Source organism: Floridaenema flaviceps BLCC-F50 (assembly GCF_041929275.2).
GTDB classification, from domain to species: domain Bacteria; phylum Cyanobacteriota; class Cyanobacteriia; order Cyanobacteriales; family Aerosakkonemataceae; genus Floridanema; species Floridanema flaviceps.
Window position 1 is genome coordinate 402624 of record NZ_JBHFNR020000003.1, and the last position, 56270, is coordinate 458893.

At 39.0% G+C, this 56270-nt stretch carries 62 protein-coding genes (2 of these 62 cut by a window edge); 19 read left to right on the plus strand and 43 right to left on the minus strand.

Features of this window, described 5'->3' with window-relative positions; translation table 11 throughout:
- Window positions 1–60: the beginning of a hypothetical protein gene (locus ACE1CI_RS30930; protein ID WP_413267582.1), read on the minus strand. The gene continues 117 nt to the left of window position 1, outside the view; the window shows 60 of its 177 coding nt (coding positions 1–60); its start codon is at window positions 58–60; its stop codon lies off the left edge, out of view.
- Window positions 61–113: 53 nt separating this feature from the next.
- Here ACE1CI_RS30930 and ACE1CI_RS30935 point away from each other — a divergent pair, with 53 nt between their 5' ends.
- Genes ACE1CI_RS30935 through ACE1CI_RS30945 form a run of 3 tightly spaced genes read left to right on the plus strand, consistent with a single transcriptional unit; the run spans window position 114 to window position 784 of the window.
- Window positions 114–323, plus strand: coding sequence for a hypothetical protein (locus tag ACE1CI_RS30935; RefSeq protein ID WP_413267583.1), 210 nt, complete (start codon window positions 114–116; stop codon window positions 321–323).
- A gap of 51 nt (window positions 324–374) precedes the next feature.
- On the plus strand, window positions 375–578 hold the full coding sequence (locus ACE1CI_RS30940; RefSeq protein ID WP_413267584.1) for a type II toxin-antitoxin system HicB family antitoxin: 204 nt from the start codon (window positions 375–377) through the stop codon (window positions 576–578).
- Window positions 575–784 (plus strand): type II toxin-antitoxin system HicA family toxin, encoded by a 210-nt coding sequence (locus ACE1CI_RS30945; protein ID WP_027249129.1) that lies wholly within the window; start codon window positions 575–577, stop codon window positions 782–784. Before ACE1CI_RS30940 ends, ACE1CI_RS30945 begins: the two co-directional genes overlap by 4 nt.
- A 113-nt stretch (window positions 785–897) precedes the next feature.
- On the opposite strand, the gene ACE1CI_RS30950 is transcribed toward ACE1CI_RS30945, so the two are convergent.
- From ACE1CI_RS30950 to ACE1CI_RS30960, 3 genes are all read right to left on the minus strand, one after another.
- Window positions 898–1272, minus strand: coding sequence for a hypothetical protein (locus ACE1CI_RS30950; RefSeq protein WP_413267585.1), 375 nt, complete (start codon window positions 1270–1272; stop codon window positions 898–900).
- Between the two features lie 165 nt (window positions 1273–1437).
- Window positions 1438–2085: a Uma2 family endonuclease gene (locus ACE1CI_RS30955; protein ID WP_413267586.1), complete on the minus strand. Its 648-nt coding sequence runs from the start codon at window positions 2083–2085 to the stop codon at window positions 1438–1440.
- Window positions 2086–2139: 54 nt separating this feature from the next.
- On the minus strand, window positions 2140–2799 hold the full coding sequence (locus ACE1CI_RS30960) for a Uma2 family endonuclease (protein ID WP_413267587.1): 660 nt from the start codon (window positions 2797–2799) through the stop codon (window positions 2140–2142).
- An 87-nt stretch (window positions 2800–2886) separates the two neighbouring features.
- Between ACE1CI_RS30960 and ACE1CI_RS30965 the strand changes: the two genes are divergently transcribed.
- Both ACE1CI_RS30965 and recJ read left to right on the plus strand, forming a co-directional pair.
- A complete protein-coding gene (locus ACE1CI_RS30965) occupies window positions 2887–3540 on the plus strand; it encodes a GNAT family N-acetyltransferase (protein WP_413267588.1) in 654 nt (217 codons plus the stop codon).
- Between the two features lie 30 nt (window positions 3541–3570).
- The gene (gene recJ, locus ACE1CI_RS30970; protein WP_413267589.1) at window positions 3571–5931 is read left to right on the plus strand and encodes a single-stranded-DNA-specific exonuclease RecJ; all 2361 of its coding nucleotides are present in this window, start codon (window positions 3571–3573) and stop codon (window positions 5929–5931) included.
- A 58-nt stretch (window positions 5932–5989) separates the two neighbouring features.
- Here recJ and ACE1CI_RS30975 read toward each other — a convergent pair whose 3' ends face one another.
- The 18 genes from ACE1CI_RS30975 to ACE1CI_RS31060 form a co-directional block, all read right to left on the minus strand.
- Window positions 5990–6934, minus strand: a complete 945-nt coding sequence (locus ACE1CI_RS30975; RefSeq protein ID WP_413267590.1) for a glycosyltransferase family A protein — start codon at window positions 6932–6934, stop codon at window positions 5990–5992.
- Window positions 6935–6948: 14 nt separating this feature from the next.
- A complete protein-coding gene (locus ACE1CI_RS30980) occupies window positions 6949–7647 on the minus strand; it encodes a YdcF family protein (RefSeq protein ID WP_413267591.1) in 699 nt (232 codons plus the stop codon).
- 24 nt (window positions 7648–7671) lie between these two features.
- A complete protein-coding gene (locus ACE1CI_RS30985; protein WP_413267592.1) occupies window positions 7672–8190 on the minus strand; it encodes a MogA/MoaB family molybdenum cofactor biosynthesis protein in 519 nt (172 codons plus the stop codon).
- A gap of 64 nt (window positions 8191–8254) precedes the next feature.
- The gene (gene psb28 / locus ACE1CI_RS30990; protein WP_413267593.1) at window positions 8255–8596 is read right to left on the minus strand and encodes a photosystem II reaction center protein Psb28; all 342 of its coding nucleotides are present in this window, start codon (window positions 8594–8596) and stop codon (window positions 8255–8257) included.
- 409 nt (window positions 8597–9005) lie between these two features.
- Window positions 9006–9950 carry a glycosyltransferase family 2 protein gene (locus tag ACE1CI_RS30995; protein ID WP_413267594.1) on the minus strand — a complete coding sequence of 315 codons (945 nt, stop codon included), beginning with the start codon at window positions 9948–9950 and terminating at the stop codon, window positions 9006–9008.
- Between the two features lie 79 nt (window positions 9951–10029).
- On the minus strand, window positions 10030–11205 hold the full coding sequence (locus ACE1CI_RS31000) for a glycosyltransferase family 4 protein (RefSeq protein ID WP_413267595.1): 1176 nt from the start codon (window positions 11203–11205) through the stop codon (window positions 10030–10032).
- A gap of 115 nt (window positions 11206–11320) precedes the next feature.
- Complete coding sequence (locus ACE1CI_RS31005; protein WP_413267596.1) at window positions 11321–11980, minus strand: PIG-L deacetylase family protein; 660 nt, start codon at window positions 11978–11980, stop codon at window positions 11321–11323.
- Between the two features lie 91 nt (window positions 11981–12071).
- Entirely contained in the window at window positions 12072–12941 is an 870-nt protein-coding gene (locus tag ACE1CI_RS31010; protein WP_413267597.1) for a glucose-1-phosphate cytidylyltransferase, read from the minus strand.
- A gap of 52 nt (window positions 12942–12993) precedes the next feature.
- Window positions 12994–14304 (minus strand): DUF4910 domain-containing protein, encoded by a 1311-nt coding sequence (locus ACE1CI_RS31015; RefSeq protein WP_496615939.1) that lies wholly within the window; start codon window positions 14302–14304, stop codon window positions 12994–12996.
- 106 nt (window positions 14305–14410) lie between these two features.
- The gene (gene rfbC, locus ACE1CI_RS31020; protein ID WP_413267599.1) at window positions 14411–14974 is read right to left on the minus strand and encodes a dTDP-4-dehydrorhamnose 3,5-epimerase; all 564 of its coding nucleotides are present in this window, start codon (window positions 14972–14974) and stop codon (window positions 14411–14413) included.
- A 1-nt stretch (window position 14975) separates the two neighbouring features.
- Window positions 14976–16256, minus strand: coding sequence for a methyltransferase domain-containing protein (locus ACE1CI_RS31025; RefSeq protein WP_413267600.1), 1281 nt, complete (start codon window positions 16254–16256; stop codon window positions 14976–14978).
- Between the two features lie 46 nt (window positions 16257–16302).
- Entirely contained in the window at window positions 16303–17373 is a 1071-nt protein-coding gene (gene rfbG, locus ACE1CI_RS31030) for a CDP-glucose 4,6-dehydratase (protein WP_413267601.1), read from the minus strand.
- Between the two features lie 693 nt (window positions 17374–18066).
- On the minus strand, window positions 18067–19578 hold the full coding sequence (gene ilvA / locus ACE1CI_RS31035) for a threonine ammonia-lyase, biosynthetic (RefSeq protein ID WP_413267602.1): 1512 nt from the start codon (window positions 19576–19578) through the stop codon (window positions 18067–18069).
- Window positions 19579–19983: 405 nt separating this feature from the next.
- Window positions 19984–20481, minus strand: a complete 498-nt coding sequence (locus ACE1CI_RS31040; protein WP_459564151.1) for a DUF29 domain-containing protein — start codon at window positions 20479–20481, stop codon at window positions 19984–19986.
- A 216-nt stretch (window positions 20482–20697) separates the two neighbouring features.
- Window positions 20698–20859, minus strand: coding sequence for a hypothetical protein (locus ACE1CI_RS31045; RefSeq protein ID WP_413267604.1), 162 nt, complete (start codon window positions 20857–20859; stop codon window positions 20698–20700).
- Window positions 20860–21178: 319 nt separating this feature from the next.
- On the minus strand, window positions 21179–21757 hold the full coding sequence (locus ACE1CI_RS31050) for an Alr1449 family protein (RefSeq protein WP_413267605.1): 579 nt from the start codon (window positions 21755–21757) through the stop codon (window positions 21179–21181).
- Between the two features lie 327 nt (window positions 21758–22084).
- The gene (locus ACE1CI_RS31055) at window positions 22085–22342 is read right to left on the minus strand and encodes a pentapeptide repeat-containing protein (RefSeq protein ID WP_413267606.1); all 258 of its coding nucleotides are present in this window, start codon (window positions 22340–22342) and stop codon (window positions 22085–22087) included.
- 18 nt (window positions 22343–22360) lie between these two features.
- The gene (locus tag ACE1CI_RS31060; RefSeq protein WP_496615940.1) at window positions 22361–23074 is read right to left on the minus strand and encodes an alpha/beta hydrolase; all 714 of its coding nucleotides are present in this window, start codon (window positions 23072–23074) and stop codon (window positions 22361–22363) included.
- Between the two features lie 261 nt (window positions 23075–23335).
- Between ACE1CI_RS31060 and ACE1CI_RS31065 the strand changes: the two genes are divergently transcribed.
- Window positions 23336–24004, plus strand: a complete 669-nt coding sequence (locus ACE1CI_RS31065) for an HAD family hydrolase (protein ID WP_413267608.1) — start codon at window positions 23336–23338, stop codon at window positions 24002–24004.
- 236 nt (window positions 24005–24240) lie between these two features.
- On the opposite strand, the gene ACE1CI_RS31070 is transcribed toward ACE1CI_RS31065, so the two are convergent.
- From ACE1CI_RS31070 to ACE1CI_RS31080, 3 genes are all read right to left on the minus strand, one after another.
- Window positions 24241–25296 carry an MAE_28990/MAE_18760 family HEPN-like nuclease gene (locus ACE1CI_RS31070; protein ID WP_413267609.1) on the minus strand — a complete coding sequence of 352 codons (1056 nt, stop codon included), beginning with the start codon at window positions 25294–25296 and terminating at the stop codon, window positions 24241–24243.
- A gap of 6 nt (window positions 25297–25302) precedes the next feature.
- Window positions 25303–26478 (minus strand): GmrSD restriction endonuclease domain-containing protein, encoded by a 1176-nt coding sequence (locus ACE1CI_RS31075; protein WP_496615941.1) that lies wholly within the window; start codon window positions 26476–26478, stop codon window positions 25303–25305.
- Between the two features lie 123 nt (window positions 26479–26601).
- The gene (locus ACE1CI_RS31080; RefSeq protein WP_413267611.1) at window positions 26602–26925 is read right to left on the minus strand and encodes a helix-turn-helix domain-containing transcriptional regulator; all 324 of its coding nucleotides are present in this window, start codon (window positions 26923–26925) and stop codon (window positions 26602–26604) included.
- Window positions 26926–27073: 148 nt separating this feature from the next.
- Between ACE1CI_RS31080 and ACE1CI_RS31085 the strand changes: the two genes are divergently transcribed.
- The 3 genes from ACE1CI_RS31085 (at window position 27074) to ACE1CI_RS31095 (ending at window position 28382) form a co-directional block, all read left to right on the plus strand.
- On the plus strand, window positions 27074–27457 hold the full coding sequence (locus tag ACE1CI_RS31085; RefSeq protein ID WP_496615942.1) for a hypothetical protein: 384 nt from the start codon (window positions 27074–27076) through the stop codon (window positions 27455–27457).
- A 123-nt stretch (window positions 27458–27580) separates the two neighbouring features.
- Window positions 27581–27889 (plus strand): type II toxin-antitoxin system TacA family antitoxin, encoded by a 309-nt coding sequence (locus ACE1CI_RS31090; protein ID WP_413267613.1) that lies wholly within the window; start codon window positions 27581–27583, stop codon window positions 27887–27889.
- Window positions 27864–28382: a GNAT family N-acetyltransferase gene (locus tag ACE1CI_RS31095; protein ID WP_413267614.1), complete on the plus strand. Its 519-nt coding sequence runs from the start codon at window positions 27864–27866 to the stop codon at window positions 28380–28382. The genes ACE1CI_RS31090 and ACE1CI_RS31095 overlap by 26 nt, the downstream gene beginning before the upstream one ends.
- A gap of 114 nt (window positions 28383–28496) precedes the next feature.
- On the opposite strand, the gene ACE1CI_RS31100 is transcribed toward ACE1CI_RS31095, so the two are convergent.
- The 4 genes from ACE1CI_RS31100 to ACE1CI_RS31115 form a co-directional block, all read right to left on the minus strand.
- Window positions 28497–29057, minus strand: a complete 561-nt coding sequence (locus ACE1CI_RS31100; RefSeq protein ID WP_413267615.1) for a hypothetical protein — start codon at window positions 29055–29057, stop codon at window positions 28497–28499.
- A gap of 87 nt (window positions 29058–29144) precedes the next feature.
- A complete protein-coding gene (locus ACE1CI_RS31105) occupies window positions 29145–29609 on the minus strand; it encodes a hypothetical protein (protein WP_496615943.1) in 465 nt (154 codons plus the stop codon).
- A gap of 157 nt (window positions 29610–29766) precedes the next feature.
- Entirely contained in the window at window positions 29767–30369 is a 603-nt protein-coding gene (locus ACE1CI_RS31110) for a 2OG-Fe(II) oxygenase (RefSeq protein ID WP_413267617.1), read from the minus strand.
- A gap of 33 nt (window positions 30370–30402) precedes the next feature.
- On the minus strand, window positions 30403–31857 hold the full coding sequence (locus tag ACE1CI_RS31115; protein ID WP_413267618.1) for an aromatic ring-hydroxylating dioxygenase subunit alpha: 1455 nt from the start codon (window positions 31855–31857) through the stop codon (window positions 30403–30405).
- A gap of 101 nt (window positions 31858–31958) precedes the next feature.
- Between ACE1CI_RS31115 and ACE1CI_RS31120 the strand changes: the two genes are divergently transcribed.
- From ACE1CI_RS31120 to ACE1CI_RS31140, 5 genes are all read left to right on the plus strand, one after another.
- Entirely contained in the window at window positions 31959–32936 is a 978-nt protein-coding gene (locus ACE1CI_RS31120; RefSeq protein ID WP_413267619.1) for an aldo/keto reductase, read from the plus strand.
- A gap of 312 nt (window positions 32937–33248) precedes the next feature.
- Complete coding sequence (locus tag ACE1CI_RS31125; protein ID WP_413267620.1) at window positions 33249–33773, plus strand: hypothetical protein; 525 nt, start codon at window positions 33249–33251, stop codon at window positions 33771–33773.
- A 69-nt stretch (window positions 33774–33842) separates the two neighbouring features.
- Window positions 33843–34199, plus strand: a complete 357-nt coding sequence (locus tag ACE1CI_RS31130; protein ID WP_413267621.1) for a phage holin family protein — start codon at window positions 33843–33845, stop codon at window positions 34197–34199.
- A 283-nt stretch (window positions 34200–34482) separates the two neighbouring features.
- Window positions 34483–35520, plus strand: coding sequence for an AI-2E family transporter (locus tag ACE1CI_RS31135; RefSeq protein ID WP_413267622.1), 1038 nt, complete (start codon window positions 34483–34485; stop codon window positions 35518–35520).
- Window positions 35521–35685: 165 nt separating this feature from the next.
- On the plus strand, window positions 35686–36030 hold the full coding sequence (locus tag ACE1CI_RS31140; protein WP_413267623.1) for a BON domain-containing protein: 345 nt from the start codon (window positions 35686–35688) through the stop codon (window positions 36028–36030).
- A 52-nt stretch (window positions 36031–36082) separates the two neighbouring features.
- On the opposite strand, the gene ACE1CI_RS31145 is transcribed toward ACE1CI_RS31140, so the two are convergent.
- The 6 genes from ACE1CI_RS31145 to ACE1CI_RS31170 all read right to left on the minus strand — a co-directional run bounded on the left by ACE1CI_RS31145 (window position 36083) and on the right by ACE1CI_RS31170 (window position 42292).
- Window positions 36083–36322 carry an HNH endonuclease gene (locus ACE1CI_RS31145; protein WP_413267624.1) on the minus strand — a complete coding sequence of 80 codons (240 nt, stop codon included), beginning with the start codon at window positions 36320–36322 and terminating at the stop codon, window positions 36083–36085.
- Window positions 36323–36403: 81 nt separating this feature from the next.
- A complete protein-coding gene (locus ACE1CI_RS31150; RefSeq protein ID WP_413267625.1) occupies window positions 36404–36769 on the minus strand; it encodes a KGK domain-containing protein in 366 nt (121 codons plus the stop codon).
- Window positions 36770–36795: 26 nt separating this feature from the next.
- Window positions 36796–37308 carry a KGK domain-containing protein gene (locus ACE1CI_RS31155; protein ID WP_413267626.1) on the minus strand — a complete coding sequence of 171 codons (513 nt, stop codon included), beginning with the start codon at window positions 37306–37308 and terminating at the stop codon, window positions 36796–36798.
- 93 nt (window positions 37309–37401) lie between these two features.
- Window positions 37402–39828: a dynamin family protein gene (locus tag ACE1CI_RS31160; RefSeq protein WP_496615944.1), complete on the minus strand. Its 2427-nt coding sequence runs from the start codon at window positions 39826–39828 to the stop codon at window positions 37402–37404.
- A 183-nt stretch (window positions 39829–40011) separates the two neighbouring features.
- A complete protein-coding gene (locus tag ACE1CI_RS31165; RefSeq protein ID WP_413267628.1) occupies window positions 40012–41091 on the minus strand; it encodes a zinc metalloprotease in 1080 nt (359 codons plus the stop codon).
- 223 nt (window positions 41092–41314) lie between these two features.
- Window positions 41315–42292, minus strand: coding sequence for an RsmB/NOP family class I SAM-dependent RNA methyltransferase (locus ACE1CI_RS31170; RefSeq protein WP_413267629.1), 978 nt, complete (start codon window positions 42290–42292; stop codon window positions 41315–41317).
- Between the two features lie 215 nt (window positions 42293–42507).
- Here ACE1CI_RS31170 and ACE1CI_RS31175 point away from each other — a divergent pair, with 215 nt between their 5' ends.
- Both ACE1CI_RS31175 and ACE1CI_RS31180 read left to right on the plus strand, forming a co-directional pair.
- Window positions 42508–43881, plus strand: a complete 1374-nt coding sequence (locus tag ACE1CI_RS31175; RefSeq protein ID WP_413262101.1) for a DUF2157 domain-containing protein — start codon at window positions 42508–42510, stop codon at window positions 43879–43881.
- A 179-nt stretch (window positions 43882–44060) separates the two neighbouring features.
- Complete coding sequence (locus tag ACE1CI_RS31180) at window positions 44061–44681, plus strand: GDYXXLXY domain-containing protein (RefSeq protein WP_413262100.1); 621 nt, start codon at window positions 44061–44063, stop codon at window positions 44679–44681.
- Between the two features lie 2 nt (window positions 44682–44683).
- On the opposite strand, the gene ACE1CI_RS31185 is transcribed toward ACE1CI_RS31180, so the two are convergent.
- Window positions 44684–44947 carry a hypothetical protein gene (locus ACE1CI_RS31185; RefSeq protein ID WP_413262099.1) on the minus strand — a complete coding sequence of 88 codons (264 nt, stop codon included), beginning with the start codon at window positions 44945–44947 and terminating at the stop codon, window positions 44684–44686.
- 108 nt (window positions 44948–45055) lie between these two features.
- Between ACE1CI_RS31185 and ACE1CI_RS31190 the strand changes: the two genes are divergently transcribed.
- A complete protein-coding gene (locus ACE1CI_RS31190; RefSeq protein ID WP_496615945.1) occupies window positions 45056–45748 on the plus strand; it encodes an HTH domain-containing protein in 693 nt (230 codons plus the stop codon).
- A gap of 50 nt (window positions 45749–45798) precedes the next feature.
- On the opposite strand, the gene sppA is transcribed toward ACE1CI_RS31190, so the two are convergent.
- From sppA to dnaA, 6 genes are all read right to left on the minus strand, one after another.
- On the minus strand, window positions 45799–47637 hold the full coding sequence (gene sppA, locus ACE1CI_RS31195) for a signal peptide peptidase SppA (protein WP_413262097.1): 1839 nt from the start codon (window positions 47635–47637) through the stop codon (window positions 45799–45801).
- A gap of 86 nt (window positions 47638–47723) precedes the next feature.
- Window positions 47724–48752, minus strand: coding sequence for a type 2 isopentenyl-diphosphate Delta-isomerase (fni, locus tag ACE1CI_RS31200; RefSeq protein WP_496615946.1), 1029 nt, complete (start codon window positions 48750–48752; stop codon window positions 47724–47726).
- An 80-nt stretch (window positions 48753–48832) separates the two neighbouring features.
- Entirely contained in the window at window positions 48833–49369 is a 537-nt protein-coding gene (gene pyrR, locus ACE1CI_RS31205) for a bifunctional pyr operon transcriptional regulator/uracil phosphoribosyltransferase PyrR (RefSeq protein ID WP_413262095.1), read from the minus strand.
- A 211-nt stretch (window positions 49370–49580) separates the two neighbouring features.
- Window positions 49581–50747 (minus strand): DNA polymerase III subunit beta, encoded by a 1167-nt coding sequence (dnaN, locus tag ACE1CI_RS31210; RefSeq protein ID WP_413262094.1) that lies wholly within the window; start codon window positions 50745–50747, stop codon window positions 49581–49583.
- Between the two features lie 815 nt (window positions 50748–51562).
- Complete coding sequence (locus ACE1CI_RS31215; protein WP_413262093.1) at window positions 51563–52300, minus strand: Uma2 family endonuclease; 738 nt, start codon at window positions 52298–52300, stop codon at window positions 51563–51565.
- A 63-nt stretch (window positions 52301–52363) separates the two neighbouring features.
- Entirely contained in the window at window positions 52364–53734 is a 1371-nt protein-coding gene (gene dnaA, locus ACE1CI_RS31220; protein WP_413262092.1) for a chromosomal replication initiator protein DnaA, read from the minus strand.
- 136 nt (window positions 53735–53870) lie between these two features.
- On the opposite strand from dnaA, the gene ACE1CI_RS31225 reads away from it, so the two are divergent.
- Complete coding sequence (locus tag ACE1CI_RS31225) at window positions 53871–55076, plus strand: HhoA/HhoB/HtrA family serine endopeptidase (RefSeq protein ID WP_496615947.1); 1206 nt, start codon at window positions 53871–53873, stop codon at window positions 55074–55076.
- A 44-nt stretch (window positions 55077–55120) separates the two neighbouring features.
- A complete protein-coding gene (gene def, locus ACE1CI_RS31230) occupies window positions 55121–55645 on the plus strand; it encodes a peptide deformylase (RefSeq protein WP_413262090.1) in 525 nt (174 codons plus the stop codon).
- Between the two features lie 231 nt (window positions 55646–55876).
- Here def and argS read toward each other — a convergent pair whose 3' ends face one another.
- Window positions 55877–56270 carry the end of an arginine--tRNA ligase gene (gene argS / locus ACE1CI_RS31235; RefSeq protein ID WP_413262089.1) on the minus strand. The gene runs 1364 nt beyond the window's last position, so the window shows 394 of its 1758 coding nt (coding positions 1365–1758); the start codon falls outside the window, past its right edge — the gene reads right to left on this strand; its stop codon occupies window positions 55877–55879.

Genomic DNA, 56270 nt, shown 5'->3' on the forward strand with positions numbered 1-56270 from the left:
GCGATCGCCTAGTTGTATTGTTGGGTATGCTAATGCTGTGCCAGCAAGAGGACTTTTCATTTAAAATATAGAATTAGTTTGATTAAGTTTCAACACCAATTGAGCAATTAACCATGAAATTAACAGCAACCGAACAAGGCTTATTTATCCCTAAAGAACTATTAGGAGAGAACCAAGAATTTGAAATTATTCAAGAACAAGGTAAAATTATTATCACCAGCATCGAAAAAACATCTTCTAGTTGGGATTTAGGTACAAATTCTGTGGAATGTGATGTAAAAGATGGCGCAATTAACCACGATCGTTATCTTTATAATTCATGAGATCAGATCGATAGTTGCTACAATATGCTTAACAAATTAGTCAATAAGCAGATGAAAATTAGAGCAATCATTCATCCAGCAGAAGAAGGTGGCTATTGGGCAGAAGTTCCGGCGCTTCCTGGGTGCATTACTGAAGGAGAGACGATCGAAGAAGTAATGGCTAATTTAAAAGATGCTATTGAAGGTTGGCTGGAAGTTGCTAATAGTCGTGAAGATATTGCTTCTACAGATCAAGTTGTGGAAATTGCTGTATGAAATCTATTTCTGGCAAGCAACTGTGCAAAATTGTAGAGCAGAAAGGCTGGGTTTTAAAAAGAATTACTGGCAGTCATCATATCTATGAAAACCCAGAATTAGAACAAATTCTGTCAATTCCTGTTCACCGCAATCAAGATTTGAAAGTAGGAACATTGAGAGCTTTAATGAAAATAGCACAGTTATCTGAAGAAGATTTACTCTGAGTGTGATTCTTTTAAGGATTGGATGCGATCGCTCTCTCGTCCACTTATTCCAAAAGAGATCGCACTCACTCTCTTCAAATGGTGCGATCGCTCTTTCACTATCAACATAGTCCTCAACTATTCCCCGCTACAATCCTAACTTCATCTGGCATTTCCAAATTAGTTATTTCTTCACCTTTTGGCAACTTTTTCCGTTGCAAAAAATCTTCAAATAACTCAAAAAAGCGATTCAGTGCATCTGCTTCATCTTCTGCATAAAAAAGAATAATCCGACTCCAAGATTGAGTATTTGCTTGGTTAAATCGATGTTCTATCCATTCTTGAAATTCCTCAAAATCTTTTTCTTGTTCGGTTACTGGGATGCCAATCTGACGGCAGGCAAAGCTATAACCATCTAGGAAAACATGGAGGTGACTGAGCGATCGCTTTCCCAAATATAAAGATGGTCTTTGCTTAATTTTTCCTAGCAAATCGTACAACTCTAACATCTAGCTCTCTCCTGACAGATGAAAGCCAATAGCTATTTGTGAAATTTGTTGTCGTAAATTGCTCTCAACCATTTCTATTTATTTGACGATAGCGTAATTTGCATATCAGTACTTTGGTGTAACGGTAATTTACCTAGCATTATAAACTTGCATCTTCAAATCTATTCACAGCGATCGCAACGCATCTTCAAACTCTCGCAGCGCCACGCTAGAACCAATTTGCCAACCTCGATCGATGTATTGTGGTATTAAAGTTTTCAGATCGTAATTAGGAAACCATCGGCTAATTTGAGATTCTTGATATTGTTGGGAATCGAAATGATAAATTAATAATTGATTTTGACGGTAAACCCAAAGTTCTACAGGTGAAATTGCTTGATAATCTTCCGGTTTAGTGGTGCAAGTTAAGTCAATTTCAATTGCTAAATCTGGAGGCGGATCTGTTTCTAAATCAATGCGTTCTTTGCCTAAAATGCGATCGCGGTTATCTATATAAAAACAGTAATCTGGTTCGATTCCCTGGCGGTTAATTCTCTTCAACGTTACTGGTGTAAATGCGTCCCAATCTTTCCCCGCTTGTCGCAATAAAGCTTTGACCAAATCTGCAAGTAAATCTGCATTCTTAGCGTGTCTTGGCAATGGTGACATAATTCTAATTTCTTGGGTTTTACTGTTGTAGCGAATCCTCAATCCAGCTTTATCTTCTCGAAGCTTTAACAATGTCTCATAATCTTCCCAAGTTCTAAATCTCAGAATTAGTTCGTCCCCTGGATCGAGAGAAATGATATTTTCAGTAATTGTCGGTAAAACCATATTTTGATTACCTGCAAAGCTGACATTTTTCTAATTATAGCAAGGCTAGATGCACTACAAAGCAGCAATTTGTTGAGCGAACCACATCGCCGCCATTCCATTTCCTTGCACTAACATTTTCAAAGTATCCGACAATAAAGAAATTGGTAATCCTTCCAAAACATTAGAAAATTCACATTCTTGATATCTACCATTATCTTGTAACCGAAATGCCAATACTCTTTCACCTTTAATATCTATCACCCAATATTCAGGGATTTTTAAAGCTGCATATAACCGTTTTTTCTCGTCTAAATCATTGGCTAAAGTTGTATCCGCAATTTCACAAACTAAATCGGGTGTTCGCCATTTATCTAGGTTAATTTTTCGCGGTTCTCCTGCTTGCCATTGGGGGAAATCTTTACCGATGTATAAAACGCGATCGGGCGCACCTCCACCTACATTTGGTTTTTCAATTACGCACCCTCCTAGATCATCAAAAGCTTGTCCTCCTTTGCTACTAAACCAAAAGCCAAACACCAGTGTTAAGAGATTATTAAATCTAGCGTGGTTAATTCCTTCGTTACCCATTTCAATTAAAAGATAGCCTTCATAAAAAAATATTCTAGCTGATTCCAAATTTGGATCTTCGCAAGCAGCTAGATAATCTTCCCATGTAGCGGGTTGCCATTGGTAAATTACGGGTTTATCTAATAATGAAGTTAGGCTATTCATAATTCAACAGCAGACTATGATAGTAAAGTAGGCAATTAAATCTATTATAGATTTAGGCTAAGTAATAGAAAAGATAATCATTGATTTATGAGTCAAGCGGAAAACTATAACTCGATCTATATCCGCAATATGGAAATAGATGACATCGCTCCAGTGTATCATTTGGGGGAAGATATTTTTACCAGCGATTTGTACCCGTATTTGTATCGCACTTGGGATGAATGGGAGGTTATCGGACTATACAATACCGATCCAGAATATTGTTTAGTTGCGGAAATAGATGAACAATTAGCAGGCTTTGTTTTAGGTACAATTATTAATAAAGCAACCTGGACTTATGGTTACATTATCTGGCTGGGAGTTAATCCTAATTTTCAACGTCGCGGAGTGGGTGACAAATTAGTTGATAAACTGGTGGAAAGAATGATTGAAGATGGGGTGCGTTTTATGTTGGTGGATACCGATCCAGCTAATACGCCAGCAGTGAAATTTTTTACTCGCAAAGGTTTCGGTAATACCCGTCAGCACGTTTTCTTATCGATGAATTTGAGTAAACATGAATATTATGGCAGACTAATTGCTTATGAACGGGAAAAAGCAGAGAGGGCTGCATATAAGCGATCGCGCCGTCGCCCATCTACCAAAACCTCAGAAGCCGTGAGTGAAGCTGCTACTAAAATAATGGTAACAGACTCAGAATTACCCGATAACAATAATCCTGATATTTCTCCTATTTCTTAACAGTTACAAGCCTAATTTAAGGAAATAAAGATGCCTCATCAGCAACCTCAATGGCAAATTCAGCCAACAGTTCAACCGCCAGAATGGTTGATTAACGCAATTAAACAACAAGCGCCAGAATTGTCTGGTAATTACGCTGCTCAATTGTTATGGCAAAGGGGAATTAATGATCCTGAAAAATTAGCAGAGTATTTAAATACTGACCTTTATAAACCTGCTAGTCCCTTTGCTTTTGGTGAGGAAATGTCTTGGGCAATGGAAAGATTGCTTAAAGCAAGAGATAACCAAGAAATTGTTGCCATTTGGGGAGATTTCGATGCTGATGGCATCACTTCTACTACTGTTTTATGGGAAGGTTTAGGGCAGTTTTTTTTGCAAAATACGCAATTATTTTATTACGTTCCGAATCGGTTTACTGAATCTCACGGTTTGAACTGTCAAGGAATTGAAAACCTGGCTAAACAGGGAGTTAAATTAATAGTTACTTGTGATACTGGTAGCACTAATTTAGCTGAAATTGAATTAGCAGCAAAATTAGGAATTGATGTAATTATTACCGATCATCATACTCTACTGCCAGAAAGACCTCCAGTAGTGGCAATTATTAATCCCCGCAATTTACCAACCGATCATCAATTATTTAATCTTTCGGGTGTTGCTGTTGCTTACAAAGTAGTAGAAGCGCTTTATCAAACTCTGCCAAATGTGCCTCAAGATCCATTAGAAGATTTGTTAGACTTAGTGGCGATCGGGTTAATTGCTGATTTAGTTCAATTAACTGGTGATTGTCGATATTTAGCAAAATTAGGCATTGAAAAACTACAAACAGATTTACAAAAACCACCGAAATTAAGGCGACATCCGGGGATAAGTAGGTTGCTAGAACTTTGCAAGAAAAGTGGCGATCGACCAACGGATATTTCCTTTGGGATTGGCCCAAGAATTAACGCGGTTAGTCGCATTCAAGGAGATGCTACTTTTTGTGTAGAATTGCTCACTAGTCGCGACTTAAAACTGGTAGAAAAATTAGCGTCCGAAACCGAATTAGCTAACTCTCGCCGCAAAGCGTTACAACGAGATGTAGAAAAACAAGTCTGGCAAAAATTAGCCCAATTAGACTTATCAACTACTAGTATAATTGTCTTAACTGAAGTTGGTTGGCCTGTGGGAGTTTTAGGTTTAGTTGCAGGACAAGTTGCCCAAGAAACAGGTCGCCCAACTATTTTATTAAGCGTAGAAACACCAGAAGAAACTGCCGAAAATATTACTTTCGCCAGAGGTTCGGCGCGTTCTGTTAATCAAATTGACCTTTATCAATTAGTTAAAGATAAAGCACATTTATTAAATCGATTTGGTGGACATCCTTTTGCCGCAGGTTTAAGTCTTCCTCTGGAAAATCTGCCCATATTTACGGAAGCAATTAACCATCAATTAAGACAACAAATCGCAGCAGATCCTAGTAAATTAAACCGAATAATCACAGCAGATTTAGAGGTAAAAGTAGCAGATTTAGGCCAAGATTTGTTTCGGGATATGAAAGTTTTAGAACCTTGTGGTATGGGCAACCCTGTACCGCAATTAATGATTAAAAATTGCTGGTTTGAGAATCTAGAAAATTATAATATCAAAGATGCAATTGGGAATAAAGTTGCCTACATCAAAACTAATTTTTTAATTAAAGATTCATCAAGTAAAGTTGGTTTTCCGGGGATTTGGTGGGGACATTACAAAGATGAAATTCCTCAAGGGCGTTGTGATGCGATCGCAGAACTAGATTTCAACACCTACCAAAAACGCTATGAAGTGCGATTAATTGCTGTGCGTTCTTGTGCAGAAAAGGTTGATTTATTTAATCACATCAATCAACCTCAATTAGAGGAAATTTTAGATTGGCGAGATGCAGAAGTTTCGCCATCAAAAGATTCTAATTATCAACCATTAATTGTCAGAGAATGTCCAAGTAATTGGGATGATTTACAATTATGGTTTCGCCAAGCTTTGCAAAGTCACAAAAAGTTAGCTATTGCTTATCCACCTCCTAAACAAATATCGCCTAATCAAGTTTGGGAAGACTTAATAGGAATTGCAAAATATCTTAGTCGTACTGGAAAAAGCGCGACACCGGATCGATTACAACAAAAATTAGGAATTAGCGATACTTGCTTATATTTGGGGTTAGAAACCTTAGCTAAGTTGGGTTTTCAAGTAACAAATTGGGATGGACAATTTCAAATTACTAATAATCAGAAATTGCCTTCATCAAATTTGGATGGTGAAGTTGGTGAGGCGATCGCACAATTTTTAGCAGCTGTCCAAGAAGAACAATTCCGTCGCCAGTATTTCTATGAAGTTCCTTTAGCAACTATTCAATCTGTAGTTTCTCGCACATAGACCCTTAAGATCCCCGACTTCTCCAAGAAGTCGGGGATCTCGCTTGGAGATGACAACTTTATTTCTTAAAGTAATTCCATTTGACAAATTTCGCTACAGTTCTAGGTACGTTATAGAATTTCTCTAAAAATAGATTCCATAAATAACCATATTGCGGGTATCTTTTAACTAGCAACGCATCAGAAATTACATGAAATCTTGGCGGTTTCAATTCGGGAGGTTTATCAATATAGCGAATTTGTTCTGGACTAGGCATCCAATGACCAATAATTGCATCTTTTTGGAAATATTTAGCCTGCACAAATACGCCTAATAAGCGATCGAAACCTGATGTCGGTATCCAGGTAATTGCACCCATTACTTTTGTAGTTTGGGAAAGATCTACAAGTGCTTGTTGCACTAATTTATTGCGCCAAACTACATTATTGAAGTTTTCAAAATGATAGCCTAAATTATCTTTTCTTCCTGTAAAAGGTAACAATGCAAATTTTAAATCTAAGTTCTTGTCTAAAGGAATAACCGGAACTTCTAACAAACCTTTGTAATTACCTTGCTGATAAGGATAAGGATTTTCTGGGGTTTTCTTACAAATCTCTAATTGACGAACATCAGGAATTTCTCCCCAATCTTGTTTTATCCGTTCTTGCTCTTTAAAATCAATGTTTTCTTTCTTTAACCTTAAAATCCAACTTTCGGGGAATCTCTCAAAATACTGAGTTGTTAAATCCACTACATCGGGATGCACAAAATCATCATCATCTAACGCTAAAACATATTCACCAGTAGCATTAAGTAAGCCAACAAATCTTTGCATCATTTCCCCTTTGTAGGGACTGGTTAAAATTTTTACTCTCGGATCATCTAATGGGCGAATCGGCACACTAGGGTAATAAACTAAGACAAATTCAACATTTCCTTTAATTTTCAATAACTGTTCTAACCAATAATCAGAAAATTTTCCAGTTGTCGGAGTTACAATTGTCAGAGTTGGCTTGTCTTTCATATCATTTATCCTAGTTAATAACCTAAATTAGCTTGTCTTTCACATTTAAACCCTTTCATTTTCCAAACAGTTAAATCAACTTGGGAAAGCGGGATTAAATCAGTACATTTTGGTTCATAAAATTGGCTGACAACAGCCCAAATTAACCCGCGAATTACATCTGCTGTAGTCACAAAAAATGATTCGCGATTGGCGGGAACACCTTTAGTTTCTGCTGCTACTTCTAATTCTACCCAAATTCCGTGAGAACCTAACATAATTTGCCCTAACCAAATTGCTCTTGGTAAATGGGTTGCTGAAGTAACTACTTTAACTTTTTTGACTTGCCATTGTTTGAGAATTGGTAAACTAAAATAGAAGTTTCCAAAAGTGGAATTGGCACAGTTTTCTAGCCAAACCTTATCTATGGGAGCAGCGGCTCTTTGAAATATGAGTAAAATACAAGGAGCTAAGGAACCGTGAGAGATTAAAATTGGTATTTCGGGTGATTGTTTAGCTATTTCAGTAACGTGAATTTCTCTGGTTATACTTCCTCCTAACACTAAAATAGCACCTACAGGTTTTTGGGAGGATGCGTATAAAATAGCGCTATTATATAGTAAACAAATTCCTAAAATTAAGCAGATTCCAAATAAACTGATGAGTAGCGATCGCTTACCCAAAAACCGCAACCCAAACCTAAATTTATTTCTCTGCTTTTTCTTTGGTTTCATTGCTACTATTTTGACTAATATCGGTCAACTTTTGGCAAGGTTAGGGTTAATTTGAGTTACTAAATGCACCAGTTCTGGCAAAATTAATTTTTCCATTGCGAGTTTTACAGCATTACTAGAACCAGGAATAGAAAAGATTAATTTGCTTTGGTAAATCCCCGCTACTGCTCTAGATGCGATCGCCCTCGATCCAATTTCCTGATAACTCAAAAAGCGAAACAACTCTCCAAAACCGGGCAAAGTTTTTTCGAGTAACTGTTCGATCGCGTCATAAGTCGTATCCCTTGGCGCAATCCCAGTACCACCATTAAAAATCAAAGCTTGCAAATCTGAGCGTTGACTCAAAACCTGCATTTGCTCTCCAATTTGCACTGGTTCATCTTTGACGATAGCGTAAGCTCCTACTATATGACCAGCATTTAGTAATAAATTTTTAATTAAATTTCCGCTGCGATCGGTTTCTTCAGTACGAGTATCGCTAACTGTAATTACTGCACAATTAACTATGAGTTTAGATTTGTCGGGATGTGGTAAATTGCTCATAAATTTACTGAAGTAAAAGAAGGATGAAGTAGTAAAATTTACCTCATCCTCCAGTTTATTTATTTCATTCTTTTGGCTTGTTCAAAGCTAAACCATGTTCTTCAGCATACCGCTCCATAAACCGTTTAAACCGCTCCCACTGTTCAGCAGATCTAATAATGTAAAGTGCTTCTAATGCTTCAGGTTGACCGTTAATAAACTTAGCTTTTACTTCCCTTGTTACTAATTCGCCTTCTTCATCAACTAAATACATTCCAGTAATTTCGTCTGTACTAGTACTGCTGAGTGCTTTCGGTTTCTCAAAATAGAATGTCGCTGTGCCATTACTCCCATCCCGCGATCGGGTAATCCGTACATCGGGAATAACCTCTTCATTGATGCCTCTAGAAAACTGAATTTGAGCCATGATACCTTAATAGACAATTATACGATCGGCCATCCTAGTATTTTCTCATTATTTAGAACCCAAAGTTCTAGATCTTTTGAAGATAGGGATAATCTGTATAAAAAAATACAGATAATTTAGATGGATGTTTGTGAAATTACTGCCCTAACTTCACGTAATTAACACAGTTTTCTTCCTAGTATAAAAAGTTGATAAAGACAGACTTTTTCCTATCCTTTGTTTGTTATCAATTTGTATAATTCATACTTGGTACGCATAACTACGCATAACCTTTACTTGTTGGAGCATTGCTCAGCGAGATTTATAGGTAGCGTTTGAAGTGTCAATTTGCGTTTGTCCTGTTACCAAGTTGCATTTTGCACCTTGGTGCAGGTTTTTCATTCGCTCAAATCATCCATTTTTTTCACCTTCATCCCGAAAGACCCACTTTTCGTTTAAACACATCAAGGATGTTCTTTACCAAAAAGTAATTTATGTTTGGATTTATATCTTTAAACAATTTGTAAATTCTTAAATTCCGGCTGAGTGGTATTCCTTCAAATACCATCAACCTCATCCACGAACCCACTGCTGGAATATAAACTTCTTTTAAAAAATTTTCTGGAGGCTCTACGTTTTTAGCAAGATAACTTAATGTTTGCATCTTCTCCTCTAGAAAAGCATCCTTCTTGTTGTTTTTTCTCATTGTTTGTGGGTGTGTTCTATGATAATTCAAGTGTTCAGCTAGGTACGCAATATCAGAAATCATCATTATTTTGGCATAGAATAGCCAATCTGCTGAAAAGGGCATCTGTTCATCAAACATTCCAGCGTCAATAACAACTTTCCGACGTATTAACGCTGCGCCTATATTAGTAATCGTACAGGTATAAAATAAGTATTGGCATTCGTTTTTCCCAGTATCTATAAAATCTTGATCCCATCGCGTCTTGTTTAAATAACTCGTCCATTCTTCCAATGAACGCAATCGGTTCCCTTGCTCATCCACTTCCCAAGATTGTGCATAAGCCAACCCAACAGAAGGATGCTCATCTAGGATTTTAACTAATTTTTCTAACAAAGTTGGATGACAGCTATCATCTGAACAAACAATATTTAAATATTCACCTTGAGCTAATTTTATACCATCATTAAACACTGTATAAAAGAAAGGATTGTTTTGGGGATAAAAATGGGTTTTGATTCGGGAATCCGCAGTATATTTGCTAATAATTTCCACACTGTTATCGGTTGAACCATTATCTAGAATGATTAATTCAAAATCTTTGTAAGTTTGATTTAGTAGACTTTGAATCCGCTCATCTAGATATTTAGCATAGTTGTAATTTAGGAGTATTATGCTAACTCTTGGCATGGTAAATACCTCTCTACCCTGAACTTTTACAAAATGAATTGAGATCAAACTAATAGCTGCCGTAATTTCATGCCAACAATCAGCGATCGATCGCCTCTGTTAATAACTTTTTAACGGTTCGTCCAATTACCTTCCAGCTAAGACGAGTTTCATACTCATGAAACGAGGAGCGTGCCAGATCTTTATAGCGAGAGTAATCAGAAAATAAATCCAAGATATAAGTAGAATACTCTTCAGCACTGGCATTTTTTGAGAACTTCTTGCCATTTAGATCATCTAGAACTAAGGTTGGCAGTCCACCTACATCCGTTGTCAGACTAGGTACACCAAAACTGTTTGCCTCAGCAACAACGTGAGGGCAGGCATCTGCTAAAGTTGGCAGGAGCAAAAAATGGGATTGGGTTAGTAACGCTTGGAGTTGTTTAATTCCGGCTTGAGACGCATTGCTGATATAGCCTAAGCACTTAACATAGGAAGCAAACCGATTATCTAATTGAGGGGAACAGCCAACTACTGTCAATTCCGTTTTTAGACCAGCCTGATTTAAATTGTAAGCTACCTGAACTGCCTTATCACCTCCTTTACGATACCAGTCGCCCCCTAAGAAGAATAATTTACAAAGATCGGATGGTCTAGATTCTATTACTGCTTGAATATCTGTCGAATTATAGTTGGATGGAATGTTGGGACCCAGGGGAACAACTTTTACTTTAGTAGGATTAAGTTGATAATGGGAAATAGCGATTTGAGCAGCCCACTCCGATCCATAGATTGCGAGGCTCGCTCTATTGAGAGCATCTTTGTCATTCGCAATTCCTCCCTTTAAACACTCTGGGGCAACTTCATGTCTACCAAACCCCGGATAAAAATCTAGGGCTGAGACAAGAGGAGCATCCGTCCAGGTTACGATCGGTTGGTTGCAGTCGAGATAAGCAACTGGCTGGAGATACTTACCTTCTCCGCTCATTACAACATCAATATCATTGAGTTTGGATAAACGGCTTGAGATTTGCCGAGCAAAGCTTTTAAGCACAAAAGGTTCCAGTATAGGATCATAAACTTTGAAGCGGTATTGATTCTGATAAAAACGATATTTCAGTTTGATCAGAGGTATATATATTTTAGGAACCTTTAAAGAGCCAATATAATTAACATCTATATTTTGCTCTTTAAGAGACAGAGGTTGCCGATAAGATCGACCATCATAAGCAGAAGGATCTTCAGCATTATAAACGGTCACATAAGCTAATTTCATATTTTCCACCCTATTTTATTTATCTCTTACAATTCGGCAAAATCTTTGCTATGTAAAGTGTCCAAAATCTCTCAAAAACTTTCGATAGTTCATCTTACACAAGATTAGCAAGAGATTAAGCCAAGACTGCTTTTCGGCAATAAAAAGCCTCTGCGTACTTCTCTGGTGCATTAGATTCAATCCCGCGCAATCTGATAATAGAAGAAAATGTCTCTTCAGTAAACCAGTTTCTATTGGCTTGAGTCGCGAAGTGTTCCATCAAATAAGCTATCTTTCTTTGTTTGATTGATTCACTTAGATGAACGAAAAAGTTAGGGTTCCCTAAATCTCCATCATATTTGGGAATCTCATACTCCAAAATCAAATGATTACGAAAAGCATTCCAGGTTAATTCAGAAACTACGCGATGGTCTTGATGCAAATCGTTGCGGTAATGGGTAAAAATTAAATCAGGAGATACCTCCTTGCTTAAGCGATCGAAAAACTCTTTAATTTCTGCTCCAATGTAGGGAAAAAAACGCTCTCTAAATTCTTTGACTAATATATTCTTCTGCTTGACTCCCTTTAAAAAGGTATTGGCACTTGCTAGTGCTTCTTCTTTTCTCTCGCCGATCGCTGTAAAAACAACCCAGTAGAAGCTTATATCTGGAAATGTTTCAATAAGTTTTAGGATAGTACCACCGCAGCCTATTTCAATGTCATCGCTATGAGCACCCAGACATAAAACTTGGCGGAGTGAATTTTCCCCTTGATAATTGGGAGTTAGCTTAAGCATGGTAGCTTCTGAATTAAGTTTCTAATTTCACCTACAGTAATTCTATTTAGATTGAGAGATTCTCAAGGTGAGAATCTCTCATAGTTTCAACTCAACTTGCAAGCGATTTAGCTGTGCTATGTAGCTCTCGGCTATTGTTGAAAATTTGAGCATTCACTCGTTTATTATTCTTTTCAAACTTGGGGGAAGATTCCCAAACAGCCCAAGGGGTTCTACCTTTAGCATACATTTCATCAAACATCATTTTTTCTTTGAGCGTGTCCATACAAGCCCAAAAGCCGGGATTTCTATATGCTACGAGTTCTTTTTTTTGTATTAGGCGTTGGAATGGTTCAAGAACTAGTTCTTCTCCATCCTGAATGTAATCAAATACCTCTTGCTTGAGAGCAAAGAAACCACCATTGATCCATAAATCTGAACTATTGGCAGACTTAATATTTTCTACCAGTGCATCTCCATTTAATGAAATAACATGGAATGATTGGGAAGGTTGTACAGCTAGAAAACTGGCAATTTTATCTTGCTTGTAAAAGTGGTCAAGATACATATTAAGGTCAAGGTCGCTGAGTCCATCAGCATAGTTAGCCAGAAAAACCTCTTCTCCTTCTAAGTAAGGTTTCACAGCAACCAATCGCTGCCCTATGTTGGAATTTACTCCGGTGTCAATGAAGGTGATATTCCAATCTTCGATGTCACTAGTATGCAAATGAACATTTTTACCCCCTTGAGATAGGGTAAAGTTATTAGACAAACACTCGTTATACTTGAGGAAGTAATTCTTGATATAGTCTCCTTTATAGCCAAGACAAAGAATAAAATCTTTGTGTCCAAAGTGAGCGTAATATCTCATTAAATGCCAGATGATTGGACGATAACCAATTTCAACCATTGGTTTGGGAACAGTTTCGGAATGTTCTCTTAAGCGTGTACCTAAACCACCACAAAATAAAACAACTTTCATACTAAATCTCCTTGAAATAGATGGTAGATGGTTGGAGAAGAGATCTAAAACTTTAGGCAATCAAACTCATAGCATTTCCTGCCCTCAGATCGTTTCTAATAACTTCTGAGGATTCTCTCAATAGTCCTGCTTGTAACAGGGCGATCGCAGATCTTTTAATTACCTGAAAACTGATTCCAGAGCGATTTGCGATATCTAATAAACTATGAGTGCGATCGGATAAATTGAGTACCCACAACATCGCCATTTCACTCATTTTTTTATCTTGCTCACCTCCTAAACTTCCGTACAATCCTCGTTTACCTAGCTGAGGTTCACATTTAGGATTTGTGTTGATATATATTCTGTTGTTCTCTAAAACATCAATGACTGCTAAATAAGTCATCGATGAATTTGCTAAACTTTCCGGTTTAACAAAGTCTAAATTATCAGCTGATGTATGGTATTCAGGGTACTGACCGAAAGGGGTTCGAGTTAAGCGACCAACTGGTAAATTAAACCCAGGTGAACAATATTGGCGCTCGTCGTAGCCATAGGGGGAAAATTCTTCGATCGCATATTCCTCTCCTTTATGTTTGAGAACATGAATAACGGCTCGATCGATTTCTGCATCTCCACGACGACTCTTTTTATAAGTCATCTTTCCCGCATCTCCTACTCCCGATATCACTAAACCATGTTTAATGCGATCGGTTTTGGTTTCATTTAAGGCCAGCCATGTAATTGAGCCTATTGTACCAGGAATAAACAGAAATCGGTAAGAATATCGTCTTAATTGTGAACTGAGATGTTTGACTAAAAACGTTGCTAAAGCAATACCTGAGAGGTTGTCATTGCAAAGGGAAGGATGACAAACATGGCAGGAAAATAACACCTCTTCCTCTGTTTCTCCAGGTAAATAATACTCGCCGTAGGTGAGATTTCCATTTTCTAGGGAAGAGTCGATGTATACCTCATATTCATCTTCTTCTAGCTTTTGTAGAACATTATAGCTCAGGCAAAATCCCCAGTTTTCCTTATAGTATGAAGTACGATAAGGAATCAAATCTGGGTGTTCTGGCAGTGTAAACAAATGCTCCTTTAACTCAGATAAAGGCATGGTTTTGTGAATGGGAACACTGTAATTCAACAGATGCAGATTAGATGCCTGAAAATCAATTACTTTTTCTCCTTTGCTATTTTTTACATAAGCATCTCGAACATTCCATTCTTTAGGTACTGTCCAATCAAAAACTTTGGTTCCTGTAGAAACTTCGTGAATTTCTAAGGGAATTAACTGCTGTAAAATATGCAGAGTTTTGCGTACACCGTCACCCGTAATACTGCGACAGATGGGATACAGTTCCGAGATGAGGCGGTACATCTCTAAAGCCCTGCTGTTGAAAATTACACGCTTCTAAATCAACGATCATATTGTTTATCCAGAGCAGCTATGAATTTTTAAAAAAGATGATTTGAAAATTGGGGAATCAAATTGAGAAACTCTGTAATTTTGACAAGACTTCGGGGGTGTAGTCTGGATAAGTACGATCGCGATCGGAAATCACAGTTACTTCTTCTCGCCAATCAATTTTGAAAATCGGATCGTTCCAGCGAAACCCTCTAGCTGATTCTGAGCTATAAAACTCAGACATTTGATACAAAATTTCTGTGTTATCTTCTAACGTTTGAAATCCGTGTGCAAATCCTTTAGGAACATACAAAGATTTTCGGTTTTCAGCTGTTAATTCTACTGCTGTCCAGTTTAAGTAGGTTTCTGAATCGGGACGAAGATCGACTATTACATCATAAATTGCTCCTTGAGTACAACGAACTAGCTTTGTCTCGGCAAAGGGGGGAAGTTGTAAGTGCATTCCTCGCAGAGTTCCCTTTTTCTTGTTAAAAGAGATGCTGCTCTGGACTATGTTTGGATCGAGATTATGTTCAGCAAACTCTTTTTGACACCAGACACGAGCGAAGAAACCGCGATCGTCCTCCAGTTTCTCTGGTTCAATAATGTAAGCACCCATTAACGAGGTGGGAATAAATCGCATTTTAGGAATACACTTTTACTTCAGGAATTGGTACTACAAACTGTCCGCCCCAGTCACGGATAAAACTCATTTGGGTCATGATTTCATCCTGGAAGTTCCAGGGAAGAATCAGTACATAATCAGGTTTTGTTTCTCGGATTTTGTCGGGGGGATGGATAGGAATGTGCGTTCCGGGTAAGAATTTCCCGTGTTTGTAAGGGTTGCGATCGACCGTGTAATCGAGAAAGTCGGTGCGAATACCGCAATAATTGAGTAAAGTATTGCCTTTGCCAGGAGCACCATAACCCACAACAGTTTTGCCTTCGCGCTTCACTTTAATCAAGAAGTCGAGTAGCTTGCGCTTGGTTTCTCTTACCTGTTCTTCAAAGTTAGTGTAACGCTCAATGGAAGTGAATCCTGCTGCTTGTTCGCGGTTTTTGAGATCGATCGCGCGATCGCTAATTGGTTTTGTTGTATCATCTTCATGACGAGCATAAATCCGCAGCGAACCACCGTGAGTTGGCAATTCTTCCACATCAAACAAGGTTAAACCGTGAGCAGCAAAAATCTTTTCTAGGGTGGTAAAGGTGTGATAGCAAAAATGTTCGTGATAAATAGTATCAAACTGGTTAGATTCCATCAACCGCATCAAGTGTTGAATTTCTCCAGTTGCCACACCTTGGGGTTTCAATAAAATTTTGATGCCACCAACAAAGTCATTAATGTCAGGAATATGGGCTAACACATTGTTGGCAGCAATGAGATCTGCTTGCTTTCCCTGTTCTACTAACTTACGCGCACAGTCGCGCCCAAAAAATTCGTTGATGGTGGGAATGCCTTTGGCGATCGCCACTTTAGCAATATTTGTTGCAGGTTCCACTCCCAAAACCGGAATGTTTTTCTCAACGAAATATTGCAACAGATACCCGTCATTACTGGCAAGTTCTACTACCTGGCTTTTTTCATTTAGCCCGAATCGCTCAACTACTTGTTCGGTATAAGCCTTACAATGCTGTAACCATGTATCTGCATAAGATGAAAAATATGCGTATTCCGTAAAAATATGCTCTGGGCTAACATAAGCTTCCAACTGAACTAAAAAGCAATTTTCACATACTCGAACATGAAGCGGGTAAAACGCTTCCATGCGATTAAGCTGTTCAAAATTGAGAAAACTCTCACACAAAGGAGACATACCTAGATCGACTAATGTGTGATTTAAAGCTGTTCCACAAAACTGGCAGCGCGGAGCTTGAACTGCCGAAGAGCTTACTGTCTCTTTATTCTTAACTTGCTGTGTCATATTATACCTTTTAAAAAAGAATTTTACGGTCGCTTATTTATGTCAATCAACTCAAATTCATGTACTGAGAAATTGCATCTATTGTCATCGCCCTCATGTCGGCTCCAGTCTGGTAGCCTTTAGTCCAGGTGATAATTTGAGTCAAAGCGTCTTCCAAAGACATTTTGGGTGTCCATCCCAATTTGAGGTGAGCTTTTGAGCAACTTAAGCTTAAGGAATTACTCTCGTGAAACTGACAAGTTTGATCTTTTTCCCAGGTAACTCCTTCTCCCCACAAACTCAGCATTTTCTCCACGATCCAATCGACTGGTTTAATGTCCGATTCGTTAGGCCCAAAATTCCAAGCTTCCGCAAATGCAGGTCCCTTGTTGTATAAATGTTCTGCTAATGTTAGATAGCCATTCAGCGCATCGAGAACGTGCTGCCAGGGACGAGTCGCGTAGGGATTGCGGATGAGAATCTTTTTCTGTTCCAGAAAGGATCGCACAATATCTGCAATCAAACCGTTAGCTGTCCAATCTCCTCCGCCTATGACGTTACCAGCACGGGCAGTTGCGATCGCAGTACCATGCTCCGCATAATTACTGACATTGAAGAATGAGTTACGGTACGCTGCTGTCACTATTTCTGCACAAGCTTTACTGCTGCTGTAGGGATCGTATCCACCTAAAGGATCGTTTTCGCGATAACCCCAAACCCATTCTCGATTTTCGTAGCACTTATCTGAAGTGACATTAACGACAGCTTTCACACCACCTACATGGCGAATTGCCTCGAAAAGATGGACAGTTCCCATGACATTTGTGTTGTAGTTACTCACCGGATCTAAATATGATGTATGCACAACGGTTTGCGCTGCCATGTGAATAATAATTTCAGGCCGAAAATCGGCGATCGCTTTTCGTAAATGCTCGTAATCAGTTATATCCCCGATCGCAGATGTCATTCCTTCTGCTACGCGGGCGACTTCAAATAAACTCGGATTCGTAGGTGGATGCAAAGCATACCCAAGTAACTCAACACCCAGAAATTGAAGCCAGAGTGATAGCCAACTACCCTTAAAACCTGTATGTCCTGTTAGCAATACTCGCCTTTTCTGCCAAAAATTACGCTCCATTGCAAAACTCCACAATAGTTTATAACGAGTGAATCAATAGTCAACTGAAAATGGGAGAGTAAGACAATATTGAGAGTGGCAAGTACCGCTTATAATAATCAGTTTTTTCATACAATGCCTTCGCACTCAAAGCTTAATTCCTAATCATTATATTTTTTTAATATTGATACAAAAATTTACATCTTCACATAAATTATAGATTTAAGACTAATATCAAACACTTCAATCTTTGCTACAAATCAATCTCCGCATCCCGGCTTCTCCGGTCTCCGTGTCAATCATCTGTAGCACAGTAAAAATAGAAACTATATAACTGAATGTAAATAATTTAAATAAATTTAATCCTATAAAAATATAAATAAAACTAATTGCCTGTTTAAGCAAAAAAATAAATCAACTGCTAAAATTAAGCACATAAACATTTTACAAATATAGTAAATGACTCAATTTATTAAGCGATTGAAATGTTTGCATTGGTCTAATCAAAAATTTTTTCTTCGGCTGGCAATTTAGCTTTAACTGGCATTGTTCTATACGTTCAAACCCTACCTTGGGAAATTTTAGATTTCGGATTGCCAATTTTGGATTGAAAAATTATTCAATCCAAAATCTAAAATCGTTTGATTTACAACTACCACCTAATCCAGATAAACAACCTTGAATTAGATGTTAGAAGGAAGCAGGGTGACTGTCCTACCCTAAAAACAACTTATAAGCTGGATTTTGACTTTCATCCCAATAGCGATATCCCAAGGTATCAAGAAATGCTTGCCACTCTGCCATTTCTTGCGGGGGAACTTGCATTCCAACGACAATTCTGCCGTAATCTGAGCCATTATTGCGGTAATGAAATAAGCTAATATTCCAGTTTGGGCTCATAGAACCGACAAATTTCATTAATGCGCCGGGACGTTCAGGAAATTCAAAACGATAAAGCAATTCATTATGTGCAAGTGGAGAACGTCCGCCAACCATGTGACGCAAATGTAGTTTGGTTAATTCATCATCTGATAAATCAATTGTTTTCAATCCATGAGCTTCAAAAGTTTCTACCATTTTGGCAGCATCGGCACGATTTTCTACTTGCACGCCGACGAAAATATGGGCAATTTTTTCATCAGCAATGCGATAGTTAAATTCAGTTAAACTGCGTCTTCCCATACATTCGCAGAATTTGCGGAGACTACCTGGAGTTTCGGGAATTGTGACGGCAAAAATAGCTTCGCGATGTTCGCCTAATTCTGCTCGTTCGGCAACGAAACGTAGACGATCGAAGTTCATATTAGCACCACAAGCGACGGCAACTAAAGTTTGCCCTGTAATTTGTTCTCTTTCCACGTAAGCTTTAGCACCTGCGATCGCTAATGCACCAGCTGGTTCTAAGATCGATCGCGTATCCTCAAAAACATCTTTAATTGCTGCACAAGTATCATCAGTATTCACCAAAATAATATCATCCAAATATTCCTGACACAGGCGAAAAGTTTCCTCTCCCACTTGTCGCACTGCTACACCATCAGCAAATAAACCTACCTGCGATAAATTTACCCTTTCTCCTGCTTTCAAAGACTGATACATGGCATCAGCATCCACAGGTTCTACACCAATAAGTTTAATATCTGGACGAATGCGTTTTACATAAGCGCCAATACCGGAGATTAAACCACCACCACCAATTGCCACAAAAATAGCATGAATTGGTTTTTGATATTGTCGCAGAATTTCCATGCCGATCGTACCCTGTCCAGCAATCACATGAGGATCGTCAAAAGGATGAATAAAAGTTAACCCTTTTTCTATTTCTAATTGACGCGCATAACAACAAGCTTCATCAAAAGTATCACCATACAAAACAACTTCTCCGCCTCTAGCTTTCACCGCATCAACTTTTACTTGCGGCGTAGTTACTGGCATAACAATAATCGCTTTTGTTCCCAATTTACTAGCACCAAGGGCAACACCTTGAGCATGATTTCCCGCAGATGCCGCAATTACCCCTTGGGCTAAAATATCTGGCGGTAATTGTGCCATTTTGTTATAAGCACCCCGCAATTTAAAGGAGAAGACAGACTGCATATCTTCCCGCTTTAGCAGGATTTTATTGTTTAGTCTTTTTGAGAGATTTGGGGCTTGTTCTAAAGGAGTTTCTTGGGCAACATCGTAGACACGGGCGGTGAGAATAAGTTGGAGGTAGTCGCAAAACATGAGGTTGATTGGTTAGCAAATGGCGGTATGTAAAGGAATTTTACTCTATTGTGGGCCTAGATCCCCGACTTCTTCAAGAAGTCGGGGATCTATAGAAGTTTTGGTGTTTGCATAAAAAGTTTATAACAGATTTATTCATCATTCACTTGCTTAACCACCTCTAATGGTAAGTTTAACGCTGTTGCAATTTGTTCGTCACTTAAGCCAAACTGCCGTAATTTATCAATTGTTTCCTTATTGGCTTGATTCTTACTTTCCTGGTGAAAATCAGCCCCAGCTTAATCTGATTTATTGAGTCATTTTCATGGCAAACAAACAGATCGATCGCTAATCTAATCTATCAAAAGGTTCATCAAAGAGATTTGGATAACATTTGTAGCAACTTGTAACCGACATCCTTCGCCATTATTCCATTAAGTCATCCGCCGCAAGTTCACCAGGATAAAAGCGATCGCTAAAAATTTCTTCTAACGTATACGGGCAATTTTCAGGAAAACTTTTGAGTGGCAAGTTTGTTTCTCCGACAGCCAGATCTCTACCACTCTCATATATTTTTTGCAATGTTTCTTGCAGATAAGGTTTCAGACTAGGATTTTCTTGCAGTAATTCTTGAGTATCGCGGCGCTGGATGCGAATTGTCATTAACCAACTACGGCTTCGTCGTTCTGACTGAAATTCCCATTTTAACAGATGTCCAATTAAAACCTTTAATCGATTTCTCAGTTCTGCACGCTGTTGTTTTCCCAAAGATTCAATCTCCTCTATTAAATTAGGCAAGTCAAGCTGATTCCATTGCTGAAATTTGAGAAATTTTGCTTGTTCCTGCGTCCAGGCGTAAAAGTCAGTTTCATAAAGGTTTAAGATCGAGCTTTCCATTGTTGGTTCAGTTTGGGGTGTCTGCATAGAAGGATTGAAACCTGCCAATCTTTACTTTATTATAAATTAATAAAACCTTGGTTGGGAGAAGAGATTATGTTTTACAAGATGGAAGACGATGACGATTCTAATTGTGGCTTTGCACCTTATCTTTTTGTTGGCGATCGTTGTCTTATTCTAGTTGCTAGACGTTGGCAGCTATAACAGTTAAATATTTGCGTTTATCTACGGTGAAAAATGCTCTTAATTCTCGCTGGTTTCTATTACTTCAAACTCAACTTTATCAGAAATATCTGCTAAAGTTATTTCTAAGGAAAGGGAATTTAACGATATTGTTTCATTTAGCTCGTCATATTCGGAAAATATCCTGGTTTTGCGATCGCTTTTAAAATATTCAATGTGCATACTGTATTAGTGTAATATTTTTTCTCTTCAGCCTTAATCATATAATTCCCTCTCTTCAACCAACTTTAACAAAAATTGTAGGGTGCGTTAGGCGTAGCCGTAACGCACCTTCAAGTAATAATTAGTGGTGCGTTACGTTTGCACTAACGCACCACTAATTAGATACTTCAAAATCGAGGTATTCTTCAGTTGTGTAATATTTTTTTTCTTCAGCTTGCATAATCATTTGATTTTCCCCTTTGAAAATCATTGAAAAATGCGCTAGGCAAAAATGAAAACAAACAAATCAACCTAGCTTTTACTAAACTTTTATATTTAACTAATCAGGTAAGGCAAAACCTGTGCGAGGATCGCGGATATACAAACCGAGAACTAAGGAATTCATCACAGTATCCCATACGGGAATTAGCTTTTCTGCTTGCTCGGCCCAAAAGTCGAAGGTAATTAAGCATTGAACTCCAGAACCTAAACCAATGCAAATTCGGGAAAATGCTTCGCGGTTTTCGTTGGGGTCAATAAATTTAATTTCTGTCCAAACGACACGGGCGGTTTGGCGTTTGAATTGGATAATTTCTCCTTGTGCGATCGGATTACGTTCATCATCGCGAACTATCTGCTTTAATAAATGAACTAAGGGAAAATCTGACCAATCGCCTTGGGGTAGTAGATTAAAAGAAGCTTCTAAACGACAATCATCATTTGGTGGCTTTTTGTCTAAAAATCGAAATGATTTTGTATCTGGTTCAAAATGCCAATCTTCGGGAACATCGAAGCGCAACGCCCCTCTTCCGGCAACAAAGATGCGAGTTCCTGGGGTTGATTTCCAGTTGTGGTCTTCTTTTAACTCGAGCGTTTGTTTAATCCATTGGAGATCGTGCTTTTTACCTTTCTTAGCCATAAATACTCCATTGTTGACTTCCCTATATTGTGCCGTAGGTTTGGCGATTAGTTTAAAGTATCAGCGATTCTGCATCAGCGGAACTTACTGCGATCGTGCCATCAATCCCAAACTCATATCTTGCACTCCTGAGCAGAGCCTCCATTTTTCGTTCCCTGGTTGAACCTGGGAACGAGGACAAAGGAGGTTCTACCTCCCCTGCTGCAAGATCTGAGTATAACGTCTCTACATTATGGATAATCAACCGGAAATGATATCAAAGCCTCCTTTTAAATTTAATTTGAAAGGAGGCTTTTTGGTTTGGATGATTTTGGCGAACAAATTTGTTTAAGTTGCTAAACTGCTATCGCCACCTTCCAAAATTGTGCCGTCTAAAATGGCATCTTTAATGTTAGCTCCTCTGAGATTTGCTCTTTCTAAAGCTGCTTGATTTAGATTAGCTTGATTTAAGTTGGCGATCGCTAAATCTGCTCCACTTAAATCTGCTGCTTCTAAATCAGCTTGACTCAAATCAGCTTCAAAAAGTTCAGCCTGACTAAGATTAGCTTGGGCGAGATTGGCTGCTTTCAAACTTGATTTACGCATAGTTCAATTGTTTAATTCTTAAAAGGATGCTGTTTTCATGAACCATTTGAGAGCTTCACGAATGATTGGTTCTGGGATAATATGACCATCATCAAACTCTCGATATAACACCTGATAATCTGCTTGTTGTAACTGAGGAACAATCTTACGACTGCATCTTTCAATGAGTAAAACATTATCTCGTTTGCCATGCGAGATAAAAATATTTGGTGAACCATTTTGAGCAGCAGGTGCCATAAAACCTGGTGAAAAGGCAATGATGTGGGAAAATAAATTACCATTGCTAATTCCTACCGAAAGTGCATAAGAAGCACCATCAGAAAAGCCTTCAATAGCAATGCGAGTAGGGTCGATCGCACAGCGATCGAATGTATATGCCAAGGCGCGATCGATAAATTGAATATCTGAGCCATATCTGCTCATAATCACATCCCAAGTCTGTAGCCGGGAGTCTACTGCCAATAAAACTAAGCCCGCAGCATCAGCAAAAGGCTGAAATGGAGCTATGCCATATTGTGCTTTTCCCCCAGCACCATGTAGCATTAATACCAATGGGGCGGGATGCGAGGCGCGATAACTGGTTGGTACGTAGAGAAACCCGTCGCGATCGCTATCTAATCCTAATGGTTGTAACCCAATTTTCGCTGTTGTGGTTGGCTCTTTGGGTTGCGCTAGCAAAAGACCAAGGTTTGCGGGCTGTTTCGACTGCACCCGCCGTTGATTCCAAATCATTAATTTTTTTAACTGAACTCCTGATGGGAACTAAAGCCAGTCTAAACAAGCGATGATGTTCTATACCTCTTACTAAGAGGTAGTTGTAACCAATAAATACGTCATCTAAGGGCAGATTTCTATTTGTATTATCCGCTACTACACTCATCTGTAAAAAATACCTTTTTTCCAGCTATCTGCTATTTTCTCCTCTTCTTAAAGACAGATGAACTTTGCCGCTTTCTAAGACAACATCAAGTAATTAAGCTGTAGGAGAAGATCATGCCTTTAGAGGGTGTAATTTTAGACGTAGATGGTACTCTGGTTTTAAGCAATGATGCTCACGCACAAGCTTGGGTAGAAGCATTTGCTGACTACGGTTATGAAATAAATTTTGAGGAAGTGCGCCCTTTAATTGGTATGGGTGGCGATCAATTAATTCCCAAGTTGGTGTCAGAACTCGATAGCGAGGAGGGAGTTGGCAAACAAATTTCCGATCGCCGCAAGGAATTGATTATTAATAAATTTTCTTCTGAGTTAGTTGCTACCGATGGTTCGCGAGAATTGGTGCAAAAAATGAAAGATGATGGGCTACATTTAATTATTGCTAGTTCAGCTACTTCACAAGAAATGGATATTTTGTTAAAAATTGCTCGTGTAGAAGATTTAATTCCTGAACATACAACTTCTAACGATGCGGAAAACTCAAAACCTGCACCAGATATTGTGGAAGTTGCTTTGCAAAAAGCTGATTTAGAACCTGATAAAGCGGTAATGTTAGCTGATACTCCCTACGATATTGAATCTGCTGGAAAAGCGGGTGTTGGAGTGATTGCTTTTCGCACTGGTGGTTTTAGTGATGAGGAATTATCTGGTGCGATCGCAATTTACAACGATCCAGCTGATTTGCTGCAACAGTACGATCGATCTCCCTTGGCTAAACAATCTTGAAAATAGCTTCTGTGCTAACAATTTCAGTTTCTTCTCCCTCTTGAATTGCTCTGAATTAGGGGTTATTTCAGTCATTTTTATTCCTTATTTATTGAGCTTTGTTTGTTCAGCCAATACTCAACTAACAGTTCTACAGATTGTTGGTAATTTAGTTATACCAAATTCATACCGAATTAGAAAGGGAGGAAAAGGGTGGGATCTACATCCCGTTACAAGATTTACTTTGATTCATTTTTTTATTCAACTACATAGAGGCTCAACCCTTTTTTTGCATCACATATATCAAGTTGCAAATGCACATCTTGCTCCTCTGTTATTACCACCTCATCCTTCGGAATTTCGTTAATTCTAATACTCTCAATTTTAGACAAGCAGCAATATGATGAAGTCTCCTTAAGTAAAAATATTCTTGTCCCGACACATAAATTTGTTTCCTTAATTCTTGCTCTAGCAACCCTAGTATTATCTAACCAATGTCTAATGTTTCCAACTTCTCTAGCTCTCCCTGTTAAAACCTTCCGCTCAATAATTTTATAAGTTACCAATTCAGCCAATGCTTTACACAAAGCCTCTACAAAGTTACACAAATCTAGTAGCTTTGTCCCTCCCAAAGTTTCATCTATAATAGCTCTATGGGCAGCCTCATTTCGATACTGAATCAGTTGTTCAAGCTCTCCTTCTGCTGTGTTTTCTCTTGCTCGAACATTTTCAACGAAATGCTTGATAGCTCTATGGTTTTCCACCCAAACCCAAGTATTCGGAATTCCAGCACCAGAGAACAATTGTTCTATTGCTTCCTTCCGTAGATTCTGTTCGTGTAAGAGAAAGGCATCTGAAACTAACTCGTATTTTTCTTCATCAGTAACGCCATGCAATAAACCTCGAATAAGTTTCTCTACAGAAAGGTGTTGAAACCTATTCTTTTTTTTCTTTAGTTCAAGTAGCAATTTTCCTACACCTATCTGATGCGTATCTCTGATTTTGTCGTCCAGATCTGAATAAACCGGAAAATTTTCTGGCAGACTTTGTACCCAACTAGTGATTAATTCCTCAACAAATCCCTCATAAATTGCGTACAATCTAGTTATCGCAGCACAGTGATCGTAAACTCGCCACTCCCGTTTACTAGGTATATCTTCTAGTAATTTAGTAAGTTCGGTATTTTCCTCTGATTCCTCTTGTGTTGCGCTTCGCTCTGCAAATAAAATTCCTCTAAGCTTATCGTTAGTTTGAATAATTTTTCTTACAGTGCAAATATTCACATTTACTGTTTGGAGAAGCTCATCAAACATTGCAAGTTACTCCTCAATAACTTGCGAGAGCATTTCGTCAAATATCCTAATTCGATCCTGGATATCAGCCTTAGTTCTACCCTCACCTGTTAAAAGACGCGATTCTTTTTTCTCAAAGAGTTTCTTTGTCTCTTCAATTACTCTCGATTTTCGAGCAATTAATATTTCTGCTTCATGCAAATGTCTGCTAAACCCAACCATAACAGCATCATAATAAGCTTTATGAGAATCTTTATGCCAAGTTCTAGACTCTGGCACAAATGGTTTAAACAAGTTTTCCTCATAAATTTGGTGAGCTAGATTGATAGTTTGTAAAAAAAGCTCTTTCAAAAATTTGATGTCTTGCTCAGAAAATTCCAAGCTTTTCATCATGTACAAGTCAAGAAATCCCTTCATACCATTACGGAAATGCTCTACATTCCGCAAAGCAAAAAAACGGAGAACCAACTCAGCATCTTCCATCTTTTTATAAAGAGTATTTGTTGATAAGTCTGAATTGTTATCGTCGGTAGGAATTCCCCAAACCTCAGCAAATATGGAATAGCGGGATAATTCTAGCAACAGTAAATCGAATTTTCCATAATACAAACAATGTCGCACTTCTTGTTGACTTAAATCCACTCCACCAGTATTAAGACGCTCGAAGGTCTTTTGTTTTAGAAATAGAGCCTCTTCAGGGTCAAAAGTTGATTCTCTGATAATTACTATAGATGATATAGAACGACGATCAAGACCTGACCGAATCTTGGCAGGAAGTTGTTCGTATTTATGCCGATTTAGTTCTGGCCAAAGTTCAAGTCCAGTCAACGCAAATTTATTTGTATAAAAATCGCGAATAGCAGTGATTCTCTGTTGACCATCCATTACTTCATAAGTATTATAATCAATCTCATAAAGAATAATAGGCGGAACAGGAATGTTAATGATAAACGACTCGATGAGTCGTGACTGCATTTTAATATCCCAACGCGCCCTTCTCTGGTAAAATGGCTGCAAATTCATATACTTAGGATTTTTTAATAACGCTTCCACAAAACTTGGAAGCTTTTCCCGGTTGATTTCTGTAAGTATTCTCTTCTCTCCTGATTCATACTTCTCGTTAATCTCGACATCAGACATTTTAGCGCGACTTTTTGAGGGAGATTTTTCCCACATCTTTTCTTCAACTGGTGCAAGTGACATTTTTTCACATCCTTAAACGCATATTTATGTTAGGGTTTGTTAGGCAGAAAATCAAAATCTTTTTGTAATGACTGATTCTCTTGTGAAACAGTACAATAGATTGATTACTCGGTAACAAGGTTTTTATACTCTAGCAACTGTCTCAACTTTGAAATCTACATTTAGCGTTTTACGAAGGACATCAAATATAGTAGTTAGATTGTCCATCGTAGGATTACCTTTTGCAGAGAGCATCCGGTGAAGACTTTTGCTTGGGATAGAAGTTTTAATCGCCAGTTCTTCAAATCCTACAGTTGCATTTACAAGCTCTCTTAGTATAAGTCTTGCTGTTTCTGGTTCACCATTGAGAAAAAGGTAAATCGCTTCATCAAGCAAGACTGTTGCAAATGCAGAATCTCGCTGAATTCTGGCGTTAACCGTTTCTTTGAAATCTTTAGTGAATGTCATAGTAGGCATTCTTGATAAGGACTTGAAACATTTTAGCTAAGATATTCTTGAACTTCCATAATAAACTTAATAGTAACGTATATGTTACTTTGCGTCAAGCGATCGCACATACTAAAATTTAAACATTAGCATTTGCAGGAATATTCCTATGTCTGTACAAGAACTCATAGAACAGGCTTTCAAGCTATCAGCGAACGATCGCCTCACACTTGTCAGCGCTATAATTCAATCTTTGCAAATTTCTGCACAGGAGGAAGATTGGCAATATTTGGTAGCACGTCCTCATCCCTGGCGACGGCAACTTTATATTAAAGGGCGCAAACTTCTAGCTTCAACTGTTTGGCAAGATGCGATCGTTAATCAGATGTCGAAAGAACAAACCGCCGAAAATTGGGACTTACCCCTACCTGCTATTTACGAAGTGATTCGTTATTGTGAAAGTCACCAAGCATTAATTAAGTTAGAGTCCGACGAAGAACGCTACCGCTTGGAAGAAAAAGGAGTCTCACTTGAGCCTATAATTGCTTCTTGATGAAGATTCACAGGCAAAATATTTAGTCAATTTACTTCGGGTAGCAGGTCATGATATTAAGATGAAATTTTCTAATACGGCAAAATGCCGTATAATAAAGAAAACTACCACCATTAGTTCGCCATGCCAAGAGCCAGCCGATCGCAACCATCAGCCAGATTAGAGGCGCGTGTCAGCCCAGAAATCAAAGCTATTTGGCAAAAAGCGGCTGATTTAGAAGGACTTACTTTGACAGATTTTGTCATCGCCAGCGTTCAAGCAGCAGCTTCTAAAGTGATTGAACAGCACCAAACTCTCAAGCTTAACTTGGAAGATAGCGAAGCTTTTGTAAATGCTTTGCTGAATCCTCCGTCGCCTAATGAAGCACTGAAAACTGCGGCTTTGCGTTATAAACAAGTGATGGAAAATGGCACTAACGATCGAACTACTTGATAGCCGCAAACATAATCGCTCAAGTTTCTCTTGTGGGGAAGAAACCCTTGATAATTACATCCGTAAGCAAGCTTCTCAGGATCTCAAAAAGCGAGTGGCAATGGTATTTGTTTTAGTTGATTCTCCGAATACGGATGTTATTGCTTATTACACTCTTTCTTCCTACACGATCGCATTAGCAGAACTGAGCGAATCTTTCGCTAAAAATTTGCCTCGTTATCCGTTGCTTCCTGCTACTTTGCTTGGTCGTTTGGCTGTCGATCGCACTCAGCAAAGTAAACATTTAGGTGAGTTAGTTCTCATAGATGCCCTAAAAAAAGCACTCTTGGCAACTGCACAAGTGGCATCTTTAGCTGTAATAGCAGAAGCCATAAATGAGAGAGCTACAAATTTCTATCAAAAATATGGTTTTCAACCGTTCAAACAAGAACCAATGAAACTTTATCTACCGATGAAATCTGTTGAAAAACTTTGTCAGGCTTTTGATATTTAATGATTCTCAGTTCTACTAGCATTTGGTAAACAGAACTGAACAATTAAGTGCGATCGCCCTCCCTTAGCTAAAATGGCTGAATAACTACATAGGTGTTATTAGGTTGGTGCATTGTCAAGATGGAACTTTTGCTGTTTCACGTACAAATTCAAGAAAATTAATTATTTCTTGAATAAACGGAGCTTTGCGTAAAATATCAATATCTTCATTAGATAATCGAGCCATAATTTCTAATGGGGATATATGATTGTTTGGTTCTGATTCAGAAAGCAATTGACCTAAAGCTTCTTTAGGTTTAAAAACTGCTAAATCAAGTAAATTTTGAGGAGGGCTGTATCCTAGTAGCCGTGAAAGAAAGATGGCATCTTGAAAAAATATAGTTTCCATTTCAGGCACCGCAAGCACTACTTTAATTGGTGTGTTGATAGCTACGCTTTCAACTATTTCCTCAATATCTTTGAGGCGTTCTTTAACTAACTCTGGTACTACTGAATCTGCATTAACTACAATGATAACTGGTACTTGCCGACGCACCACTAGAGATCGCGCAAGTGACTTAACAGCAGATAGTCCACCAGCCGAAACCACTGGTACATCATTGAGTAATTTTTCGGGCAGTACAGTTTTAAGTAATTCTGCATCGAAAGGCCCTTCACAAACAATGTAAGCAATCATGGGATATCTCTCTCTCTAACATCGTAGTCAGTTAATCCATCTTCTACACATTGACGATATTTTAGGGTTAATAATTCACAGATTATTTCATTGTCTAAAGCATATTTTATTTCTTCTCCATTCCACAGCAAAATTGGTTGAGGTAACGAAAAGTATGAAAGGTAACGTGCTGGATCGGTGGAACCCAGTTCGACTGAAAACTAATCCAACTGTACCTGCGGGACGACGTAAAAGTTGATTGCGGAGTTTAGCAATAGGATCGATATTAACTTTTGTTTCGTCTGCAAAGTCTTTGCTTTCAACTAAACAAGAAAGTCCAGAACAATGGACAACACCATCAATTTGTTCAACTTCTTCCCTAAAAAGCTTCACTCTGTAAGGCCATCTTACCGCTGCACCATCAAGTTGAAATGCTCGTATAACGAGATACTCAAACGCTTTGCCCGGTTCCCATTCTGGGGTGTTGCGATTCTCGATGTTGTCCCATAGCGTTCTTAACCCATCCCATTGCAGTGATGTAATCATACTTTCGTATTCTGCTGCTGTCGCCAATTTTAATCCTCCAACAGAACGGTTTTAAGTTATCTGTTTAGCTCTATCCGATTTAAAAACAACAGACTGAGCTTGACTAGAATTATCTAACTATTTATTTTGCCCTTTGGGTTTTGTATTATTGCGACTATGACTAAATTTTAGCGTTATTTGTTGATTACTTCTTTTTCACTTTCATTGCTCTTGATTCTACTGTAAATTCAGGAATGTCTCGCAATTCTTTTTCACTCAAACTATATTGCTCACAAACCAAACTTAAACGAGTTCCAGAGGTTTTTACCGCATTTACAGAATGGGTTAAATCTCCTTGAAAATAAACTAATGTGTTAACTTGGGGTTTAATTTGTCCGACTTGTTGTTTATGATTTCGTAGGACTAGTTCTCCTCCTTGCAAATTTTCTGGTACTTGCACGTAAAGTACGCTGACACACATTGGCGGTTCAATGGTTTTGCAGTACGATCGGAGAGAGCGATCGATATGCGGATCGACACGCGAACCTTCCTGAAGTAGCAAAGGATTCAGGTAAAAAGCATTACAAACAGGCTCTAACGCTCGGTCTAAATAAGGTTTAAAAAAGGGAAATTTTCGTTCAACTTCGGCAATTTCTGAACGATGAAACACCACTGAAAACCCTTTAGTACCAACGAAATCACGGTTGAGGTTGTTGACGGCGAAATAAGGACAAGCGAGAATTTCTCCTCGCAAGTCGTTGAGGTAATTCAGTGAGAAAGCATTGGGATGTTTTTGATAGTAGTTCACAGGTATAGGAAAAGAGTTGAAAAGTTAAACCAATTAATCATTATGAGCGTGTTCAAACTCATAAACATAAAACAGCCGACTCAATTTTTGCAGCAAGTATCCACCTATTGCTAAAACAATTCCAGTTCCCAGAGCCAACCAAAATCCTAAAGGAGGTAAGAAATTTTCCCCGGAAATTGCCAAATTTCTGGCATCAATCATTACAGCTAAAAACAATGAAATTGCTGCTAAGATATATGCCAACACTTTTAGACGATTAATATTTTTTAAAGCATCTTGACAAACTCGACAGTTTTGAGTGTGGGTTGTCCAAACATCAAATAATTTTTGTTTATCTCGTTCTGGGGGTGGGAGTTCGGCATTGCATCCTTCTGCCCAAGGAATAGCACCACCAGCCCTTTTTTCCCACCATTGACGAAAGGCAATTACCATTTTATCTTGGGGATTGGGTGTAAAAACAGCATCCAACCATCGCTCTTTTTGCTGTTTTGCTAAGATCTTTTCCTGATAATGGAGAAACACCATATCTTGATGCAAAAATAGGGAAGATAACACATGACCTAACCAATTTGGCATTGGTAAACCAAAAATTCCTAAACCTTGGCTTTTCTTTCCCGCCTGATTTTTTACTAATACCTGACAGCCGATATGACGACACCATCCGGGACGAGTTGGAGTGGCATATAACGCTAAAATTAATTGTCCACCATCAGTGTCAGTGGAAACAATTTTCATGTGAGAAGGTGGTTGAAAATCATGAATTGCTTGGGCAACATTGGGTGAAGTTGGTGTTATTTCATAAGCAAAACCTTCCTGGGTGGACATTTCCCGAACACGAATCATGTCATAATATTTAGCATCTGTGTAGCGATTTCCTACTATGCCGTGATGGGAAACAGGAACATGGGCGGGATCTGAAACATTTTCTATGAAGAAATCCCAACCGTAAGGGAGGTCACGGATATTCCAAAATAGCTGTTTTGCCCGATCGCTATTCTCTTCCAGTTCGGGAATGATTCGCGGATTTCTCTGTTGACTTTCTACTTCGGCTTGCGAACCTGATTCTGCCCATACCCATAATAAACCTTGAAGTTCTTGGGTGGGATAGGCGATCGCACAAGACCGAGGATTTGTGCAATGTTTCGCTTCAGTTTCCTTGTCTTTAGATTGAGGGATGCTGACACACTTTCCCTCTGAATCAAAACGCCAAGCGTGGTATGCACATAACAGCGTACCATCAGACTCAACGCGACCTTCAGAAAGTGGCGCGAGTCGATGGGGACAAGCATCTGCAAAGCAACGCCATTTACCTGCGCCATCTCGCCATAAAACTACATCTTTGCCCAATAATTGCATTGCATGGGGGCGAGTGGGGTCGAGAAATTCTACTACCGCTACTGGATACCACTGCTTTGTCCATTGAAAGGTTGCTTCTTCTTGCTGTTGATGTTGTTCGATCGCCTTTTGCAGATTAGCTTCAGTAACCACAGATATTACCTCTTTTTAAATTTATCAGTTTAGTTGGGCAACCTTTTCTAATATAGTAGCGATCGCAGTTAAATTTTGAATAAGTGCAATAGTGAGTCAATATGCAAAATCAAAAACTGAGTCTTCCGATTATGGGCTGTGGAACTTGGGCGTGGGGAAACCGCCTACTTTGGGGATACGATCCTAGCATGGATGCTCAATTGCAAGAAGTTTTTAACCTTTGTGTTAGTAACGGCGTGACTTTATTTGATACCGGAGATTCTTACGGAACTGGAAAATTAAATGGTCGCAGTGAGACACTTTTGGGAAAGTTTTCCCAGGAATATTCTGGCATCAATCAAGAAAGTATTTGCATTGCTACTAAGTTAGCTGCTTATCCTTGGAGATTAACTCGTCAATCAATGGTTAATGCTGGTAAAGCTTCGGCAAAACGGTTAGGAAGAAATATAGATTTAGTGCAAATGCACTGGTCTACAGCTAATTATTTTCCTTGGCAAGAATGGGCGCTTTTGGATGGTTTAGCTGACCTTTATGAACAAGGATTAGTTAAAGGAGTTGGCTTATCTAATTATGGCTCGAAACGATTAAAAAAGGTGCATCAAAATTTTGCCGATCGAGGTGTGACAATTACTAGTTTACAAGTGCAATATTCATTATTATCAACTTATCCTATTACTGAATTGGGGTTAAAAGATGTTTGTGATGAGTTGGGTATTAAATTAATTGCTTACAGCCCTTTAGCTTTGGGTTTATTGACCGGGAAATATTCCGAAAAAACGGCTTTACCTAAAGGAATTCGCAGGTTAGCTTTTAGTCAAATATTACCAGGAATTCAACCGCTTTTAAGTTGTTTAAAAGAGATGGCTGAAAACAGAAATAAAACGATGTCACAAATAGCACTTAATTGGTGTATCTGTAAAGGGACTATTCCCATTCCTGGGGCAAAATCTGTGGAACAAGCAAAGGATAATCTTGGGGCTTTGGGTTGGCAACTTGATGCTAATGAAGTTGCAGAACTTGACAAAGCTGCTGCTAGTACAGATAAAAAAATGGTACAAAACATTTTTCAAACTAAGTAAATAATCTGTTTTTTCATCTTTCTAAAAAAGCATTGGAGTGGTTTATATTAACCAATTCAAGTAATCAAAAAATATGGCAACCCAAAGTTGAGTGCTACGCTGGACAACTCAATAAGGTACAGAGTTTTTAATTGAATTTTTTAATCATCAAACTAGCATTTTGTCAAGCGATAAATTTTTTTCTATTTTATAATTAAATATTAAGATTTAAAAATTAATTCATCGCTACTTCCCTCTTATTTTTTCTTTATTTTTTTCTGCTATTTTTTGCCCATACTCAACTACTTAAATTTCAGTTTCAGGTAGTCAAAAATGACACAACAATATTTTACTGATAGTGAATGGTCAATACTGATGCAAGCACCTTGGCAAGCAATTGCGGCGTTGATTTTAGCTGATAAAACCGATCCGGTTTCTTTTCTTAAAGAACTCCGGGCGGCGTTGGAGATTATGGTTGCGGAACAGCAACGGGAAGATATTACAAATGATTTAATGAAATCATTGGTTGCTTCTTTAAATCAAGCTGACGCTAAGAGATCGGTGGAAGGTGAAGCATTAATGTTGCACAAACAGAATGAATTGCTGTCATATCTTCAAAATTTGGATAATGCTTCCCAAGGTCGTCAACAAGCTTTGACATATTTCGAGCAGGTGGCGAAAATTTTAGCAGCTAAAGTGACACCGATGCAAGCAGGAGAATTCAAAAACTGGATTTTGTCGATCGCCCGCAGAGTCGCAGAAGCAGTTCGAGAAAGAGGTTTATTCGGCGTAGGGACTAGCAATGAAGAAATGTCTATGCTGAGAAAGTTGGAAGAAACGTTGACAATTAAGGTATAGATATAAGTGTTACTAAAATTGTCGCTGTTAACATGATGGATTTTTATTACTGCTAAGAAGGAGTTTTCAATGGTTGGATTTCTGATTTCGGTCGTAGTACTTGCCGTTAGTTTATTAATCATCTCAAAGCTACCTACGGGCGTTGAGGTAGATAACCCTTGGATTGCTTTAATTGCGGGAGCAATTATTGGCGCATTCAGCGGAATCTGGGGTATATTCCCAACTTGGTTTAGAACCGCAAATGCTATTCTTAGCTTAGGGTTAATTCCTCTAATTGGCAGTATCATCGTCTTTGGTTTAGCTGCTTGGTTAGTGGAAGGATTTCGCTTACGTTGGGGAATCGGGAGTGCGATTCTTGGTGCGATCGCATTAAGTCTTGTTAACTCCTTCCTCTGGTTTATTTTGCGCTCACTTCGTATAGCATAGTTCCTGTCTAATCTGATACGGCAACATTGATAGGGAACAGGAAACAATAAAACTAAAAAATTAACTGTTCCCTCGCTCATTTTTTTACCATCACTAAATATATTCAGGAGTTAGCCAGGAATTCATATCAATTATCAAATATTTGGCAATACATCTATCTCTATGTTTCTGCATCAGCCATTAGTAAGAAAATTAAAAAGAAACGATATATCATATTTCCCCTTCCCCTCTTGCTTTCATTACCATAAAATCAAGAAGTTCAATATTTCATATAGTGTCATCTATGCCCGATCGATCCGTTAGCCGTCTACTAGTCAGTTTAGCAAGCATAGTCATAATTATTGCAGGCTTAAAAGCTACATCTGAGCTTTTAGGACCAATACTGGTATCGCTGTTTATTGTTTTGGTTTGTAATCCCTTGGTGTTATGGTTGCGGCATAAAAGGATTCCCAAATGGTTAGCCTATACGATCGTCATTTTAGGAGTTATTGCTGTTGGTTTAGTTTTCATTGCCTTTTTAGGAGTTTCGATCGCTCAACTAACAGCCGCATTACCCAAATATCGATCGCTTTTAGAAGAGCAATTTGCTACTTGGCAACGAGAAATTGCTAAATGGGGAGTTGAAGGCAAGGATATTGTTAAACTGAATTTGATTAGCCCAGGAAGGATTCTTCAGTTAATAATTAGTTTCCTAACAGGGCTTTTAGGCACGCTCACCAATGTAGGTTTAACTTTATTTATTTTTATCTATATGTTGGTAGGAGCAACCAGTTTTTCGCAAAAATTGCGCCGAGGTTTAGGAGTAGGTAATCCGATGCTCGATCGCATCCAAGTTTTCAGCAGAAGTATCAGCATTTATTTGTTAATTAAAAGTTGGTTGGGTGCAATGACAGCGATCGGGCAGACTATTTTACTATTAGTATTAGGAGTTGATTTTGCTGTTCTTTGGGGCGTTCTTTCCTTCTTATTCAACTTTATTCCTAGTATCGGTTATGTGATTGCTCTCATTCCACCAGTGGTTGTAACATTTCTGAAATTTGGCATTGTCAAAGCAGTAATTGTGTTTATCGGTTACGCTGTAATTAACAACTTTTTCGATATGGTAATCGGCCCCCGTTATTTAGGAAAAGGGCTAGATCTGTCAACATTAATAACTTTTTTATCAGTAATTCTTTGGACTTGGATCTTAGGGCCAATTGGTGCATTTCTGGCTCTACCGCTAACAGTGATGCTGAAAAAGCTGCTTTTAGAAAGTTACCCAGATACGCAAATTTTAGCCACACTGATTGGCGAAGATGAAAGTGAAGAAACAATTGGTTAACTCTTTGTAAAGATGAGTTGTTTTGTAATCAGCAATCATTTTCTACTTCTAAAGGCATAAATATTTTTATTCCAGTAGAAAGAGGTTGCGATCGCCTAAAGTTTTTAAGCTAGAAAAACCAAGAGAAAGTAACTAAAACTTTCGTGATTTACAAGGAGTTTAATTATGGGTTGGTTAAAAAGACTTTTTGGACTAGAAAAACCCCACAATCCCGAACAAGCAGTCCAAGGTAACGCAACAACAGCCACTGCTACCGAAAGCATTGCTCCTGAGCGTGTTGGCTTAAATGGAGAATACGATCAAAGCGGTTTAGCCAAGCGAGTAGCTTTAGCCTTTGACCAAGACCCACAATTAGATGATATCGATACTCTTTACGTGGCGCAAACTGGAGGTACTGTGGTTCTGAAAGGGAAAGTTCCTAATCAGCAAATTCTCAACAAAATGATTAGCGTAGCTCGTCAAGTCAATGGAGCAACTGCTGTAGAAACTAATCAAGTGACAATTGGATAATTATCACGCTAAAGATCCCCGACTTCTTCAAGAAGTCGGGGATCTTTTCCGATTAGAAATGACGGCGAAAGCGAGGATCGAAATGATGTTTTTTTCGCTGGTTGCAAGTACAACACAAAGTTTGTAAATTACTAATATCGTTAGATCCACCAGTAGCAAGGGGAATAATGTGATCGATGTTTAATTCAGTCTCAGCATTAGTTTTGCCACAACTTTGACATTGATATTTATCCCGTTGAAAAACATATTTCCTAACTTCTGGAGGAATCGAAATTCTAGGAGTTTTACTCATCTTACCAACCATCACAATAAACGTTCGTTGTAAGCACTTCAGTGCTTAAGTGCTAAAGCACTTACAACAGATTAACTGTTACTAACTATTCTCATTCATCATCCGTCGTAAATCATCCAAGGGTGATTCTGGTTCGTTACTTTCTGGTTCTTCCGGTTCAAATTCTAAAGTAACTCTTACTCGAATTTTTCCTTTTTGCCAACCTTTAGCACCAATTTTTAAAGTTTCAGCATCTAACCCATCAGCGAATAATTTTTGTGTTGCAACTAAGCTTTCTAGTGTTACGCCTTGTTCCTTTAAAGCGCAAAATAGTGTATAAGGTAGCTTGTTTTCGTTATTGGCTGCAAGCTCCATAGCCGTTTTTAATTGACCAATTTTGTGTATAGCATTTGAAAATTGTATAACATCATCATTGCTACAATTTTGCAAATAGTAATTGTATTCCATGTTAATCTCCTGAAGTTGTAAGTGTACTATTTACTATTTTCATTCATCATCCGTCTTAAATCGTCAAGTGGCGATTCTGGTTCGATTATTTCTGGAGTATCTGGACAAAATTCTAAGATAACTTTTATGTCCATAATCTCAGAAATTGTGAGGTTTTTTTCCCTCAATTTGTCATCCATTTTTTTAGCCTCTACGTATTGCAATGGCTGCTGTTCTAGTGGAGATAAAAATTTTAAAACAACCTGTATTTTAAGTTTACCCTTTTGCCAATTTTGAGCACCAAGCCTTAAAACTTCACAATCTATTCCCTCACTAGGCGAACATTGCCAGTTAATTTCATTGAACAAACCATAAATTAACTTTAATTTTGAATAATTCTCCAAACGTAAGTGGTTTCGACCGTAACTGAAAGAATCTCTAGCAAATTGAGAAAAATTTTGCCGAATTTCCTCTTTAAGTTGACCAACTTTCAACATTTTGTCTTGCTCAAAGGACAATACATCATCATCTCTGTCTAGTAGCTGAAATCTATTACTCATAATCACCGTTACATTGTCTTAGTAAAAAGGTCATCATTTTAGGGGTTTGGTGCGTTACACTGCGTTAACGCACCCTACATACTACTTTGCTATTTACTCTGAAGTGTCTGCAACCTCCTCTTTAACAACAACGGGAATGAAATCAGTTTCTCGGATTTCTGGGAGAACTTTTTCATAGAGTTGCATGGTTTGTAAACAAGCGTTGATTCCCGAAATTGCTTGATTGTATTCCTCCATTTTTTGTTTAACTTCTTGCAAAAATCGATCGTTTCGGGCAATTTTTTCTTCAGCTTCTTTCGCCAAAGCTTTCTCTAGATAAGCACGCGCTTGATTGTATTGTTGCAGGATTTCATCTGCTTGATGAGTCGCCATTGGTAACAATTGGGTGTTAATTGTTTGGTTGATGGTTTGGCGGAAGTTACGTTTAATTGTGGTGGAAACTTTGGGCTCAAAGTCTAACTTTAAAAGTTGGCGAATTGCTGGTTCTGCTTCTACCATGCTTTCGCAGTCGTAACCTTGAGAAGTTTGTAGTAAAGTTTGGCGGAATTGATAAATTGAAAAAGTTCCTTCATCGTAAAAACGAGGACTTTCTCGCACGTAGCGATCGCACTCCACCTTAGCCTCACTGATCAAAGCTTGAGTTACCTGTTTTTCCAACACTTTTAACTGTTGCTCAATACCACCATCATTCCCTAAAAGTCGGTACAAATTGCGATAATAATCAGACTTCCGAATTCGCTCAACTAAACGTTGGAAAAAACTAGCAATTACTTCCTGGGAAGACTCAACTAAAATATCTTCCAATTGATTAGATAAAGAGTAAAGTGCTTCCACCAAAACCGCTAACAAAGGTGCAGTAGCATTGCGCGGATGACTCAAAGTTGCACGTTGATAAGCCGATCTCACAGAAAAATTATCTAACAACTCATCTAAACGGCGAATCATCCGCGATTGCAACTTATTAAAATCATCTTCAAAATATTGGCAAGTATTTGTAACCACTTGGTTAATTTCATCCGCTATATGTTGGCGAAATTCCTGCCCAATTTGTTGCAATTGCTGATTTAATCTGCTTAATTCCTGCGCTTTCATCGCTTCAATTTCGCGAGGCTGACTATCCAATTCTCGGTATAGCGATAAATAGTGTTTCCGCAGACTAATACATACAGGTTGCAAGTCATCAGCCAAACTTGCAAAGAGTTGGGGACGTTTTTCTAAAGTCAAGTAACGAGTTATTGCATCTCGAAATTCATCAATTCCGCTATCTTGAATTAGTTGATTAATTAATGGTGTTCCCCATTCGGAAAGGATACGCACATAATTTTCATTCGGTGACTCATAGCCATTAATAGAGATGCGAAAATGGCTGGGTAATTTGCGGGAAGTGCCACAATAGTTGTTAAAAGCATAGACAAATTGTGGCGTTTCTTCTTGTCCATTTAAACCTTTGACGCTTTCGACAAAAACGGTATCTAAACCATAGCGATCGCGTCCACTAGACCCCTTAATTTGACTGCTATAAAATCCCAGCAAACCGCTAGTTTTATAAACCTTTGGTGTCTCCCGGAATTGCGAATGAATTAAATCTTCTAAGCGTTGTCTTAATTGGCTATTGTACCAAGTTTCATCGATGCGATTGAAAATGTAGAAAACGCGATCGCGAATCCCTGGATTTGCCCGCATTTTTTCCAACAATTCCGTTTCTTCTGTCGTCATATCACCCGCCGATGCAGGTTTCAAAACACAAACAACCGCCGAAGTTTCTGGATCTTCAATCTTGCGATAAGTTAATTCTGCATCTCTCTTGACTGGCGCATCAATTCCCGGCATATCAATTAACACATTACCATCTTGCAATAAGGGATGATAACAGTGATATTCAATGCGTTTTAAAACTGCGCTATTACTTCCACGTCGCGCATAACTCGCCGCTTCTTTTAAGTTAGAAAAATTAAACTGTTCCATTGAATAAGTAGCGTTATTCAAAGTATGAATATGTTCCCGATTTGCTACATATCCTTCTAATAACAATAACAACGCCTTCGCCTGTTTCGCCCGTTCCGATTTACTTTCGCCACCTTCTTGCTGAACAATTGCTTGGCATCCTTGACAAAGCAAATCAATTACTTCTGGTTGGTTGATGTTTTGCGGTGCTGATAAATTTAATTTTTTACATAAAGTTAACGCCTGTTCGCGAATTTCCGCCTCACTCAAAAACGTTAAAACAACTCTTTCTCGATCCTCAGTTTCCGCATATTCGATACAACATTCGGTTCCCGTTGCGTGCCCTTCCGCACTGTAAAGCAACTCCCTTTCCAGCAAAGCGTTGATTAGCATGGATTTCCCCGCACTAAACGCACCCGCAAAGACAATTTCAAACTTGGGAGAAATCGCCTTTCGCAGGGAAGCTTGTACAGCGGTGGTATCCTGCGATCGCAAAGATGCTTCCTGATGCAACAGTTGTAATATTTGTTCAACTTGTTCTTGGAGGTTTTGACAAGCTGGCAGTACTTGAATCATGGTAGTGATTTGAGAAATTTTATACTTCTCCTCTGAGTATTCCCAGACAGCTACCCGAAACTCACGTCTTTACTAATTTTTTTTACTTTAATTTTAGCGATCGCTATCAGCCTGAGTCTTTTCAAGACAAAAAGCGATCGCTTACTATGAGAAACTCTAGCATATTAGCTAGGTAATTAAATGTTAGGAAAAGTTTTCAAGGTTCTTTACAAATTTTGCCTTTCTTTTTTTGCTTCTCATTATTGTTCCTGCACCCAACACCCCAAAAACTAATAAACCAAAAACATCAGAAGGTTCAGGAACTGAAGTAACTCTTACAAATGGATACAAGAACTGACGACCACCAAAATCATCATTTTTCAATGGAATTGGATCGCCAAGTAAGGAACTGGGAAGAGCACTTTCCATGAGAATATTAACACCAAAAGTATCAACACCAGGATTAGCATTAGGAACGTTGAACAAAGACAAAGGTGATGCTGCTGGATTGAAAGGATTTACTAAATCCGCCCATGAATTAGTCAATGTAGCTAAAGCTGTAGCGCTGTTGCTACCGTCATAGTTATCATCAATGAAACGACCTGGGTTGAAATCAACATCTCCCAGACCTAAAGCGTGACCAATTTCATGAGTTAATATTAATTGAAACCAATCCAAACTATATAATGCTTGGCTGTTATTGTTAAAAGTAATGTCTGCCCCTGAAATCGCACCTCCTCCGCTATAACCAGTAGTTCCAGAAGTCAGAGTGACATCACCTAATTGAGCCTGAAAGTAAGCTTCAGCCCGCAATCCCGGATCTCCCACATTCCAGGAACTTGCGTCAGTAGATACTAAAAGATCAATTTCAGCACCATTAGTGTTAACGCCACCAAAACCTGTACCTACTACACTTGTCCCTAGATCGGGTACAAACGACAAATCAGTACCTAATCCGGTAACTGGATCGACTAAAGTCCAAGCATGAAACGCAGTTTCTACTGCTGCTTGAAAATCAGAAACACTAGGGATAATTACCCAATTAAATAAGTCTCGAAAGGCTTCGTATGAACCACCTTGTAATGAATACCGTAGTCCACCATTTAGCGATCGCTCATTTCCATTGATAATCCTTGGGGTAGTATCCCATCGATATCCACCAGAAAGCCCGGAGTTACCAAAGATTACAGCCGCATTCGATCGCCCAGGATTAGCTTCGATTACCGTCAGGCTCAAGCCTAAACCTAGAATTGCTAATGCTAGTTTTCGCAAAGCTTTCGTCATCTTAACCTCCTTGGTTAACCAAACTTACAGTCCGTAAGCTGGTTTATAACTACTCAGCTATTGCGGAAAATTCCGGGAAATTACGGTTTTCTAAATTAACTAATTTTAATTTAATTGTCATTAACTAGGCAATTTCACTTACTCTTTAGGACTTACGGAGAAACCTGGTTTTTTAACGTAATTGCGTTGTTTCAGCATCAGGGTAAGAATCATTTCCGTATATTTATTTAAATAAGTGATTTTTTAGTTTCAAAAACTGAATATCGCTCGAACTTTCTACAATCTCTGAATCAAGCTGATTTATTGTTCCCTGTTCTGTGTTTTTAAACAACGCAGTAAACGCACCAGCACCTAATCCATCTTGGGGGAAAATTCGGTAACAGGGGATGGTGGTTAAGTGCGATCGATAATCCCGTAAATGCTCAATCTCCACCGCCTCAAATTGCGGAAACTTCTTAATTAACCATTCGCAAACTTCCTCATTTTCTTCTGGTGAATATGTACAAGTCATATAAGCTAAATACCCCTGCGGTGCTACAATCTTCGCGGAATTAGCAATAATTCTCTTTTGGCGATTAGCACATTGATTAATATTAGCTGGGTGAAAACATCCCACCGCTTTTTCACCCTTCGCTAATAAAGATTGTCCCGTACAAGGCGCATCAACAATCACTAGATCGCTAGTTTGAGCAAAGCTTTCTGCTAAAACGCTAGAATCTCTATTTATCACAACAGATGGTTGAATTTGACATCTTTTTAAATTAGAAATCAGCATTCCCAACCTTTTACCAATCACCTCATTACTAATTAATAATTCTGGTTGGAAAAGTCGCCAAGCAAAAATTCCCTTTCCTCCCGGCGCAGCACACATATCAAAAACTACCTTGATTGGAGAAGGAATTGTTAACAGAATAGAAGCAGCAAAAACTGAAGAAAAATCTAAACAATAGTAATAACCTTCATTGTGTAAAGAATGTTGCCCCGGTTTGCTATCTAAAGCTAATCTATCAATAAATTGGGGTTGCCAATCGGTTGGAGTTTCGACCAAAAAAGGTAATTCATCCGGCTTTTCTCGACACCAAAGAATACAGGGAAGGAAAGGCTGAGGTTGAGTTAATGCTGTAATAAATTTCTCTTGGGAATTGAGATCTGTAAATAAACGCCGACTAAGTTTAATTAATAAGTTAGAAGCTTTTTCCATATAGGGACGGTTAGAGAAACTGTCATATTTAAATTGAAGAAACAGATTAGCTGGCTAAACTAAATCTATCCTATTATATTCTAAAGTTGGATGTAGCTATAATGCTCCTCTTTACTCAAAAAAATTTTAAGTACGTTGTTGCGCTTCAGCGCTAAGAAGAGCGCTGAAGCGCAACAACGTACCTATTAAGTACTGTAGTTATTTAGGACGGTTTCATGGTATCAGATAAGTTTCGTCACCAGTTACGTCAAGAAGCTCAAAAATGGCAAGCTGAAGGTTTAATTGAGGAATCACAATATGAATTATTATCCCAACGCTATCAATTTAATGCGCTGGATACTTCAGCACGTAATCGTTTTATTGTAATTATCATTGGGTTAGGATGTCTACTTTTAGGGTTGGCTGTTATTACTTTTGTAGCAGCAAATTGGCAATATTTGTCAAGAGAATTGCGGGTTTTATTATTGCTGAGTGTTTTTGTTGGGGTGAATACTGCTGGGTTCTATTTATGGCAATATCCTACTGAGCAATGGCAAAATCGTTTGGGTCGGGGATTACTATTATTAGGAGCGCTAATATTAGGTGCAAATATGGCACTTATGGCGCAAATGTTTCACCAAAGTGGTTCTCCTGCTGGATTATACATCGTTTGGGGAATTGGTGTGTTGGCAATGGCTTATAGTTTGCGTTTAACTTTGTTGGGAATTCTCTCAACTTTGTTGATCGGAATTGGCTATTGGTGGGGATTTTTTGAATTTTCGGAAATAGATGATTTTTCTTGGTTAAAGTTAGTTTTACAAAATATGCCACTGTTAGCAAGTTTCATGTTTATTCCGTTAGCGTATTGGTGTCGATCGCGTTGGTTATTCGGTATAGGCGCGATCGCAATCATCTCTTCCCTAGAAGTAACTTTAACCCAAATCGAGCTTCCTGGCAGATTTTTACAATCATTAATTAGTACCGTTGCCTTTGTAATACCTCCTGCATTATTATGGGGATATGATGATAAATTTTGGCAGTTTAGATTAACAGATACCTCGCAAACAAAGCCCTTTCAGGTAATAGCCAGAAATTTAGCTTTAGTATTTTTGGCAGTATTATATTATCTGTTTTCTTTCCGGTTTGTTTGGAATTCTGCACAGCCAAATCCATCGACAAATTTTAATTCAACCGATATTTTATTAATCATAAATGTAGCAGTTCTTGGTTTACTGACAATTTGGGAATGGCTAAATTTAGCACAACGGATAGAGCGAACTAGTGCAGTTGTTGGTGGTGCGATCGCAATTACTGCCATCATCCTTTTATTTCATATTAATATCGCTCCTATTCCCATATTTGCCATCTTTATTTTCAACGCTGTTTTATTTCTTCTCGCCGCAGGTTTAATTCGGGAAGCATTGGCAACCGGAGAAAGACGCGGATTTTGGGGTGGCATAATATTGCTAACTCTACAAATTGCTAGCAGAATGTTTGAATATGACACCGATTTGTTATTTAAAGCCTTTGTTTTATTCCTTTGCGGAGTCGGAATTATCGCCGCTGGGCTCTGGTTTGAACGCTATCTTAGAACTTTTAATCCTGAATAATAAACTTAGGACTTACGCACTGAGATCCCCCAACCCTCTTACCAAGAGGGCTAGAGAAAATTCCCCCCTTGGTAAGGGGGGTTAGGGGGGATCGAAGTTTCAGGCAGAGAGTAAGTAATTCCTATAAACTTAGGATTTTTTAACCACAGATGTCCACAGATGAACACAGATGAACACAGATGAATACTAATAATTCGGAAACTTCCCCTACTGTCCGTTCTTGGAGATTTTGGCTTCCTTTAGCTTTTCAAACGGCTTTAATTGTCGCTATTCCTGCTCAAGCTATTTTTGTTTATTTAACAGGAAAAACAGCGATTTTGCAAACCGTGCCAGTCGATCCTTATGATTTATTAAGAGGTTATTCCCAAACACTTGATTATAATATTTCTCGGAAAGGAACTTTAGAAAAACTACCTGGTTGGAACGAGTTAGAAAAGCAAAAAAGAAGCTCCTTAAATTTGTATGTGATTCTGGAAGCACCCGCTCAACAAGCAAGTTCCGGTCGTCCTCAACCTTGGAAACCTGTCGCAGTTAGTGCTTCTGGTCCCGTAAATCTACCAAAAAATCGAGTCGCCCTCAAAGGTCGGTTACGTTACGATACCATTACTTATGGGCTGGAAACTTATTATTTTCCAGAAGACCAGCGAGAACAATTCAACAAAGATATTAGTCAGGCACAAACGGGAGTTGCGCGATCGCAAGGAAAACCTTTACCCTTCGTTGTAGAAGTGAAAGTAGATGCTCAAGGTAATTCAGTCCCCGTTAGTTTATGGGTGCGCGATCGCAACTACCGTTTCTAAGGCTATTCCTCACGATTCATTTGCCAAGTCGCCCCAAGTCCCGCGCATATTCCCGCGATTAACCCAGTACTCATTCCTTGGACGGTTGACATCAGGGGAGTTTGAGTTATGCACTGTTTGCTGGGAGAATCAGCTAGCCAACAGCGATTGCTTTCCGCCCAGCTTGCAGTTCCCCCCAGTACCACACCAACAGTACTACAAGCCAAAATATATAAGAAGAAGCGATTAACTTTTTTAATTTGGGGGCTTTGCTTTTTTCTATCCATAGAAAGATGTAATTTTGAAAACTACTTGTCTAATCCGGCTTAATATATTCTGCCCTTAAAAGCGATAAATGTTATCGTTCTTTTATTAGGAAATCTAAAGTTACCACCGTGAAAACCCGTTTTAATATAAGCAAATCTGATAAATCCCCGGTTGAGAATGTGGAGGAACGACAAAAATCCAAAGATCAAATCCTTTACTTCTTAAAAATGCAGGGGGCGCAAACTGCCACCACCATTGCCAAACAGCTGGGAGTATCGCCAATGGTTGTCCGGCAACATTTACAAGTGCTACGTGCCGAAAAGTTAGTGACATATTACGAAGAACGTCGCCCTCAAGGTCGTCCGGTTAAGCTTTGGCATTTGACAGAACATTCTACCAGCCAGTTCCCCGATAGTCACGCTGATTTAATGGTCGATTTATTGCGAGGAGTCGAAACAGTTTTTGGCACTTCTGGATTAGAAAAACTTTTGGCAGAACGCGCAGGGCGGCAAATTCAAGCTTATTCTGCCAGAAGTGCTGAGATTGCTAATGGTAAAGATTGGGCCCAAAAGGTAAAAGCGATCGCCCATTTGCGCGATCGAGAAGGCTACATGACGGAAGTAATTCCTCAACCCGATGATGCTTTATTGTTAGTAGAAAATCATTGTCCCGTGCGATCGGCAGCTAGTAGTTGTCAATTATTATGCCGTTCCGAATTAGAAGTTTTTCGCACTTTATTAGGCGAAACAGTGTCTATTCAAAGAGTAGAACATATTTTGCAGGGCGATCGACGTTGTGCTTATTTAATCAAAAAAGTATAAAAACTAGATCCCCGACTTCTTCAAGAAGTCGGGGATCTGGGAAGCATTAACTAATCAATCCGCATATTATAAGGCAATCGAGCATAAACATTAAGCGGGTCATTGAGGTTAGCTAAAACCTGTAATTCCCCCTTTAATTGTTGATAAGTTTGGGCAAATGGGCCAAACTTCATCGCTGTATTTACAGGCTGTTCTTCACTAGAAATACTTGGGGCATAACTAAACAGATTTTTCAAAATTCGTTCTTCTAAAGAACCACTTCTACTAAATTGTTTTAGCTCCCAATCATCACCTAATTTAGCTTCTTTAGCAGCATATTTAACTGCCTCATTGATGCCGCCAAGTTCATCAACCAACCCAATTTGTTTTGCTGCTAAACCTGACCAAACTCTGCCTTGAGCGATTTCTTGTACTTTAGTAGCTGGCAGCTTACGAGAATCAGCAACTTTACCAACAAACTGATAGTAAACTTGATTAACTGAGTTTTGATAAATCGCCAATTCTTCTGGGCTTTTCGGACGAGAAACAGTTTGGGAGTCAGCAAAACGACCAGTCTTTACCACATCCCAAGTTACACCATTATTATTAGCTAATTTTTGTAGGTTTGGGATTAATCCAAACACACCAATAGAACCAGTAATTGTATTTGGTTCTGCAAAAATTCGGTTGGCATAAGTAGAGATCCAATAACCACCAGAAGCAGCATAATTTCCCATTGAAACTACAACTGGTTTAACCTGACGAGTCAGTTTTACTTCTCTTTGAATCACCTCAGAAGCGCTAGCACTACCACCGGGACTATTCACCCGTAGAATTACTGCTTTGACATCTTTATTTTGCCGCAGTTGGCGTAGTTGTCTGGCAAGGCGATCGCCTCCTACCTGCCTTAAACTGCCTTCTCCACTGACAATTTCTCCTTCCGCATAAACAATAGCAATTTTATTTTTTGATGAGCGTTCTTTACTGACTTCGGAATCAGGAACTCTGGCATAAGTAGTCAGGTTAATTTGGCGGAAAGTTTTTTCATCTTCCTCGTCATCACTACCAGTCAGTTTTTTTAAGTCAGCTACTACCTGATCGAAATAAGCTACTTTATCTACTAGGCGACTTTTTTGGGATTCATTTGCCATTAGCAAACCTCTACTGTCTACGATCGCCTGAATTTGTTGCGGAGTTAATTGGCGACTCTTGCCAACAGTAGCGCGGAAATCACCCCAAACATCATTCAATAATCTTTGGGTTTGTTGGCGGTTCTCTGAACTAAATTCTTTGAGAAGAAATGGTTCTACAGCTGACTTATATTTACCAACTCGAAGTACTTGTACTCCTACACCATATTTCTCTAAAGCACCACTGAGAAACATAGTTTCTGAACGCAAACCATTGACTTCTACACTACCGATCGGATTAACTATGATGGTGTTTGCTACAGAACCTAAATAATACTTAGGTTCATCCCAATCTACATCATAAGCAATAATCTTTTTCCCAGTAGCTTTGAAGTTTTCTAGTGCTCTTCTCACTTCTTTGAGAGTAGCAAAGCCAGAGATTCCCCCTTCTGATTCTCCACTACCATCTAAATAAATAGCCACAATTCGCCGATCGGCTGCTGCTCTATTAATTGTTTCTAAAACTGTGCGGAGAGTCAGTGCATTGTCTCTTTCTCCTGAGACAGCTTTTTGTAACAATTCACCTGTACCTGAACCTGGGTTAGTATCAGTAATTTTGGTAGATAAGTCAAAAACTAAAACTGATTTATCTTTAACTTGTGGCCCAGTATCTTTCATTGCTGCCGAAATCAGCAAGAAAATTAATCCTCCAGTACCCAGACCAAAGAAAATCAGAATACCGAGGAAACTGGCAAAGGTGTATTTGAAGAAATCACGCATTTTAGTTGTCAATTGTTAGTGACTAGTGGTTAGTTGTTAGTTGTTAGTTGTTTTGCTACCAACCACTAACTACTAACTACTAACTACTATCCTAATCTTTTTAGGGATTTTGAGTGTTTCAAATCTTTGAGAGTGGCATTACCTGTGCAAAACAATACAGTGGTAATTTCTGCTATTAACATCTGCACTAGTTCGTGTAACGCTGCTTCCGAGACAGCCGCAGCTTGTAAAAACGGCATTGCTAGACCTGCGAGATCTGCGCCTAGTGCGATCGCTTTCGCCACCTCCAAGCCATCGCGCAAGCCTCCAGAAGCGATTAACGGCACGTCAGGCGCAACTTCACGAACGTTAACAATACATTCTGCCGTAGGAATGCCCCAATCGGTGAAAGTTTGCCCCAAACGTCGCTGCATGGGGTCTTGTGCCTTTTCGCTTTCCACTTTCGCCCAAGAAGTACCACCTGCGCCAGCCACATCGATCGCAGCTACACCTGCATCAATTAACTTTTGTGCCATTTCCCCAGAAATCCCATTACCCACTTCTTTAGCGATCACAGGTACGGGCAATTTTTTACACAACTTAGCAATTTTGGCTAACAATCCCCGAAAGTTAGTATCGCCTTTCGTTTGGACGCATTCTTGCAAGGGATTCAAATGTAAAATTAGCGCATCTGCTGCTAATAAATCAATGACTTTTTCACATTGATCGATGCCATATTCATAGTTTAATTGTACCGCCCCCAAATTAGCGAATAAGAGAGCGTCTGGGGCGTGCGATCGCACCGCAAAAGTTTTCCCCACCTGCGGATCTTCTACCGCTACCCTTTGGGAACCAACCCCCATTGCAATATTATAATGTTGGGCTATCTTCGCCAACCTCTGATTAATTTCCCCGGCAAATTCTGTCCCTCCAGTCATCGAAGAAATTAGCAAAGGTGCAGCCAACTTTTTCCCCAAAAAACTAGTTGTTAAATCTATTTCATCCCGATTAATTTCTGGTAAACAACAGTGAGTAAACTTATACTTTTCCAGACCATTAGTAGTTTGCTGAAATTGTACAGATTCTTCCAGACAGATGCGTAAATGGTCTGCTTTCCGTACCTGAGTTTCTGCCATAGATTTGTTTAATCTAATTGATATAGGACAGCATTCCTATTAATTATAATTCTTATTGATGTTAAAAATTTTACCCTACTTTAAGGTTTAATTAACTCTACACCATCCTTGCCATCCAAATCTTGTAAATAAACTTTTACCTGTTCATCTTTAGCAGTTGGTAATTGTCTCCCCGTAAAATCAGGTTGAATAGGTAACTCCCGATGTCCCCGATCGACCAACACAGCCAATAAAATTGATTCTGGTCTACCATATTCAATCACAGCATTTAGTGCAGCACGAACAGTTCGCCCCTTATAAATTACATCATCTACGAGGACGATCGTCTTTCCCGAAACATCAAAAGGAATATCAGATTTTAAAGGAGCTCGCATACCAATTCGATCTAAATCATCCCGATAAAAAGTAATATCCAAAGCACCTACAGGCACTTCAATTTGTTCCAATAAATGAATTTGCCTTGCCATCAAATGCGCCAAAGGCACACCCCTACTGTGAATACCCAACAAAGCCAACTTAGACAAATCAAGACACCTTTCCACCACCTGAGAAGTCATGCGGTTAACAGTGCGTCTTACCTCTTCCGCCGAAAGAATTTCAATCACCTTACCACTCATCTAGCACTCCTATTAGAGTTGTAAACCTCTCCTTCTCTTCCCTCTGCGTCCTCTGCGTCTGTAGCGGTTTCAAAAATTTATAAAACTCTTCTCTCCTCTTTCTTCGTGTCCTTCGCGTCTTCGTGGTTCAAAAAACAATCTTTGCCCCCAATCAAATAAGACTGCTATACATTTAGAGATTTTAGACCTTGCTAAAACCTCTAAACTTTCACTAATTCCGCAATTGCACAGGCATAATCAAATGAGTAGCCTTCGCACCACCCAACGGCTGTAAAACCACCGGACTAGTAGCAGTATTCAACTGCATTTGCACCTCCTGAGTACTAATATTCCGCAAACTTTCCATCAAATATTTCACATTAAAAGCAATCTCCATACTGTCACCAGAAAACTGGATCGGAATAGTTTCTCTACCACTTCCCACATCCTTAGCTTCAATAGATAAAGTCATCTTTTGATTATCCCCATCCAAAGTAGCTTTCACGATTTGATTCTTCGGATCTGTTAAAACCGAAATCCGTTCCAAAACACTTAAAAACAGCTTTCTTTCTACAGTTAAAGACTTACTAAAACCTGGCGGTAATAACTGACGATAAGCGGGATATTGTCCCTCAAGTAAACGAGAAGTAATGCGTTGTTCTGACCATTCAAAAACTACTTGACCTTGACCAAAATGGAGAGAAACAACTTGTTCGGGAGATTCAGAATTTCCTGATTGTCGCGATCGCAAAATTCTTTCTAACTCTCCCAAAGCTCTAGCGGGGACAGTAGCATTTAAATCTAAACCTTCATCATCTATATCTGCTGCTTCTTCTGATTGATTAAAAGTCTCAACCATTGCTAATCTATGACCATCAGTAGCCGCAAATTCTAAACCTTCATTGTCAAATTTCAGATGAACGCCAGTTAATACTTGTTTAGTTTCATCAGCACTAGTAGCAAAGAGAGTACCATGTAAACCTTCGATTAAAGTTTCCCCGGATAAACTAACAGTTTGACCATCTTCAATAGAGGGTAATTCAGGAAATTCTTCTGCGCCCATCCCCCGGACTTGGTAACTTCCAGAAGCACAGGTTAAAGTTGCGATCGCAAGTGTCTCATCATCACTTACAGTAATCTCACCATCCGGTAAACGGGAAACAATATCGTTAAGCAACTTAGCTGGTAGCGTAATAATTCCATCTTCCGCCACTTGTGCCGCAAAGCTAGTTTTAATCCCCAAAGTCAAATCAAATCCAGTCAAGCTAACTCGCTGCGTTTCGCTGTCTGCTGTCAACAAAACATTTGCCAGCACTGGATGTGTCGGGCGCGAGGGAACTGCACGACTGACTAAGGAAAGGTGGGTGTTAAGGTCATTTTGAGAACAAATGAATTTCATTGCCGTTCAAATCTTCAAGTGCAGTGACTCTGGCAAACTTTGCTCAGAACGCGATCGTATCACTTTTAGCCGATCGTTGCCGTTAGATCTTGCACCAGTCCCAACATCCGCCCGGAAATCAATTTCCGGGCTAATAGCTCAAGTCCTCTGAAGAGGACTAAATACTTAGACTATTTGTAGGGTGCGTTAACGCCAGTGTAACGCACCATCCTATTTGTAGGGTGCGTTAACGCCAGTGTAACGCACCATCCCAGCATATTTAGAGTCACTGCGTAAGTCCTAATGCTTTCAATTAAACTTTCAGTCCATTTTAATGGACTTGAGCTATTAGCCCGGAAATTGATTTCCGGGCGGGCTCGCAACAACGTACTCATAAAGATTTTTGTATCTTTATATACTTTATTAACAATTTTGTTATCAAGCCTGTGGAAAATGTGGAAAAACACTGAAAATACCTGTCTTCTCTGTTTTACAAATTTATGATTCTGTGGAAAACTTGTGGAAAAAACCCCTAAGTTTTCCACAGAGTATTTGTACTTAAAGCTTTTTACTCTAACATCCCGACTTTTTCCCAAATTTTCTCCAGAATAAAATACGGGCGAGTTTAGCCTTATTTTTTAACGACCCAGGAATAAAATTGATATGATGTCTGGCTAATTAGCGATCGCATACTTAAATCCAAAACCTTGTAGAGACGCTATATGCAAGTTGTAGAGACTTTATACCCATGCTGTAGAGACGTTGTATACAACGTCTCTACAATGTATACAACGTCTCTACAATCTTTTTTGGAGATGTCTTATGCGATCGCCAACCTACAGATCCGTCGGATCGATACCCAATTCTCGTAACTTCTGAGCCATCCGTTCGGCTCGTTGCTGTTCCTGTTCCTTAAGTTGCTGTTCCTGTTCCTTAAGTTGGCGTTCCTGTTCTACTGCTTCTTCCGGTGCAGGGATTAAATTTCCTTCTGGTGTAAACAAGCGTAGCATTGACTCATGAATCCCTAACCACAATCCCAACTGCTCGCTCCACAACCTCCCCTGTTCGTTTGGGACGAGTTCTTGATATCGTCCATCAACCAGATGAAACCCTTTGAATTCAAGCGTTTTAGGGTCAAACCAAAAATAATCGGGTGTCCGAAACGTATCCTGGTACAGCTGCTTCTTCAAACCCCGATCGATCTTTGCTGTTTTGGGAGAAAGTACCTCTACAATTACATTGGGATACTTGCCATCTTCTTCCCAAACTACCCAACTTTTGCGCGGTTTTCGCTCAGTTCCTAAAACTACGAAAAAGTCAGGCCCTCGGAATTTCTCTGATTTGCGTTGACGGGGACTATAGTAAATTGTCAGATTACCAAAGGCATAAAAGTCTTGCCTGTCGCGCCATAACCACTCCAGACATTGAATTAACAAGATTAACTGTCGTAAATGGAGTTCGTTTTCCAAGGGTGGTTCATCACTGAGCAAGTCACCTGGAGGAAATATAACATCCTCTAGGACATCAGCTTCTAGATCGTCATCGAAGATTTCTAAGTCTTTGGCAACAGTCATGACTAGAGAGAGTTGAGCAATCCTGCCCTCAGTTTAGCTGGAATTTTTGGGTTGTGCGATCGCTTATCCACGACTGGCTAGGTTTATGCGATCGCTCAACTGCCGCAAAGTTTGTGCCATACTCGGATCGCTATCTCGCAATTGGGCAATTTTGTCACAACTATACATCACAGTTGTATGATCTTTTCCTCCGAATTCTTCACCAATTCGAGGTAAACTCAAATCTGTATGTTGGCGCATCAAATACATTCCAATTTGTCTCGCCACGCTAATTTCCCTTCTGCGGGAATTACCTTTTAAATCATCAATCGGCACATTAAAAGCATCAGCAATTACCAATAAAACTGATTCAGGAGTTACCATTACTTTCTCAGTTGGTGGATTTAAAATCGGCGCAATATTTTCCACCGTCATCGGCAATCCAGAAATCGACATATAAGCCACAGCCCGAATTAATGCACCTTCTAATTCCCGAATGTTAGAAGTGTAATTAGTCGCAATATATTCAATTACATCACGAGGCAACCGCATATTTTCATATTCGGCTTTCTTTTGCAAAATTGCCATTCTTGTTTCTAAATCTGGGGTTTGAATATCAGCAATTAAACCCATAGAAAACCTCGAACAAAGCCGTTCTTGTAAACGGGGGATTTGGTTTGGGGGGCGATCGGACGCTAGAACCACCTGTTTACCAGCTTCGTGTAAAGTATTAAAAGTATGAAAAAATTCTTCTTGGGTATATTCCTTACCTTCAATAAATTGGATATCATCAACTAAAATTACATCAGCTGCCCGATAATGTTCCCGAAAACTCTGCATACTATCCTTACGAATCGCCGCAATTAAATCATTTGTAAATTGCTCGGTTGAAACGTAAAATATTTTAGAATCAGGGGCAATTTCTAAACGGTAATGACCGATCGCTTGCATTAAATGAGTCTTCCCTAACCCAACTCCACCACAAAGAAACAAAGGATTAAATTCTCTTCCGGGAGATTCCGCAACCGCTAAAGATGCAGCGTGCGCCATGCGATTATTTGGCCCAACAACAAACCGAGAAAAAACGTGCTTAGGGTTAAGTGTACTTGGTTTTAATCGATGCCTTTCCAAATTTTCGGAAGTTCTCGCCTCATCGGGTAAGGGCCAAAAAATTTGGGTGTCAGCATTAGTAGAAGTTTCCTCACCTTGGTCAACCGTGAAGTAAATTTCTACAGGATGACCTAAAATGTCTTGTACTACATCTGCGATCGTCTTGATATAGTACTTCTGAAGCCAATTCCGCGCAAATGGGTTAGGTGTGCGAATCACCAAACAATTGTTTTCCAGCTGTTCAGCCGCTGCGGTTTTAATCCAGGTTTCAAAAGTGGGGCGGCTTAATTGTACCTGTAACCGTTCCAATACTTGACTCCAGAGACTCTCAAGACGAACGTCCACAAACTTTTCCCCTAGTGCTAACAGGCAAAAATCAATTATGCCATCAGCTTAACAACTCTACAGTGGTAGATATAAGCCAACCAAGGTTAATCGGATTCGTGCAGTATAAGAATTAGATGCTTGATTTGACAAAACCATGATATTGGTCAATTTTCCGGGAAGAAAACCAACTATTCAGCGAGTGTTGCTAACGGTAGCAGCAGGGATTGCATTTTTATCCGGCTGTTCCCGACCTTCGGCTTTAAAAAGCGAACCTGATTCATCCGACAATCAAAATCAAAACTCTCCCATTCCAGTTTCCCAAACAAATCCCAGAACTTCTAACTTTGTCGTCGAAGCGGTGGAAAAAGTTGGCCCAGCAGTTGTAAGAATAGACTCTTCTCGTAGAGTTAGGACGGATATAGCTGAAGGATATGGCGATCCATTTTCTCGCAGATTTTTTGGCGCACCTCCACCTTCCCGCAGAGTACGACAAGGAACGGGATCGGGTTTTTTAATTAATGCTGAAGGACAAGTTTTAACTAATGCTCATGTAATTGATGGTGCAGATACAGTTAAAGTAACGCTTAGTGATGGTCGTAGTTTTGCAGGTAAAGTTTTAGGTGAAGACAAAGTAACTGATATTGCAGTAGTAAAAATAAATGCTAATAAGTTGCCTACGGTTGCTTTAGGTAATTCGGAAAGGTTACAACCAGGAGAATGGGCGATCGCAATTGGTAATCCTCTTGGTTTAGATAAAACTGTTACTGTGGGTGTAATTAGTGCTACTGAAAGAAGCAGTTCCCAAGTAGGAGTTCCCGACAAACGCATTGGTTTTATTCAAACAGATGCAGCGATTAATCCTGGTAATTCGGGAGGGCCTTTGTTAAACTCTCGTGGTGAAGTAGTTGGGATTAATACAGCAATTATTGGTGGTGCTCAAGGTCTAGGTTTTGCCATTCCAATTAATCGAGCCCAACAAATTGCTCAACAATTAATATCCAGAGGCAAAGTCGATCATCCTTTCATCGGCGTGCAAATGGTAGATTTAACTCCTGAAGTTAAAGAAAGGTTGAAAGCTGCTAGCGATGGCAAAATTAATATAACTGCTAATCGCGGAGTTTTGGTTATTCGCACTGTCAGTAATTCTCCCGCATCTAGAGCAGGAATCAAGCCAGGAGATATAATTCAAAAAATTGGCGATCGCACTGTCAGCAAATCCGATCAAGTCCAGGACGAAATAGAGAAATATAAGGTTGGCGATCGTTTAAACATCCAACTCCAACGCAATAATCAATCTCAGAATTTACAAGTCCAGCTTAGTCCACTCCCTGCTAGCACAACAACAGAAGATGAACCTTAAAATAGTTAGTTAGTTTCTTCCCTTACTCATAATCTTGAATCATTATGTCTGAAATCTTGCAAATCTCCCAACTTGGTAATCCCATCTTACGCCAACAAGCCCAACCAATTCATGATGTTCATGATGAACGAATTCAAAAACTAATTGATGATTTAATCAATACTGCTGTTGCTCAAAACGGCGTTGGGATAGCTGCACCCCAAGTAGCAAAATCGTATCGTCTCTTTATTGTTGCGTCTCGTCCAACTCTCAGATATCCCAACGCTCCCTCAATGCCTGCAACCGCAATGATTAATCCTCGCATTATCGGACATTCAACAGAGGTAGTAAAAGATTGGGAAGGTTGTTTGAGTGTTCCGGGAATTCGCGGTTTAGTCCCCAGATATCAGACAATTGAAGTTGAATATACGACGAGAGATGGCAAGTTAGAAAAACAAGAATTAACCGATTTTGTCGCCAGAATTTTCCAACATGAATATGATCACCTAGACGGTATGGTATTTTTAGATCGCCTAGAAACCACCAAAGATATCATCACCGAACAAGAATACCAAAAAATCATCCTCTAAAATAGGTTCGTTGTATCGACTTTAGTCGTTCTCTTCCCGAAGCGGAACACTAAAGTGTTCACAACGAACCTCATGATTTAAAGTTTGTTGTATCGACTTTAGTCGTTCTCTTCCCGAAGCGGAACACTAAAGTGTTCACAACGAACCTCATGATTTAAAGTTCGTTGTATCGACTTTAGTCGTTCTCTTCCCAAAGCGGAACACTAAAGTGTTCACAACGAACCTAATAGTTTACATTCTTTCTAAGACTTGAATCCCCAATAAAGACAATCCCAGTTTGAGAGTTCTAGCAGTAATATCGCAAAGAATCAAACGCGAACTTCTTTGCGGTTCTTCTGCTTTTAATACTTCGCGTTTTTCATAGAACTTGTTGAACTTTTTACTCAGTTCATACAAGTACTCACAAAGACGATTAGGTAACAAATCTTGCTCAATACTTTTGAGAATTTCGCCCAGTTGTAGCAAATGTTTTGCTAATACAAATTCTTCCTCTTCTTGCAATAGCACTTTAGCATATTTTTGTAATTGCTCAAAGTCTATATTCCCCTTACGTCCAATGCTACGAATCCGCGCATAAGCATAAAGTAAATAGGGTGCGGTATTCCCTTCAAGAGAGAGCATTTTA

Excerpts from the sequence above, each read along its gene's own strand:
- ACE1CI_RS30935 (WP_413267583.1), top strand. The coding sequence starts at position 114 with ATGAAATTAACAGCAACCGAACAAGGCTTATTTATCCCTAAAGAACTA.
- ACE1CI_RS30940 (WP_413267584.1), top strand. The coding sequence starts at position 375 with ATGAAAATTAGAGCAATCATTCATCCAGCAGAAGAAGGTGGCTATTGG.
- ACE1CI_RS30945 (WP_027249129.1), top strand. The coding sequence starts at position 575 with ATGAAATCTATTTCTGGCAAGCAACTGTGCAAAATTGTAGAGCAGAAA.
- ACE1CI_RS30950 (WP_413267585.1), bottom strand. The coding sequence starts at position 1,272 with ATGTTAGAGTTGTACGATTTGCTAGGAAAAATTAAGCAAAGACCATCT.
- ACE1CI_RS30955 (WP_413267586.1), bottom strand. The coding sequence starts at position 2,085 with ATGGTTTTACCGACAATTACTGAAAATATCATTTCTCTCGATCCAGGG.
- ACE1CI_RS30960 (WP_413267587.1), bottom strand. The coding sequence starts at position 2,799 with ATGAATAGCCTAACTTCATTATTAGATAAACCCGTAATTTACCAATGG.
- ACE1CI_RS30965 (WP_413267588.1), top strand. The coding sequence starts at position 2,887 with ATGAGTCAAGCGGAAAACTATAACTCGATCTATATCCGCAATATGGAA.
- recJ (WP_413267589.1), top strand. The coding sequence starts at position 3,571 with ATGCCTCATCAGCAACCTCAATGGCAAATTCAGCCAACAGTTCAACCG.
- ACE1CI_RS30975 (WP_413267590.1), bottom strand. The coding sequence starts at position 6,934 with ATGAAAGACAAGCCAACTCTGACAATTGTAACTCCGACAACTGGAAAA.
- ACE1CI_RS30980 (WP_413267591.1), bottom strand. The coding sequence starts at position 7,647 with ATGAAACCAAAGAAAAAGCAGAGAAATAAATTTAGGTTTGGGTTGCGG.
- ACE1CI_RS30985 (WP_413267592.1), bottom strand. The coding sequence starts at position 8,190 with ATGAGCAATTTACCACATCCCGACAAATCTAAACTCATAGTTAATTGT.
- psb28 (WP_413267593.1), bottom strand. The coding sequence starts at position 8,596 with ATGGCTCAAATTCAGTTTTCTAGAGGCATCAATGAAGAGGTTATTCCC.
- ACE1CI_RS30995 (WP_413267594.1), bottom strand. The coding sequence starts at position 9,950 with ATGCCAAGAGTTAGCATAATACTCCTAAATTACAACTATGCTAAATAT.
- ACE1CI_RS31000 (WP_413267595.1), bottom strand. The coding sequence starts at position 11,205 with ATGAAATTAGCTTATGTGACCGTTTATAATGCTGAAGATCCTTCTGCT.
- ACE1CI_RS31005 (WP_413267596.1), bottom strand. The coding sequence starts at position 11,980 with ATGCTTAAGCTAACTCCCAATTATCAAGGGGAAAATTCACTCCGCCAA.
- ACE1CI_RS31010 (WP_413267597.1), bottom strand. The coding sequence starts at position 12,941 with ATGAAAGTTGTTTTATTTTGTGGTGGTTTAGGTACACGCTTAAGAGAA.
- ACE1CI_RS31015 (WP_496615939.1), bottom strand. The coding sequence starts at position 14,304 with ATGTACCGCCTCATCTCGGAACTGTATCCCATCTGTCGCAGTATTACG.
- rfbC (WP_413267599.1), bottom strand. The coding sequence starts at position 14,974 with ATGCGATTTATTCCCACCTCGTTAATGGGTGCTTACATTATTGAACCA.
- ACE1CI_RS31025 (WP_413267600.1), bottom strand. The coding sequence starts at position 16,256 with ATGACACAGCAAGTTAAGAATAAAGAGACAGTAAGCTCTTCGGCAGTT.
- rfbG (WP_413267601.1), bottom strand. The coding sequence starts at position 17,373 with ATGGAGCGTAATTTTTGGCAGAAAAGGCGAGTATTGCTAACAGGACAT.
- ilvA (WP_413267602.1), bottom strand. The coding sequence starts at position 19,578 with ATGTTTTGCGACTACCTCCAACTTATTCTCACCGCCCGTGTCTACGAT.
- ACE1CI_RS31040 (WP_459564151.1), bottom strand. The coding sequence starts at position 20,481 with ATGCAGACACCCCAAACTGAACCAACAATGGAAAGCTCGATCTTAAAC.
- ACE1CI_RS31045 (WP_413267604.1), bottom strand. The coding sequence starts at position 20,859 with ATGCACATTGAATATTTTAAAAGCGATCGCAAAACCAGGATATTTTCC.
- ACE1CI_RS31050 (WP_413267605.1), bottom strand. The coding sequence starts at position 21,757 with ATGGCTAAGAAAGGTAAAAAGCACGATCTCCAATGGATTAAACAAACG.
- ACE1CI_RS31055 (WP_413267606.1), bottom strand. The coding sequence starts at position 22,342 with ATGCGTAAATCAAGTTTGAAAGCAGCCAATCTCGCCCAAGCTAATCTT.
- ACE1CI_RS31060 (WP_496615940.1), bottom strand. The coding sequence starts at position 23,074 with ATGATTTGGAATCAACGGCGGGTGCAGTCGAAACAGCCCGCAAACCTT.
- ACE1CI_RS31065 (WP_413267608.1), top strand. The coding sequence starts at position 23,336 with ATGCCTTTAGAGGGTGTAATTTTAGACGTAGATGGTACTCTGGTTTTA.
- ACE1CI_RS31070 (WP_413267609.1), bottom strand. The coding sequence starts at position 25,296 with ATGTTTGATGAGCTTCTCCAAACAGTAAATGTGAATATTTGCACTGTA.
- ACE1CI_RS31075 (WP_496615941.1), bottom strand. The coding sequence starts at position 26,478 with ATGTCACTTGCACCAGTTGAAGAAAAGATGTGGGAAAAATCTCCCTCA.
- ACE1CI_RS31080 (WP_413267611.1), bottom strand. The coding sequence starts at position 26,925 with ATGACATTCACTAAAGATTTCAAAGAAACGGTTAACGCCAGAATTCAG.
- ACE1CI_RS31085 (WP_496615942.1), top strand. The coding sequence starts at position 27,074 with ATGTCTGTACAAGAACTCATAGAACAGGCTTTCAAGCTATCAGCGAAC.
- ACE1CI_RS31090 (WP_413267613.1), top strand. The coding sequence starts at position 27,581 with ATGCCAAGAGCCAGCCGATCGCAACCATCAGCCAGATTAGAGGCGCGT.
- ACE1CI_RS31095 (WP_413267614.1), top strand. The coding sequence starts at position 27,864 with ATGGCACTAACGATCGAACTACTTGATAGCCGCAAACATAATCGCTCA.
- ACE1CI_RS31100 (WP_413267615.1), bottom strand. The coding sequence starts at position 29,057 with ATGATTGCTTACATTGTTTGTGAAGGGCCTTTCGATGCAGAATTACTT.
- ACE1CI_RS31120 (WP_413267619.1), top strand. The coding sequence starts at position 31,959 with ATGCAAAATCAAAAACTGAGTCTTCCGATTATGGGCTGTGGAACTTGG.
- ACE1CI_RS31125 (WP_413267620.1), top strand. The coding sequence starts at position 33,249 with ATGACACAACAATATTTTACTGATAGTGAATGGTCAATACTGATGCAA.
- ACE1CI_RS31130 (WP_413267621.1), top strand. The coding sequence starts at position 33,843 with ATGGTTGGATTTCTGATTTCGGTCGTAGTACTTGCCGTTAGTTTATTA.
- ACE1CI_RS31135 (WP_413267622.1), top strand. The coding sequence starts at position 34,483 with ATGCCCGATCGATCCGTTAGCCGTCTACTAGTCAGTTTAGCAAGCATA.
- ACE1CI_RS31140 (WP_413267623.1), top strand. The coding sequence starts at position 35,686 with ATGGGTTGGTTAAAAAGACTTTTTGGACTAGAAAAACCCCACAATCCC.
- ACE1CI_RS31145 (WP_413267624.1), bottom strand. The coding sequence starts at position 36,322 with ATGAGTAAAACTCCTAGAATTTCGATTCCTCCAGAAGTTAGGAAATAT.
- ACE1CI_RS31150 (WP_413267625.1), bottom strand. The coding sequence starts at position 36,769 with ATGGAATACAATTACTATTTGCAAAATTGTAGCAATGATGATGTTATA.
- ACE1CI_RS31155 (WP_413267626.1), bottom strand. The coding sequence starts at position 37,308 with ATGAGTAATAGATTTCAGCTACTAGACAGAGATGATGATGTATTGTCC.
- ACE1CI_RS31160 (WP_496615944.1), bottom strand. The coding sequence starts at position 39,828 with ATGATTCAAGTACTGCCAGCTTGTCAAAACCTCCAAGAACAAGTTGAA.
- ACE1CI_RS31165 (WP_413267628.1), bottom strand. The coding sequence starts at position 41,091 with ATGACGAAAGCTTTGCGAAAACTAGCATTAGCAATTCTAGGTTTAGGC.
- ACE1CI_RS31170 (WP_413267629.1), bottom strand. The coding sequence starts at position 42,292 with ATGGAAAAAGCTTCTAACTTATTAATTAAACTTAGTCGGCGTTTATTT.
- ACE1CI_RS31175 (WP_413262101.1), top strand. The coding sequence starts at position 42,508 with ATGGTATCAGATAAGTTTCGTCACCAGTTACGTCAAGAAGCTCAAAAA.
- ACE1CI_RS31180 (WP_413262100.1), top strand. The coding sequence starts at position 44,061 with ATGAATACTAATAATTCGGAAACTTCCCCTACTGTCCGTTCTTGGAGA.
- ACE1CI_RS31185 (WP_413262099.1), bottom strand. The coding sequence starts at position 44,947 with ATGGATAGAAAAAAGCAAAGCCCCCAAATTAAAAAAGTTAATCGCTTC.
- sppA (WP_413262097.1), bottom strand. The coding sequence starts at position 47,637 with ATGCGTGATTTCTTCAAATACACCTTTGCCAGTTTCCTCGGTATTCTG.
- fni (WP_496615946.1), bottom strand. The coding sequence starts at position 48,752 with ATGGCAGAAACTCAGGTACGGAAAGCAGACCATTTACGCATCTGTCTG.
- pyrR (WP_413262095.1), bottom strand. The coding sequence starts at position 49,369 with ATGAGTGGTAAGGTGATTGAAATTCTTTCGGCGGAAGAGGTAAGACGC.
- dnaN (WP_413262094.1), bottom strand. The coding sequence starts at position 50,747 with ATGAAATTCATTTGTTCTCAAAATGACCTTAACACCCACCTTTCCTTA.
- ACE1CI_RS31215 (WP_413262093.1), bottom strand. The coding sequence starts at position 52,300 with ATGACTGTTGCCAAAGACTTAGAAATCTTCGATGACGATCTAGAAGCT.
- ACE1CI_RS31225 (WP_496615947.1), top strand. The coding sequence starts at position 53,871 with ATGATATTGGTCAATTTTCCGGGAAGAAAACCAACTATTCAGCGAGTG.
- def (WP_413262090.1), top strand. The coding sequence starts at position 55,121 with ATGTCTGAAATCTTGCAAATCTCCCAACTTGGTAATCCCATCTTACGC.